The sequence below is a fragment of the Nocardia sp. NPDC055002 genome, assembly GCF_053608825.1.
In genome coordinates this window covers 568869-625204 of the sequence record NZ_JBSGWE010000001.1, presented here as the reverse complement: position 1 = coordinate 625204, position 56336 = coordinate 568869, and the positions used below count along the sequence as shown (strand labels likewise).

The following is a 56336-nucleotide window of genomic DNA, read 5'->3' as shown; positions in this document are numbered from 1 at the left end:
AGTGCCACCACAATCGGGTGGCCCAGATTCCGTCGTGCTGGTCGTAGACCACGACGCGCACACCGTCGCCGATGCCGATCGCGCCGGCGGCCGCGGCGAAACGCTCCGATTCCGGTGCGGTGCACGGCTGATCGGACGCGGGATCGGCGAAGTCGGTGAGCAGGTCGGCGAACACGGCGCCCGGGACATGGGCTGCCGCGTACGCGGTGCGCCCCGACTCGAGGGTGAATGTTCCGTCGTCGAGCACGGTGAAATCGGTGCTCGCGTCCACGACCAGCAGGTCGGGCTCGCCCTGCTGGTCACGAAGCCACGAGACGGACACCGTGTGGGGGACGGTCTGCCCCATGGGGACCTCCGATTGCACTGGTGGGCACTGGATTCCGAATCTAGCGAGCACCGCCGGGCTCGCACCAGACCACCGATCTGCGTGAGCGAAACCAGTGTCCTCCCGGGCCACCGAGTTGAACTCGTGGATACAGTTTCCTGGTCTGCCGAGATGACATCGTTGAACTATCCCGTTACCGTTGAACATCGAGACTGTTCGATGAGACGAGGAGGCTACTCGCCCGGCTCCAGTCGCGCCGGGCTGTGGGCGAGCCCCGGTTCGAGGTCTGCGCCAGGCCTCTCGGTGGCATCCATCCCACTGCGCGTACGATTACCATCACATTCCGTGTTATGGCAATGCTCGATCGTGTTCGGGTAATAGCCTGTGCGAGTCGGTAATTCACGATGTGATCTGCAAGAGATAAGATCATCGCATTCATATGTTGAACATCACTCTGAATTGCGCTGTGTCGCTGGTACTTTGACAACCGGGGGGATTTTCGCGGCCTTCGACGGCGTGGTCGTGGAAGCTCGGCTCGCTGCACCAGGGAGACTTCATGACCGATCATCCTGTGTCCCGCTCGGAAGGTCTGTCGGCCCCGAGCGTAATGAATGTTATGTCGGAACGTCAGAAAGTGTTGTCGATCAGAACACCCCGAAACTCGGGGTGCGCCGAGCCGGTGAGATGTGGTCACGCGGAATCGACGTGGTGTGAACGCCGAGACTCCCGGCTCACCGACAAGGTCGACTATCTGTCCGGCGTCGGTCGCGCCGAGGCCCGCCGCCGTTTCGGCGATGCCGACACCCTGTGCGGCGGCGTACAGAACATGCTTTTCGTGCACTGCGGAGTTCTGGATCGGGAGACCATCGTCCGGCGATCGGAACTCGTGCTCGACGCCGAATCCGACGAGCCCGACCCGGGGTGTCTGTGGCTGGCTCTGCTGGCCCTGGTCTACGCGGACCGATGCGCCGAGGCCGCGGCGTACTGCACCCGGCTGCTGTCCGGCGGACGCGGCGAGATCTCGTTTCGCCTCTTCGAAGCGCTGACGCTCGTTCGCGCCAGGATCGACGCGCAGTGCGGTCGCCCCGCCGCGGCGATCGCGGCGATGGAACCGCTGCTGCGTCGCGGTGTGTCACCCGCGCTGCGCGGCATCGCGCTGGCCTGGCTCGTCGAGGCGCTGGTTCAGGTCGGCGACCTGAGCAGTGCCCGGTGTCTGTTCGAGGACCGGATGAGCGCGGTGGACGCGATGCCCGACCACGCGCACGTGCTCGCCGCCCGCGGTGCGCTGCATCGCGCCGAAGGCGACCTCGAGCGCAGCCTGGCGGACTACCTGGCCTGCGGAAAGGTGTTGACCGCGCTGAATGTGGCCAATCCGGCGATCGTTCCGTGGCGTTCCCGCGCCGCGCTGGTGGCGGCCGCGCTCGGCCGCTGCGACCTCGCGGCGGCACTGGCCGACGACGAGCTCGCCGCAGCCCGGCGCTGGGGCTCACCGGGGGCGGTGGGACGGGCCCTGCACGCGGTCGGCATGGCGCGGCGCGACAGTCGGTCGGTGGGCGCGCTCGAACGTGCCGTAGAGCTGCTCGAACTCGCTGAAGCACGTTATGAGCTGATGGGCGCACTCTGTGATCTGGGGCAGTTGCACGCGGTCGAGGGCGATGTAGAGCGATCGCGCAGGGCTGTCACGGCGGCCACCGAGCTCGCGGCAGCCGCCGGTAGCGGCCCCGTACTGCAGCGCGCGGGCTCGGTCCTCGGCGCATTGGACACCCAGCATCGAGAGACCGGCTTGACCAGGCAGGAGCGCAAGATCGCCGGCCTCGCGGTGCGTGGACTCAGCAACAAGGAAATCGCCGAGCAGTTGTTCCTGACGGTGCGTACCGTCGAGTTCCACCTGTCCAATGTGTACCGGAAACTCGGTATCGCGGGTCGGCGTCAACTGGCCGGGGTAATGAATGCGCAGGAGTGCGCGTGAGGTAGTTTCCGGTAGTCGAATTACTCGGACGGCAGTCGTGTTCCACGCGACTGCCGTCTTTTGTGCGTGTGCCATCGGTCCCGAACCCGTTGCCCTGGTGATGATCCTGTGGTTTCCCCGGGGAGAACCTACGGGTCGACCGTAGAGTCGTTCCGCAGCTCTTGAATCGTCGCCGAATTATGTGCGAGATTTTCGGTGATCGGTGAGCAGCGTTGTCGCCGAATAATTCTCGAACTTCTCCGATACCGCTTCGGTATTCACGATATTCGGCGAGAGGAATCGACCATGTCTACCAACCCGTCCCGTGAGGAACTCGTCGAGCGTGCCACGAAGCTGGCGCCGCTATTGCGTTCGCGGGCTCGCTGGATCGACGAGAACCGTCGCCTGCCCGACGATGTCATCGACGCGATCGAGGAATCCGAGCTGCTGAACATGCAGGTTCCCGCGCAGTACGGCGGCTACGAATCCAGCACCCGGGATTTCGTGGACGTGCTCGCCGAGGTCGCCCGCGGCAACACCTCGGTGGCGTTCTGCCTGTCGATCTACGCCTCGCTCACCTGGATGACGGCGCTGTGGCCCGATGCCGCGCTCGACGAGGTCTTCGCGACACCGAACGTGCGGATCTCGGGCACGACCGCACCCACCGGTACCGCGACGAAGGTCGACGGCGGGTGGGTACTGAACGGCACATGGCGCTTCAACAGCGGTGTGCTGCACGCACACTGGAAAGTCACCGTAGCGCTGCCCACCGAGCCCGGCGCCGCGCCGGTACCGATCTTCGCCCTGGTTCCGACCGCTGATCTGCGGATCGTCGACGACTGGTACACCTCCGGGCTGGAAGGCTCCGGCAGCGTCTCGACGGTGGCCGAGAACGTGTTCGTGCCCGAGCACCGGGTGATCACCGGCGAGGACTTCTACCAGAACCGGTCCAAGTCGGCAGTCAACGTGCTCAAGCCGCAGTACGCGGCGCCGGTGCTGGTGCCCGTCACCGCGATCCAGACCGGTCAGCTGGTCGGCGCGGCACGGGCGGCGCTGGCGGCGTTCGTCGAACGGCTGCCCGGTCGGCCCATCACCTACACCGACTACCCCAGCCAGCTCGACGCTCCGGTCACCCATCTGCAGGTCGGTGAGGCAGCCCTGCTGATCGAGGACGCCGAGACACGGGCGCGCGCGTTCGCCGACGTGATCGACGCGAAAGCCGCGGCGAACGAGGCATGGACCGAACAGGAACGGGTCTGGTCACGCGTGCAGATCGGCTGGGTGGCCCACCAGGCCAAGGCCGCGGTGGAGATCCTGGCACAGGCCAGTGGCGGCTCCTCGATCCAGCGCGACGTGCCGATCGCGCGCCTACAGCGCGACGTCCACGCGACCTCGCTGCACGCGATGATCACACCCAGCGTGAACATCGAGCTCTACGGCCGTTCGCTGGTCGGCCTGCCGCCCAACACCGTCTACCTGTGACCGTGACGAAGCGACAGGGAGCAGCGACCATGCGCAAGGTACTCATCGCCAATCGGGGCGAGATCGCGGTCCGCGTCGTGCGCGCGTGCCGCGACGAAGGATTGGCCGCGGTCGCGGTCTACGCCGAACCCGACCGGGACGCACCGCATGTGCGGCTCGCCGACGAGGCCTACGCGCTGGGCGGGGACACCCCGGCGACCAGCTACCTCGACGCCGCGAAACTGCTGCGCGCCGCGGCTGCCGCCGGAGCGGACGCGGTGCACCCCGGCTACGGATTCCTCTCCGAGGACGCCGATTTCGCGCAGGCCGTGCTCGATGCCGGTCTCATCTGGATCGGCCCGCCGCCCGCGGCGATCCGTGCGCTCGGTGACAAAGTGTCGGCCCGGCGGATCGCCGAGGCGGTCGGTGCTCCGCTGGTACCGGGCACACGGGATCCGATCGCCGGCGCGGCCGAAGCGGTCGCCTTCGCCGACCGGCACGGACTGCCGATCGCGATCAAAGCCGCTCACGGTGGCGGTGGTCGCGGGTTGCGGGTCGTGCGCGACCGCGCGGAGATCGCCGAACTGTTCGACGCCGCGGTGCGCGAGGCCACCGCCGCCTTCGGGCGTGGGGAGTGCTTCGTGGAGCGCTACCTCGAGCAGCCGCGCCATGTGGAAACTCAGTGCCTCGCTGATGCTTTCGGGCACGTCGTGGTGGTGTCGACCAGGGACTGCTCGTTGCAGCGCCGCCATCAGAAGCTGGTGGAGGAGGCGCCCGCGCCGTTCCTCACCGATACCCAACGCGACGAGCTGTATCGGGCCTCGAAGGCGATCCTGTCGCAGGCGGGGTACGTAGGCGCGGGCACCTGCGAATTCCTGATCGGGCGTGACGGGACGCTGTCGTTCCTCGAGGTGAACACCCGGCTACAGGTCGAACATCCCGTGAGCGAGGAAGTGACCGGCATCGACCTGGTGCGGGAGATGTTCCGGATTGCCCGGAGCGAACCTCTGGGCTACGACGACCCACCGGCGCGTGGACACTCCGTGGAGTTCCGTATCAACGCCGAGGACCCGGGGCGCGGCTTCCTGCCCGCGCCGGGCACGGTGACGAAGTTCGCCGCACCCTCGGGCCCTGGGGTGCGGGTCGACACCGGCGTGGAGCAGGGATCGGTGATCGGCCCGGCCTGGGACTCGTTGCTGGCCAAGGTGATCGTCACCGGCGCCGACCGTGATCAAGCGCTGGCACGGTCGCGCCGGGTGCTCGCCGAGCTCACCGTGGACGGCGTCGCGACGACGCTGCCGTTCCACCGCGCGGTGCTCGACGACCCCGCCTTCACCGGCGCGCCGTTCACCGTGCACACCCGCTGGATCGAGACCGGCTTCGACAACCGCATCGCCGCGCAGGACGTCGCGGGAGAGGCGGCGCCCGAACCTCAGCGGGAGACGGTGGTCGTGGAGATCAGCGGCCGGCGACTCGAAGTGTCGCTGCCCGCGCCCGACCGCGTCGGTACCGCTCTCGTGGCGCCGCGCCGAAGTAGCCGCGCCGGGCACGGTGGGCGCGGCGGGGCAACCTCTGACGCGCTGGTAGCGCCGATGCAGGGAACTGTCGTGAAAATCGCTGTGGCAGAAGGGCAATGGGTCGATTCCGGTGACCTCGTCGCCGTCATCGAGGCCATGAAGATGGAACAGCCGCTCACCGCGCACCGTGCGGGCGTCGTGCGCGAACTGACCGCCACCGTCGGCACGACGGTGAGCTCCGGCACCACGCTGTGCCGACTCGACGACTCCGGAAGTCATGCGGCATGAACGGAATTCAGGAGGTAACCATGGACGCTGCTGTCATCGTGGCAGGCGCGGGACCGACCGGGCTGACACTGGCCGGGGAACTGCGGCTGGCGGGCGTCGACGTGATCGTCGTCGACCGGCTGCCCGCCCGCACCGGGGAATCGCGCGGCATCGGGTTGACCCTGCGCACCACCGAAGTGCTCGACCAGCGCGGACTGCTCGGCCGCTTCGGCGCGGTGGAGACCGGTTCGGCGGGGCATTTCGGCGGGATTCCGCTCGACCTCACGGTCCTCGGCGCACCGCTGCACGCGCCACGCGTCGTGCCCCAGTCGACGACCGAAGCGGTGTTGGAGGGATGGGCACGTGAGCTGGGCGCTGACATCCGGCGCGGACACGAAGTCGTCGGGCTCGACAGCGACGCCGACGGCGTCACCGTGCACTTCGCGGAGCACGCACCCTTGCGTGCCGGCTATCTCGTCGGCGCCGACGGCGGCCGCAGCGTGGTGCGCAAGGCCGCCGGGTTCGACTTCCCCGGCACCCCGGCCACCACCGAACTGCTGCTCGCCGATGTCCGCGGGGTGGAGATCGCGCCGCGCATGATCGGCCAGCAGGTATCCGGCGGCATGGTGATGAGCGCCCCGCTGCCCGGCGGCGCCTACCGGATCATCGTCGGCGAACGCGGCGCCGCACCCCGGCGTCGCACCGGCCCACCGGATTTCGCCGAGGTCGCCGACGTGTGGAAGCGGCTGACCGATGTCGACATCTCGCACGCGGAACCGGTCTGGGTGAGCGCCTTCGGTGACGCCGCGCGTCTGGTCACCGAGTACCGGCGGGGGCGGGTGCTGCTCGCGGGCGACGCGGCGCACGTGCACCTGCCCGCGGGCGGGCAGGGCATGAACACCGGCATCCAGGACGCGGTGAACCTCGGCTGGAAACTCGCCGCGGTGAGCCGCGGCAGGGCACCGGCCACCCTGCTCGACACCTACCACGGGGAACGTCACCCGGTCGGACAGCGGTTGCTGGCCAACACCAAGGCGCAGAGCCTGTTCATCCTCGGCGGCGAGGAGGTCGGGCCACTGCGTGAGGTGCTGCGCGAACTCGTCGCCTACCCGGAGGTGGAACGGCACCTCGCGGCCAGGGTCACCGGACTCGACATCCGCTACGACGTGGGCGGCGGGTCCCATCCGCTGCTGGGTGCGCGGCTGCCACGGCGCAGGCTCATGCGCGGCGCGCACGCCACCGACACCGCCGCCCTGCTGCGGCCGGGCCGTGGCGTTCTGCTCGACCTCACCGACAACCCGGCGCTGCGCCACCGAGCCCAGCCGTGGACCGACCGCATCGACGTGGTCACCGCGACCGCCACCGAACCCATCGACGCCGACGCGCGCACCACCGCGCTGCTGGTGCGGCCCGACGGCCATGTGGCCTGGGCCGCCCCCGGCACGCACGACGACCTGCCGACCGCCCTGGACCGCTGGTTCGGGCCGGCCCGATGAACATCCGAGAGAAGGGGAAGTCAATGTTCAGCACACTGATCGTGGCCCGCATGGACCTCGCGTCCGCGGGCGATGTCGCCGGACTGTTCCGGGAATTCGACACCACCGAGCTGCCACACCGGATGGGCACGCGCCGCCGCCAGCTCTTCCACTACCGCGGCCTGTACTTCCACCTGCAGGACTTCGACGAAGACAACGGCGGCGAACGGATCGAGGACGCCAAGACCGACGAGCGCTTCGTGCGCATCAGTCAGGATCTCAAGCCGTTCATCGAGGCCTACGACCCGAAGACCTGGCGCTCACCCGCTGACGCGATGGCGCACCGCTTCTACGACTGGAACGCACGATGAGCGCGCCCGAACGTCGCGTGGTGATCACCGGCGTCGGGGTCTGCGCCCCCGGCGGGGTGGGAACGAAGAGCTTCTGGGACCTGATCTCCAACGGCCGCACCGCGACCGGACGGATCTCGCTGTTCGATCCGGCGCCGTTCCGGTCCCAGGTGGCCGCCGAGATCGACTTCGACCCCGAATTACACGGCCTGACCCCGCAGGAGATCCGGCGGATGGACCGGGCGGCGCAGCTGGCGGTGGTCAGTGCCCGCGAGGCGGTCGCCGACAGCGGGCTCGAGTTCGACGATATCGACCCGTTCCGGACCGGTGTCACCATCGGCAGCGCGGTGGGCGCCACGATGGGCCTCGATGAGGAGTACCGCACCGTCAGTGATGGTGGGCGGCTGGAACTGGTCGATCACAACTACGCGGTGCCGCACCTCTACAACTACTTCGTCCCGAGTTCGTTCGCGACCGAAGTGGCCTGGGCGGTCGGCGCGCAGGGACCGTCGACCGTGGTGTCCACCGGGTGCACTTCCGGTCTGGACGCGGTCGGCTACGCCGCGGACGTGCTGCGCGAAGGTGGCGCGGACGTGATGATCGCCGGCGCCACCGATGCCCCGATCAGCCCGATCACGGTGGCCTGCTTCGACGCGATCAAGGCGACCACCCCGCGCAACGACGATCCCGCGCACGCCTCGCGGCCCTTCGACGCCAGCCGCAACGGCTTCGTCCTCGGCGAGGGCGCGGCGGTGTTCGTGCTCGAGGAACTGGAGAGCGCGCGCAAACGCGGCGCGACGATCTACGCCGAGCTGGCCGGACACGCCACCCGATCCAATGCCTTCCACATGACCGGTCTGCGCCCGGACGGCAAGGAGATGGCCGAGGCGATCCGCACCGCACTCGGCCAGGCACGGATCGACGGCACCGAGATCGACTACATCAACGCGCACGGCTCCGGCACCAAACAGAACGACCGGCACGAGACCGCCGCGGTCAAGCGCGTTCTCGGCGATCACGCGTACCGCACGCCGATGAGCTCGATCAAGTCGATGGTCGGGCATTCGCTCGGCGCGATCGGCTCGATCGAGATCGCGGCGTCGGTGCTGGCATTGGTCAACAACGTGGTGCCGCCCACGGCGAACCTGCACAATCCCGACCCCGAATGCGATCTGGACTACGTGCCGTTGACCGCGCGCGACCACCAGGTCGACGTGGTGCTGTCGGTGGGCAGCGGGTTCGGTGGGTTCCAGAGCGCGGTCGTGCTCGCCGATCCCTTCCGGAGCCGACGATGAGCGCCGCGGTGGTGACCGGGCTCGGCGTCGCCGCGCCGACCGGTCTCGGGCTGGAAGAGTACTGGCGCACCACGCTGGCCGGGCGCACCGGGATCCGCCGGGTCACCCGGTTCGACCCCGCGTCCTATCCCGCGCAATTGGCGGGGGAGATCACCGGATTCGAGGCCGAGGAGTACCTGCCGGGCAGGCTGTTGCCGCAGACCGACCGGATGACGCGGCTGGCTCTGGTGAGCGCGGACTGGGCCTTCGCCGACGCCGGCGTGCGACCCGACGAGCTGCCCGACTACGCCGCGGGCGTGATCACCGCCAGCAGTTCGGGTGGCTTCGAGTTCGGGCAGAACGAACTGCGCGCCCTGTGGAGCAAGGGCGGCGAGTACGTGAGCGCCTACCAGTCCTTCGCCTGGTTCTACGCGGTCAACAGCGGACAGATCTCGATCCGCAACGGACTGCGCGGGCCGAGCAGCGTGGTGGTCAGCGACCAGGCCGGTGGGCTGGACGCGGTGGCCCAGGCGCGCAGGCAGATCCGGCGCGGTACCTCGCTGGTGGTGACCGGCGCGGTCGACGCCTCGATCTGCCCGTGGGGGTGGGTGGCACAGCTGGCGGGCGGCGGATTGAGCACCGTCACCGACCCGGACCGCGCCTACCTGCCGTTCGACGCGCAAGCAGGCGGCTACGTCCCCGGTGAGGGTGGCGCGCTGCTGGTCCTCGAAGACGCCGAGCACGCCAGACAACGCGATGCGCCGCAGATCTACGGCGAGATCGCCGGGCACGCGGCGACCGTCGACCCACGTCCAGACGGTCCGGGTGAGCCCGGATTGCGCAGGGCGATCGAACTCGCCCTCGGCGACGCGGGGATCACGCCCGCCGAGATCGACGTCGTCTTCGCCGACGCCGCGGGGATCGCCGATCTCGACCGGATCGAGGTCGACGCCCTGGTCGCGGTGTTCGGTGCGCGCGCTGTGCCGGTGACCGCACCGAAAACCATGACCGGACGGCTCTATTCGGGTGCGGCGCCGCTGGATCTGGCCGCCGCCTTCCTGTCGATCCGCGACGGGGTGATCCCGCCGACCATCGGCACCGACCTCGCCGCGCACTACCAGCTCGACCTGGTCACCGAGGCCAGGCCCGCACCCGTGCGGACCGCGCTCGTGCTCGCCCGCGGTGCGGGCGGGTTCAACTCCGCCATGGTCGTTCGCGGCCCCGAACACCTTCGCCCCTGAGGAAAGGAAAGCCCGTGTCGACATCGTTCACACTCGACGATCTGCGCCGCATCCTACGAGAAGGCAGCGGCGACAGCCCCGGCCTCGACGGCGAATTCGCCGACATCGAGTTCGAAGACCTCGGCTACGAGTCGCTGGCGCTGCTCGAGACCACCGGCCGGATCAAGCGCGAATTCGGCGTCACCCTCGATGACGACGCCGTCGTCGCCGTGACCACGCCACGCGCGCTGGTCGACCTGGTCAACGAACAGCTACTCGAAGCGCCACAGCCCAGCTGAGCGCGAAACCGACTGCCCGACAGGAGAACAGACATGACCAACGACGACAAGGTAGCCCTGGTCACCGGCGCCACCAGCGGCATCGGACTGGCCTCGGCCCGTCAGCTGGCCGGGCAGGGACACCGGGTGTTCCTGTGCGCACGCAACAAGGAAGCCGTCGCCGACACCGTCGCACAATTGCGGGGCGAGGGCTTCGATGTGGACGGCACCACCGCCGATGTCCGTGCCGCCGAAGACATCTCGGCGTTCGTGCGGGCCGCGGTCGACCGGTACGGCCCGGTGGACGTGCTGGTCAACAACGCGGGCCGCTCCGGCGGCGGCGTCACCGCCGACCTCACCGAGGAACTGTGGTCCGACGTGATCGCGACCAACCTCAATAGCGTGTTCCTGGCCAGCCGCGAGGTACTCACCACCGGCGGCATGCGAGACAAACAGCGCGGCCGCATCATCAACATCGCCTCCACGGCGGGCAAGCAGGGCGTAGTGCTCGGGGCACCGTACTCGGCGTCCAAGCACGGCGTCGTCGGGTTCACCAAGGCACTCGGCAACGAGCTGGCCCCGACCGGGATCACGGTCAACGCCGTGTGCCCCGGTTACGTGGAAACACCGATGGCGCAACGGGTTCGGTCCGGCTACGCCGCGGCCTACGACACCACCGAGGACGCCATCCTCACCAAGTTCCAGGCCAAGATCCCGCTCGGCCGCTACTCCACCCCCGAAGAGGTGGCCGGCCTGGTCGGCTACCTGGCGTCCGATCTGGCCGCCTCCATCACCGCGCAGGCGCTCAACGTCTGCGGCGGACTCGGCAACTTCTGATTCCGGCCGACGAGCACCAGGAGACTTCCATGACGACGCAGACCACCCGCGAGGTCGAGCACACGATCACCGTGGCGGCCCCGCCGACCGAGGTGTACCGGCTCTTGGCCGAGGTCGAGAACTGGCCGCGGCTGTTCCCGCCTTCGGTGTACGTGACCCGGCTCGAACACCAGGGCAACGAGGAACGCATCCAGATCTGGGCCACCGCCAACGGCGAACCCAAGACCTGGATCTCGCGCCGCGTGCTCGATCCCGAGCAACTGCGGATCACCTTCTGGCAGGAGGTATCCGCGCCCCCGGTGGCCCAGATGAGCGGCACCTGGATCATCGAACCGCGCGAGGACGGCACCGAGCTGCGGCTGCTGCACTCCTACCGGGCCGTCGACGACGATCCTGATGGGCTGGCGTGGATCGAGAAGGCGGTCGACGACAACAGCCGCGCCGAACTGCCCGGCCTCAAGGCCGCGGTGGAGTCGGCGGTGCGCACCGCCGACCTGACCCTGTCGTTCGTCGACTCGGTCGAGATCGCCGGTGCGGCAAGCGATGTCTACGACTTCGTCAACGAGGCGAACCTGTGGACCGAGCGGCTGCCGCACGTGGCCTCGGTGCAGCTGACCGAGAACACCCCCGGTGTGCAGGTACTGCGGATGGACACCCTGACCAAGGACGGATCGAGCCACACCACCGAATCGGTTCGGGTCTGCTTCCCGCAGCACCGGATCGCCTACAAGCAGACCACCCTGCCCGCCCTGATGGCCCTGCACACCGGCTACTGGGAGTTCCGGACCAACCCCGACGGCACGACCACCGCGTCCTCGCAGCACACGGTGATCATCGAGGCGACACGGATCACCGAGATCCTCGGCCCCGACGCCGGGGTGCCCGAGGCGCGGACCTTCCTGCGCGAGGCGCTCGGGGGCAACAGCCGGGCCACGCTGAACCACGCCAAGAACTATGCCGAAGCCCGTCGATGACACCGACGTCCTGATCGTCGGCGCGGGGCCGGTCGGGTTGCTGCTCGCGGGCGATCTGGCCGGCGCGGGCGTCCGCGTCACGGTGGTGGAACAGCGGATCACCCCCACCACCGAATCGCGGGCCTCCACCCTGCACTCCCGCACCATGGACGTGCTCGCCGAGCGGGGCGTGCTCGATCGGCTCGGGCCGCTGCCCGACGGCGGACCGGGACACTTCGGCGGACTGCGCCTGGATCTGACCGAAGCCGATCCGGCCCACCGGTTCTCGGGCCAGTGGAAGTGCCCGCAGGTCCGGCTGGAAGCGGTGCTACAGGAACGAGCGCTCGAGGCGGGCGCGGGGCTCCGGCGTGGGCACCGAGTCACCACCCTGACCGCGCAGGCGGGCGGTGTGCTGATCGACACCGTCACCCCGGACGGCGAACGGCACACCCACCGGGGCGTCTACCTCGTCGGTTGCGATGGGGAACGCAGCACCGTGCGCGAGCTGGCCGGCCTCGAGCTGGCGGGTCTCGAGGCCGGGCGGGAGATGCTGCGAGCCGACGTGGCCGGAATCGACATCCCGGCCCGTCGTTTCGAACGACTCCCGCACGGGCTGGCAGTGTCCTCGCGCTGGCCCGACGGCAGCACCAGGGTGATGGTGCACGTCTACGGCGCCGCACCCCGCGCCGGGGGCGGGGAACCGGAGTTCGCCGAGATCGCCGACGCCTGGGAACAGGTGACCGGCGAGTCGATCGAACACGGAACACCGTTGTGGCGCAACGCGTTCGACGACACCAGCCAGCAGGTCACCCGGTACCGGCGCGGCCGGGTCCTGCTCGCCGGTGACGCAGCCCATCGGCAGATGCCGGTGGGCGGCCAAGCCCTCAATCTCGGCCTGCAGGACGCGGCCGACCTGTCGGGCCGGTTGATCGCCGCTGTCACCGGCACCGGTGGTGAGGCCGAACTCGACGACTATCACCGCACCCGGCACGCCGTTGGTGCCCGCACCCTGACCAACATCCGCGCCCAAACCCTGCTGCTGCTGGGCGGACCGGAGGTCGAACCCGCCCGGCAGCTGTTCGCCGAGCTCTTGCGCCTCGACGATGTCCGATCCCATCTCGCCCGCATGATCAGCGGCCTGCCCGGTCCCGGCGACCCGGCGCCCGCACCACCCGATTCCAAGGAGACACCGATGAGCCTGACGAACAAGACCGCCCTGGTCACCGGATCCAGCCGCGGCATCGGCCGCGCGACCGCCCGCCAACTCGCCGCCAAGGGCGCGCTCGTGGCCGTGCACTACGCGGACAACGAGGCCGCCGCCCGCGAGACCGTCGAGGTCATCGAGAACGACGGCGGCCGTGCATTTCCCGTGCGGGCCGAGCTCGGCACGACAGGCGGCGTGCACGAACTGTTCCTCGGCCTCGAACAGGGACTCAAGGAACGGACGGGGGAGACCACGCTCGACATCCTGGTCAACAACGCCGGTGTCACCACCCCGGCCGGCGTCGCCCCCGAGGACGTGACACCCGAGGACTTCGACCGGCTGTTCGCGGTCAATGTCCGCGCGCCGTTCTTCATCGTGCAGCGCGCTCTCGGCCTGCTGCCCGAAGGCGGGCGCATCATCAACATCTCCTCCGGGCTCACCCGATTCGCCAGCCCCGACCAGGTGGCGTACTCGATGACCAAGGGCGCGGTGGAACAGATCACGCTGCATTTCGCCCGGCACCTGGCACCGCGCGGGATCACCGTCAACAGCGTCGCGCCCGGCATCACCAACAACGGCAGCGCCGTGTTCGACATCCCGGAGGCGGTCGAGCAGATGGCGCAGTTCTCGGCGTTCAAGCGGGTCGGCGAGGCGGTCGACGTCGCCGATGTCGTCACCTTCCTCGCCACCGACGAAGCCCGCTGGATCACCGGCGCGTTCATCGACGCCACCGGCGGAACGCTACTCGGCTGACAGCACGGCCGCCGCCGACCACATCAGGAGATCCGATGACGACAGTGCAAGAACCCACCGGGTACACCCAACGGCTCGACGAACTCGACGCGCTCAAACGCGCCGCACGTCTGGGCCCCGACCCGGCCGCCACCGAACGCCAGCACGCCAAGGGCAAACTCACCGCCCGCGAACGCATCGACCTGCTCCTCGACCCCGGTTCGTTCGTCGAGGTGGAGCCGCTGCGCCGACACCGGGCCACCGGCTTCGGACTGGAGGCGCGCAGACCCCACACCGACGGCGTGATCACCGGGTGGGGAACCGTGGACACGCGCACGGTCTTCGTCTACGCCAGCGACTTCCGGATCTTCGGCGGCGCACTCGGCGAGGCACACGCCCAGAAGATCCACAAGATCATGGACATGGCCGTCACGGCGGGCGCTCCGCTGGTCTCGCTCAACGACGGTGCGGGCGCGCGCATCCAGGAGGGCGTGACGGCGCTGGCGGGCTACGGCGGGATCTTCCGCCGCAACACCAGGGCCTCGGGAGTCATCCCGCAGATCAGCGTCATGCTCGGGCCATGCGCGGGCGGGGCCGCGTACTCGCCGGCGCTCACCGACTTCGTCTTCGTGGTGCGCGACATCGCGCAGATGTTCATCACCGGCCCCGATGTGGTGCGCACCGTGACCGGCGAGCAGGTGACCCACGACGAACTCGGCGGCGCCGACATCCACGCCTCGGTCTCGGGGGTGGCGCATTTCGTCTACGACGACGAGCAGTCGTGCCTGTCCGATGTCCGCGCGCTGCTGTCGATGCTGCCTGCCAATAATCGGGAGCTGCCGCCGGTGGCGTTCACCGCCGACCCCGCCGACCGGCAGACCACGGCACTGACCGACCTGGTGCCGCTGGACGGCAACCGCCCCTACGACATTCGCGAGGTACTGTCCGAAATCGTCGACGACGGCGACTATTTCGAAGTACAGGCCACCTGGGCGACCAACCTGGTGTGCGCGCTGGCCCGGCTCGACGGCCACGTGGTCGGGGTGGTGGCCAGCCAGCCGATGAGCCTGGCCGGAGTACTCGACATAGACGCGAGTGAGAAGGGCGCGCGGTTCGTCCAGTTCTGCGACGCGTTCAATATTCCGTTGCTGACCCTGGTCGATGTGCCGGGGTTCCTGCCCGGCGTAGGACAGGAACACGCGGGCATCATCCGGCGCGGCGCGAAACTGCTTTACGCCTACTGCAACGCGACGGTGCCGCGAATCTCGTTGGTACTGCGCAAGTCCTACGGTGGCGCCTACATCGTGATGGACTCGCTGTCGATCGGCACCGACCTCGCGCTGGCCTGGCCGACCAACGAAATCGCCGTCATGGGCGCCGAGGCCGCCGCCGACGTGGTGTTCCGGCGCGAGATCGCCGCGTCGGAGAATCCCGCGGCCACCAGGGACCGCAAGATCGCCGAGTACCGCGAGGAACTCGTGCACCCCTACTACGCGGCCGAGCGCGGACTCATCGACGACGTGATCGACCCGCGCGACACCCGTGGCGTGCTGATCCGGGCCTTCGCCATGCTCGCGGGCAAGGACACCGATCTGCCCCGCCGCAAGCACGGGAACCCACCGCAATGAGCGTCGAGGACCCGGTGCCCTTCCTTCGCGTCGAGAAGGGCAGCGCCGACCCGGACGAACTCGGCGCGCTGCTCGTGCTGCTACTCGCCCGGCGACGGGCCGCCGCCGCGGCGCCGACCCCGACCAGGCCCGTCGCCCGCTGGCGGCGTCTGGAACGCCGACCCGCCTTCACCGACCCCCGCGCGTGGACCGGATCCACCCGCTGACGAACGGAGCCACCATGGACGTCGGACTGCTCTTCGACCTGCGCAACCCCGCACAGTGGCAGCGGCCGTGGGCCGACCACTACGCCCGCACTCTCGAGTTCTGTGAGGAGGCCGACCAGCGCGGTGCCGGCGGAGTCTGGTTCACCGAGCACCATCTGTTCGAGGACGGGTATCTGCCCCAGCCGCTCACCTTCGCCGCCGCGGCGGCGGCGCGGACCAAGCGGGTACGCATCGGCACCGCCGTCGTCCTGCCCGCGTTGCGCAAACCGGCCCAGCTCGCCGAGGAAGCCGCACTGGTCGACCTGATCAGCGGCGGCCGCCTCGAACTGGGTCTCGGCGCCGGCTACCGCCTGCCCGAATACCAGCTCTTCGACACCGATTTCAGCCGCCGGTTCGCTCGCACCGGCGACAACATCGCCGAGATCCAGCGGCTGTGGGCCACCGGCGGGATCACCCCGGCGCCGATCCAGGATCCCGTGCCGCTGTGGGGTGGGTTCTACGGTCCGCGCGGCGCCCGTCTGGCCGGGCGCCTGGGCATCGGATTCCTGCACATCTCGCACCAGCTGTTCCCGCTGTACCGCGAAGGACTCATCGAGGGCGGACACGATCCCGAGTCGGCGCGGGTCTCCGATCTGCTGCCGATCCTGCTGGCCGACGATCCCGAGGCCGCATGGGCGCGGGTGGCCCCACACCTCGCGCACCAGATGAACTCCTATCGTCAACTGTCGGTACAGGGCACCGACGCGCCACCGCCGCCCGTCCTCGAACTCGATCAGCTGCGCCAACGTCCCGACGACGGCTCCTTCGGTCTGCTCGAGATCCTCACCCCCGAACAGGCGGCGGCGCGGATCCACGAACGGGTGGCCGGTCTGCCGGTGCGGCACCTGATCTTCTGGGCCAGCATCGCCGGCATGCCCGATGACCTGGTCACCCGCCATATCGAGCTGGTGAGTGAACAGCTGCCGCCCTTGCTGGACAAGCAGTTCCAGCTCGCCACCGGCGGCGCGAGCTCGGCACGCAACGGCCATGGCTGAGGTGCGACCAGCGGCGCCGACCTGGGATCGGCGCCGCTGGGTTCTGCTGCTGGTGCTGTCGGGAAATATGATTCTCGACGCCATCGAGGGATCCATCCTGGTGCCGGCGCTGGGCGTGCTCACCACCGAACTGAACCGGTCGATCGGGCAAACCCAATGGCTGCTCAGCGGTTTCGCGGCGGGGTTCGCCGCGCTGCTCCTCGCCGGGCCCGCGCTGGCCGCCCGGTTCGGGCGCAGGCAGGTCTATCTCGTCGCCATGGCGACGTTCGCTGTCGCCTCGGCGATCGGCGGGCTCACCGACGACCTGGCCCTGCTCGTCGCCACCCGCGTGGTGAAGGGCGCCGCCGCCGCGCTGACCGCACCCGCCGGGCTGGCGGTGATCGCCGCGGAGTTCCCGGCCGGTGCCCAGCAGCGCCGCGCGATCTCGGTGTACGCGGTCTTCGGCGCGGCCGGATTCACCACCGGCCTACTGCTGTCGGGCTGGCTCACCGCGCTGGACTGGCACCTGCTGTTCGTGTTCCCCGCACCGATCGCGCTCGCCCTGCTCGTCGCCGCGTGGCGGGTGATCCCCGACCCACCGGTAGCCGCCCCGCCGCGGCTGTCGAAACCGTTGTTGCGCAATGGTTCACTGGCGCGGTCCGCCCTCGGTGCGGGGGCGCTCAACGGCGGCTACCTCGCACTGCTGGTGGTGATCGCGGTGCAACTGCACGAGTCCCTCGGTTGGGCGCCGTGGCAGATCGCCGTCGGTCTGCTGCCCGCGAGTCTGCCGCTGGCACTGTCGGTTCCGTTCGCGGGACGCTTCGTGCAGCGATACGGCACCGCGCGGCTGATCCTCGCCGGTGCGGTGGCGACACTGGCCGGGCATCTGCTGCTGTTCGCCCGACCCGAGATCCACAACTACGCGACCGACGCGCTACCGGTGCTTCTGCTGATCGAAGCCGGATTCGTCCTGTCGTTCGCCGCGCTGAACATGCAGTCGACCGCGACCGTGCCCGCCGAACTCCGCCCGATCGCGGTGCCGCTGTATCAAACCGGTGTCCAGTTCGGGGCGGCCTTCGTGCTGCCGATCGCGGTCGGGGCGGCGGCGGCCTTCGATGCCTACCGTCCCGCGGCGGGGTTGATCGCGGTCGCCGGGCTGCTCGCGGTCCTCGCCGCGAGCAGCGAACTGCGCGCATCCGCAACATCCGCACCGGCGAAAGCCGTGCCGTGACAAACACACTCACCTCGAGGAGGTCCCGCTCATGACCGTCGATGTCTTCATCCGAGAACAGCCCGACCAGCTGGCAACGGGCCCAAAGACCCTGGCACTGTTCCCCGGGCAGGGTTCTCAGCGGCCCGGCATGGCCGCGTGGATCACCGACTACCCGGTGGCCGAGGAGGTCTTCCGCCGCGCCGACGACGTTCTCGGTATCCCGCTGACCCAGCTGTGCGTCGACGGCACCGCCGAACAATTGCGGGCTACCGACGTGGCCCAGCCCGCGATCGTCGCCACCAGCCTGGCCCTCAGCGCGGTCCGCACACAGCGCGGACAGCCGCCCGCAGCGGTCGCCGGTCACAGCCTGGGGGAGTTCACCGCCCTGGCCGTCGCCGGAGTGCTCGACGAGGACACCCTCCTGCAACTGGTACGCCGCCGCGGCGAGCTCATGGCCGAGGTCTCCCGCCGCTACGACGGCGCGATGAGCGCCGTCATCGGCCTACCCGCCGAGCAGGTCGACGCGCTGTGTGCCCGCGTCACCTCGGGCGTTGTCGGCGTGGCCAACTACAACCAGCCGACCCAGACCGTGGTCTCCGGCGCCGCCACCGCCGTAGCCGACCTCGAGGACCTGGCCCGGTCCGCCGGCGCGGCGAAAGTGGTGCGGCTCAAAGTCGCCGGAGCCTTCCATTCGCCCCTGATGGCCGACATCGCCGCCGAATTCGGCGCCGAACTCGACCGCTACACCCTCCGGCCCCCGGTCGTTCCGGTGCTCAGTGCGGTCACGGCCGACTACGTCGCCGACCCCACCGAAATCCGCGCGCTCCTGCGCGGCCAACTGCTGGCCCCGGTCCGCTGGGTGGAGACCGTCCAACGGGCTGCCACCGACGGCTACGACGACCTGGTCGAACTGGGCCCCGGCCAGGTACTGACCGGATTCTCCCGCCGCATCGCCCCCGACGTCAGCTCGACGGCGATATCGAAACCCGAAGAGCAGGGCTAGCCGATGGGTCGGTCCGGCGGCTTACGCCAGACCGACGCATGGTTCTCGCTGTCGCCGGTGAACGGAGTACCGAGCCAGTCCGCGGTGCGCCCTCCAGCGACAACCCGGCCAACTGAGCCATCAGATCGCACTCCGCGGGCCAGACGTAGCGAAAGTGGCTGACGCCGTAGGTCACCGTGCCATCGGGTCGGTGTCGGTCAGTTGGGGTCGGCTGGAGCGGACGGCGGGCGGAGTGCTCGCGCCGGAGCCGTTGGCCGCGCTATGGCGGCCGATAAGTATCGGCTTGACAGGTCATGAATTCGGCACAGCGTTTCCGCAGGTTCCCGAAGGTGCCCGACTCTTCCCATGATTTCCCTGTTTCAGCAGGTAGATGCCTATCTGGTAGCCCTGAAGCTACCGGTCCCTTCCCCGAAGTTCCTGCGCAAACCCGCGTGCAAATCGTAGAAGAATCGTAGAAACACCCGTTGCGGGGCCGGTAGTCCATGATCGGGATGTCCGGGTCGAGGCACGCCGCCGGACGGATTTCAGACACTGTCGCGAGCCAGGATGACGGGATGGAAAGTCTGTCCCGACGGGATGTCGCAGGTTCGCGCCTTCGGCAGGGCACGCAGAACATGGGCAACCGTAAAACGCCTGGTCATCGCGAATTTCTACTCTCCCTGAACGATGCCGTGCCGTATACCCGAACTGCTGAGTGGAGGTCAGGTGCCGTTCCCTCTCGCTGGTCCGGCCCTCCCAGCCGCGCAACGCCGAACGCCCCGAGCTCGCACTCTCGATTGAACCGTGATCGAGCAACCTTCCCTCATAGCCGCCCGGAGGGGGCCGGGTTTGCGCCGAAGGTCGACGCCGTCACGCGGGCAGCCGGTTGATTTTGCGGATCTGTTTGTCGAAAATCCCAGCGGGGACCAGGCGGCGCATGGTGCTGACCCGCGCGCTTCGCCCTACGGGGTAGCGCGGTTTGGGCTTGGTATCGGTAGCTGCCGCCACGATCGCCTTGGCGACGAGGGCGGGGTCGTCACCGGCCTTGATCGAAGCGGCCACGTATTCCTCGAACACCCGTCGCTGCTGTGCGTAGGCATGGAGGGGTTGGTCGGGCTGCACGGTGTTGGCGTCGAATGCGGTGTTGGCAAAGGCAGGTTCGACGAGCAGAACCCGCACGCCGTACTCGCGGACCTCATGGTCGAGAGATTCGGAGTAGCCCTCGACTGCGTGTTTGGACGCGGCGTATACGGCCATGTAGGGCTGCGGAATGATCCCGAGAATGGAGGATAGGTTGACGATGCGGCCGCTGCCCTGCGCACGCATATGCGGCAAAGCCGCATTCGTCATGCGGATGACGCCGAAGACGTTGATGTCGAAGATATTCTGCGCCAGGGCAGCCGAGTTTTCCTCGGCAGGCGAACGTCTATTGTCGAGTGAGCTGTCGATGCAGTGAAGCGGGGTCAGCGGCGAGATCGGCCTTCCTATGCCTGCCATGCGACTGGACATGGGCCCTGACATGGAGGCGCTGTGGGCCACCGCCACCGGGCCACCCATCCCGGTTACCAACTGACCAACCAGCTGACGACGGCGCGACCAAGGATCAAGTGGAAGAACCGGTACAGGCTGGCGGACGCCCATGCCCAGTCACCCCCGCCCACCACAGTGACGTCGAAATCAGTGTTCCCGAATTGCCACCGGTGGATCAGGGCTGAGCCCTGATCCACTGACGAGGTTGGGTCACTCAAGCGTGGCGTATTACGAGAGTGCTCTCCTGCACAGGGAAAATATCAATTGCGAGGTCAACTTCCATCCGTTTAAGAGGGCGCCTCGTAAGTGAAACCTTTCACACGATCCGGCTGACCTTCGATGATCCGAAATTGGTGCCGGATGCTGTGTGATCCCGCGTTGCGGTTGGGCGAGTCTGCCGGCCTGCACGACCTCCTCGAGGAGATGTTGGCCTGAGCCAACTGGCCTCGCAATAACGAACCAGTCCTGCCGGAACCGAGGTCCGGTCGCTTAGCTCTCGGCTTGGATTCCGAGGTCGTTCGACGCCAAGACGTTGATGGCGGAGAACTGCAGTGTCCAGAGATTGCCGTGGTGTGGGTACTTCGCGACCACAGCGTCGACGATCTCGGTCGGAGACGACGCGCCTTCATAGGCGTCCGCGAAGTCGCGGATGTAGCTCCGAGTCTGACTGATCATTGTCTCCACAGCACGGTCATCCCCGTCGGGACGGCGATGACCGGCCACGATCATCTTGGGCGCAAGGCTTTCCACAACGTCGATGGTCTCGAGCCAGTCCCCCCACTCCTTGGGGCCTGAGAGTCCGAGCATGGGGTGGATCTCGTTGTAGATCGCGTCGCCCGCAACCACGAGGTCGATCGAGGGCACATGGACGATCGAGGTCGGGTGGATGTCGGCTTGCTTGACCTCGATGACGCGTAGCTCCGCCCCGTCGACCACGAGTGTGTTGCCCTCGAGAGGTTCGGGGAAGACCCCGCCGACGACGCAGGTGTCGCCGAACAGCAGCTCCCACTGGTCGCCCTGGATCTCCATCGTCTCGTGCATGGATTCCACGACGTGGGGCAGTGCGAAGCACCGGGCCTCGGGGAAGCGCTCGAGCAGCGGACCGATCCCGAGGTAGTGGTCAGGGTGGTCGTGTGTCACGTAGATAGTGGTCAGCTTCTTGCCGGTTCGTTCGATCAGATCGCCGAGGTCGCGCACATCCTCCTTGAGATAGAGGGCATCGATCAACACGGCTTCGGTCTCGCCGCTGATCAGCGTCGCCGTGGTAGGTGAGAACAGGCCTGACGGCATGATCTCGGGCATCTCCTCGAAGGGGACCTGCGGCCATCGGCCGACGAACACCGTGGCACGAACGGGGGGTCGGTACGTCGCATCGCTTTGAACTGTCGTCATTTTTCCTCCGTGGTTGACTGCTGCCGAGCATAATGATGTTATAACGTTGTTTCAAGAGGAGTCGCAAGTCACTGAAGGAGATGAGTCAGCATGCCGATGTGGCAGATCTTTGCCCCTGAAGGGGCGTACGACACCGCCGACAAGGAGGCCTTGTCGAGCGCTATCACCGACGTCTATGCCGACCTGGCCGGACTGCCGCGCTTCTACGTCGTGGTCGTCTTCGAGGAGCGTCGGCCGGGCACCATCTGGGTCGGCGGCAAACCGGCCGACAACTTCGTCCGTGTGGTCGTCGACCACATTGCGCGTCAGCTCGACACTCCGGAGCTGCGCGATCTGACGATGGAGATGTTCGAGGCGACGCTCGAGCCGTTCGCGAAGGATCGAGGGTTCGACTGGGAGATTCACATCGACGAGACGCCGATCGATTTGTGGCGAACTCAGGGGTTCGTGCCGCCGCCGGCCGAGTCCGAGCATGAGAAGCGGTGGGCCGAGGACAACGCGGCCTCGTCGTGGCAGGGCGAGGATGCCGGGACTTTCGCAGACCAGTTGACCTGAGCTCTCGCACGACCAACCCGATCCAGTTTCACAACCCGAGAAGGAATGACATGCCCACCAAGCCCACCGCCCCAGAGATGTTTCGCTTTATCGGCTCCACCTTCGAGGCCGCACGCTCGGACGAGGAAATCCTCGCCAGGATGAACGGAATCCAAGGGACTATGAAGGTGATCACCACCGACCCGGACGGAGTCCTCGTCATCGACATGGCTTCTCAGGAGGCGCGCGAGGGCAATGCCGACGAGGAGGCCGATGCGACACTTCGCATGTCCACGATGGCCGCGAACCTGTTCTGGCAGGGTGAGCTGAACATGCTTGCATCAATGACCCGTGGACTGGTGAGGGTACAGGGCAAGAAGACCTTGATTGTTCGGGTCCTGCCGATCGCGACCAAGCTCTTCCCGCTGTACATCCAGACCGTCATCGACGCGGGTCGCGAGGATCTGTTGGTCAAGAAGCCGAGCCCGGCCTCGCCCTGACGCCGAGAGGCCGACGTCGCCGCGCGGGTAGCGTCGGCCTCACGGGTGAACGGTCGGCCTCAGATCTTGGTCTTCGCGGTGGATGACATCGACTGATCCGGGTCATCGCCGTGGCCGGTCATAAAACTCACGGCTAAGGGGACCAAGACCTCGTCGACGGGGTCTGCGAAGCCCGCGAAGTGCCCGCTGAGCTCCAGTGAGATGTAACCGTGCACGAGGCTCCAGAGCTGAGCGGCAAGGTGGCGCCCGCTCGACGAGCGCACGCGGCCGGCCTCGACGGCCCGGTCGCAGGCTTTCGCCAAGGTAGCGAAAGACTGTTGGTACGCGGTTGCTCCAGTCGATAGTGCATCCCCGGCCAGCAGCTTGCCACGGGCTACGTCGCGGCTCTCGGGACCGAAGATCAGGTCGTAGAGGTGGGGGTTCTCGATGGCGAAACGCCGACACTCGATGGCCATCGAGAACAGGTCCGCGATGGCGTCGTCCGAGGGGTCGATGCCGCGCATGCGCGAGTCGAGTCGCGCGAATCCTTCCTCGACGACAGCGGTCATGAGCCCCGGTATGCCACCGAATGCCGAGTACAGCGCCATCGTCGTCAGGTCGGCCTCGGCGGTGACTGCCCGGGCCTTGATGGCCCCCGGTCCATATTCACCCAAGAGGCGGAGAGCCGCCTCGACCAAGGCGCCTCGGCGTGCCGGGAGAGTGTCGATCGTCGTCACGTCGCCATTCTCCCATAGGCGCCGCCACAGCCAGAACACTGATATAACGTAGTTATTGAACTGAGAGGCCAATGATGTCCAAGCACACCGCCTATCATCGCCAGACCATCACCATTCCGGTGGGTGACAGCTTCTGCACGGCGTGGCTGTACCTGCCTTCTGGGGTGCAGCGGCCTCCCGTTGTCGTCATGGGACACGGCATGGGGGCGACGCGCGAGATGCGCCTCGATGCCTACGCAGAACGATTTGCTGCCCGGGGGATCGCCAGCGTCGCCTTCACCTATCGCAATTTCGGCGACAGCGGTGGCACGCATCGCCAGGAGCTGAATGTGAAGGGCCAGTTGGAGGACTGGGAAGAGGTTCTCGCGCATGCACGGAGTCGTAACGACGTCGACGGCAGCCGCATTGCGATCTGGGGGACGTCGTTCGGCGGGGGCCACGCGATCACCATTGCTTCGCGTCACCCGGAGCTGGCCGCGGCCGTCGCGCAGTGTCCCTTCACCGACGGGCTGTTGACGGCGCTTCGCACGAGCCCTGGTGAGTCCCTTCGGCTCCAGGGGCGGTTTATCCGCGACCTGCTCGCCACCGCCACCCGGCGAGAGCCGGTCTGCCTCCCATTCGCAGGCGCGCACGGCGACGTCGCCATCATGACGGCGCCCGACGCATTGCCCGGATACCAGGCACTCGTGCCTGAGGGGGGAACCTTCGTCAACAGCACGAGGGCGCGTGCGATCCCGCGCATGATCAGGTATCGGCCGGGACGCCGAACGAAGAAGATCCAGATCCCTATCCTCTTCTGTGTCAGCAGCACGGACACGGTCGCCCCGGCCGGTCCGACGCTGAATTACGCTCACCGGGCTCCGCGCGGTGTGGTACGGACCTATGCGGCCGGACACTTCGACTTCTACACGGGTGAGCCGTTCGAGCAGCTCGTCGCCGAGCAGACGGAGTTCCTCGCCAAGCACCTGTCGCCCCAGACGCCGGAGGGCCTGCGATGACGTCTCGAGTGCCTGCGCTGGCCAACCACTTCGCGGCACTGTGTGACACCAGGGCGGACACGGACCCGGACGGTCCGGCGATTGGCGACGGGGTCGGGGTCCTGACGAATCGCGAGCTGCTCGCCCGCGTCGTCGCCGCCGGTGCTCAGCTCCGTGAGCTCGGCGCTCAGCCCGGCGACGTCGTGGCGCTCCGCCTCCCCAACTGTGTGGAGTTCATCGTCTTCCTGTTCGCCGCGTGGCGCATCGGATGCACGGTGACGCCGATCAACCCGGGGCTGATGGAGCATGAGCTGAGATACCAGCTCGACGATTCCGGCGCCACGGTCGTTGTCGACGTGGACGCGTCGACACCGGCTTCCGGTCGCTCGGTCATTGCCGTGCGCGACGCCCCCGCGCCCGGCGCCGACGCGAGTGGTGAACCGGTGGTGAAGGGCGACTCGCTGGCCCTCTTGATCTACACCAGCGGCACCACCGGACGGCCGAAGGGAGTGATGCTCACTCACGAGAACATCCTCGCCATGGCCACAATGGGCGCCAACTCTCTGGGTATCACCGCTGCCGATCGCAGCTTGCTGATCCTGCCTCTTTTCCACGTCAACGGAATCGTCGTCAGCGTCCTGACACCCATGCTCTACGGAGGGAGCACGATGGTCGCGGGACGTTTCGACCTCGCCACGTTCTTCGGCCTGGTTGCGAAGGCGCAACCTACATACTTCAGCGGCGTGCCGACGATCTTCTCCATGCTGTACAACGCCCCAGACCTCGGAGCGCTCGAGACGTCGTCACTGCGCTTCGGACTCTGTGGAGCAGCCCCAGCGCCCCACGGGCTGCTGGAGGCTTTCGAGGGTCGATTCGGTTTCCCGGTCGTGGAGGGGTACGGCCTGTCGGAGGGAACGTGCGCGTCCACAATCAATCCATGGGACGGGCGGCGAAAGCCCGGCACGGTGGGATTGCCCATGCCGGGGCAGGAGATCCGCATTGTGGGCGGAGACGGTACGGTCCTCGCCGCGGGGCTGACGGGTGAGGTTCAACTCAGAGGCGCCAACGTCATGGCGGGCTACCTCGGAAAGCCGGAGGAGACCCGCGCCGCGCTCGTGGACGGTTGGTTGAAGACCGGCGACCTCGGTCACCTGGACACCGACGGTTATCTCGTGATTGACGGGCGAGTCAAGGACATGATCATCCGCGGTGGCGAGAACATCTACCCGCGCGAGATCGAGGACGTCCTGGCAAGTCATCCGGACGTCATCGACGTCGCGGTCGTCGGGAGGCCGGATGAGAAGTGGGGCGAGATCGTTGCTGCGTTCATCACCACTGGTCACGACGGTGATCCGGCGCGCACCGTCGATGCTTTGGAGAGTCTGTGCGAAGCGCAGTTGGCTCCGTACAAGCGACCTGCTGTGATGTGGGTGCTTCCTGCCTTGCCCGTCAATCCTGTCGGCAAGATCGACAAGCTCCAACTCCGTTCGATGGCGTCCGACTCCCAGGTGTCGAAGGGGCCCCCGGTCAAAGACTGAACCCGGATCCAGTCGATTCGTGAGCGGTGATTTCGGTGGATCGCGGCGCATCCAACCCCCTCGATGCCCGCTCGAACGTTGACTCATTACGTGCACCACCCGAGGCCGCGTACACCTTCCTCCGGCCACGAACCCACACATCCGACCGTTGAATCAGCAGCCCAGCCGGATCGACGATGGAAGCCCCCATGTACTCGAAGCCGTCACTGCCACACAAAAACCACCGCATGGGCGATCGTGTGGTTGCGGTCCTTCAAACCGGCGTTCACAGCGGCAACCAAATCCGTCGGCGCCTTAGTGCATCGCGGGTTCAACCCGGCAGGGAAGTCCGGCGAAGGTGTCGCGGTCGCGGTGCGCTGCAACGGCGGCGCTGTGGTTGGCGGCGCTACTGTCGTGGGGTTGAGCTTCGCCGAGGTGGCGTCAGGCATGGTGGGCCACGACGGCTCCGACGTTGCGGCCGTGGGCGTCTCGTCGTCTTTTATGAGGTTGCCGGCGACGGCGAGAGCGATGAAGACTGCAACGACCACCTGCGCCGATCAGCCAGACGATACGGGTGTTGGGCTCTTCGGCGTCCGCCTCGGCGGGACCGGGGGGCGCGGAAAGTGTTGTTGACCGGGACTATTCACTTGTTCCCCCTGGAATTGTTGCGCACGGAAGCGGTACGGTTGCCGGTGGGGTGGTGTTAGCGTCGGCCCAGCTTCCGCAGTGGCGCAAAGTTGTTGTCGAGCAGACACTTCGCGGGGCGACGTGGTGCAGAAGCACGACACTATCGTCGTCGTGCACGGCGAACCGGCGGTCGCCTTCGGTGTTGTCGTCGTCCAGCCAGGGCCCAAAAATCGCCTCGCGGCGTGCTGGATTAGCTCGGCGGTTCGTAGCAGAGTTGTAGTCGCCGCGCCCCACCCTCGAGGTTGTCGAGTTCCTCAGGGCAGGCTGGTTACCAGGATGTTGGCGGCCTCCAGTGCGCGGGTGCACGGATCGGGTGGGTTGTGTGCCGCGGGGCTGTCGGAGGCTCGGATGTACACCGAGCCGCTACCGGCAGGAAGGACGATCTCGCACTCTCGGTCGGCCGTGCGGTCCTGAAAACCGGTGCGCCCGCCGACCGTGGTCTCGATGGCTGAGGGTTTTGTTTTCCTGACAGCCTCGAGCGGGAAGCTCGTGGAGAGAATGCCGAGGTGGTAGGCCCAAACCGCTTTCGAGTCCTGCCAGGTGCAGTACTTCCAGTCGGGTTGCTCGGTGGTGGTGGAGGTCTTGGTGTCTGGATCGATACCCATCTGTCGTAAGAGGTCTGGCGCGATCTTTGTGCAGGGGTCCCACAGGGCGGCAACAGCAAGTTCGGTGGATTCGGCCGGCTCCTCGGACCGGTCGGATGTCGATGTACATGCGCCGAGAGCAAGGGCCAGTGCTGCGATGAGTACTGCTGCTGTTGTTGATCGCACGTACGGTCCTGTCTGCGGGTGCGGTGACGCGAGGCGAGAGCCGAGCCGGCGCGTTTGCCGGACTATCTGGCTTCAGTCGGCCAGTTTCGCCAGTGCCTTGGTGGCTTGCTTGCGCGTGTAAGGGTCGGGGTCATCGAGATAGGACTCGATGACGGTTCGAGCGCCGGGCGCCTTCATCTGTCCGAGGGCCTCGATCGCGAAGTTGCGCGTGTGGGGATGTTCGAGGTGGGCGACCGCGATGTCCTTGGCTTCCGGCGTCGTGTGACGGCCGATGAAGCGTAGGAGGGCGGCGATGACAGGGTCGCCGGGTGGTTGTTCGGAGATCAGTGTCGCGACCAGGTCGAAGTCGCTGGGGCCTGCGATCGTGGTCAGGGCCGACCCAGCCCAGTAGCGGATGTCGTCGATCAGTGGGGGTCGTCGCCTTAGCTGGCGGACGAGCAGGTCGATGGCTCTGCGGTCGCCTTGGGCGGCGGGGTCGTTGAGGTTGCGGATGAGGTCACCGCGGATGCAGGCCTTGTGGTGTTCGGCGGTGTTGAAGCGGCCCCATTCCTCGGGTCCGGGAATTTTGTCATCGAGGTGTTCGAGCCAGTCGAGGAAAACCGGGATCGCGGGGGGGATCGTGGGGAGTTTCGCAAGGTCGCTGAGTCCGTAGGTTCGTACCCCGACCGCGGCGAGGTCGCGGACCAGCCGGATGTCGTAGCCGTTGCGGCCGTTGTGGAACCAGGCGGGCAGGTTGTCGAGCCAATCGTCGCCGTGCGGCATCCCGGGGTAGGTGAAGACCGCTGGCGTGGGGGAGGACCGGTCGGGTTCCGATCCAGCGCGGTGTTCGGTGCGCGCCGCCGTCGTTCCCGTGCTGGTGGTGTTGATGGCGAGTTGATGAATGTGTCGTGCCGCGAGGCGCTTTCGGTACTGGCGAAGGCTGGCAAGTATCTGAATTCCGCGGTGTCGCCAGTCCGCGAGATCAGCGTCAGCGCTCTGGAGGGCCGAATTCGTCGGGTCCTGGGGCTCGAGGGTCGCTTCGGCGATGCTGGTCTGCACGGTGTCGATGAACCGATCGAGTTCCTCGATGAGGTGGGCGAGGTCGTGCTCGCTCGGTGAGTCAGAGGTCGGCGTTGTCATCGAGTTCCTTTCGGATCAGCGTGATCTTGCCTTCGTCGACGAGCTTCTGGACATCTGGTGTGAGTGTGGTGCGGTGATCGGTGACCAGGATCGGTGAGTAGCCCTTGCCGTTGGCGTAGTCGACCATGTCCGTGATCTGCTCGGTGTCACTCTTGTCGAGCTTGTTCTTGTTCTTGACCTCGGTGACTTGGCCCAGCTGATCGTCGATGTGGTCAGGTATCCGGACCCGCCCGTTGACGACGACCTCCTCCTTCGAGCCGCGCGGAACCCCGGCGCGATCTTCGCCTTGCTGTCCGGTTTCGCCGCTGTCGCGGGTATCGCCGTTGTGGATCGGGTCGGTGTTGCGTGGTGTTCGTTCCATGATTCCGGTCAACAGCCGCGCCGAAGTGGTGGCGGTGGTGTAGATGCCGGTGTTGGAGTTGATCGCCGCGGCGACGAAGCCGTCGAGTTCGACCATGAGGGTGTCGAAATCGGTCGCTGCTTGGCGGATGAGGGCGTCTTTGGCCACGTCGTATCCGGCATCACCGGCCTTGCCCGCTGGAGCGGCTCCCGCGACATCCAACGAAATCAGCGCGGTGACCAGGCTGTTCAGGATTGCCTGGACCTGCTGGCGTTCGGTATCAGACTTTTCGCTGACTTCCGTACAGGCCGGTCGCAGAGCCTTGGCGAGACTTCCGGCGTCGCGGTAGGCGGTCGCGATCAGCGCGACTTCTTCGAGGACGGCGTCGATGTCGGTGGCGGTTTGGTCGTAGAGGTGGGTTTTGACCTCGCTGAACATCGTGGTCGCGTCGTCTTCGGCGCTCTGGCCGAACTCCTGGAACTTCTCTCCGGCGTTCTTGATTCGGGTGAAGTCGCAGTCCGGCCATTTCTTGGTGACCTTGTCGGCGATCTTGTCCCAGTGCGCGGGCCTGTCGCCGGTCCCGCCTGCCGAGATCTGTTTGGGGTGCAGGGCATCGACGATTTGGGTTGTGCTCGGGACTGCGGGTTGGTTGGCACCTGACTGGTTGGGATCGGTCGCCGACTCGTTGCTTTCATGATTGACGCCGAGTTGATGGACCTGTCGGGCGAGCTCGCCGGCGGCGATCGCACTGAGTGAGGCGAGCTCGAAGACGTCCGAGGCAGATTGGTCGTAGCTGCTCGACCACCGCACCCCCGCCTCATGGACTCCCGCCGACCGTGCGACATCGAGGCTGCCGTCCAGGGCTCGTAAGGCGGCCTCCAGATCGCGGCTGGACTGGGCGAGCCTGGCGGCCGCGGCGTAGTAGGCGGCGGGATCGATCTTGACTACGACTGAACCGGGAGTGGTCACGACTAGCCCGCGGACCGTCCGAGAATCTGCGCGTTGACCTGCTGCACCTGCGCGTAATTGTAGTGCGCGTTATCGATCGCGAGCCGGTGGCCGGCGAGCTGTTCGACCAAGCGAGCGCCTGTGGCCTGCCAGGTCGTATGTGCTTGCACGAACGCCTCGGCGGCGGCGCCGCTGAAACCCCCGTCTCGGAGTTCGGCGACGGTTGTCTTGGCTCCGGAGAGCTCGTCGGTCACCGCGCGCAGGAAGGCATCCAATGCTTTGGAGAACGCAGCCAGGTCATCGAGGTTGTAGCTGAACCCGCCCATCACGCGTCCCGCTCACTGCCTGGAGCTTGGATCTGGGTGATCGCGTTGCTGTTGGCGGTGTCGGTGGCCTCGAGCTGATCCGCCACGGTTGTCAGGTTCTCCGCCAGGCCGGTCATCTCGTCGATGAAGGTCCTGACATCGCCGAAGTCGCGTTGCCAGATCTGCTTCATCGACTCCGCGGCGCTTCCGGTCCATCCGTCGTACAGACTCGTGTTCTTGGTATCGATGTCACGAGCCGCCGCGGTCAGCGTCGCATGCAGGCTCACCAAACGCGTCGCCGCGGCACGAACCTTGTCCGGCGAGATCGATAACTCGTCCCCCATCTCGACCTCCCCATCCCCAGCATCAGCGTTGCCTCAACACTGTGCGTATCGTCGACGCACACACTAGTAGAGGCACGAGTAGCCGGGAAGTGGGCTCTGATGCAATGGCGGGAAAACGCCTCACAACAGACGCAAGACGATGTCGATGATCTGTTCGCCGACAGCCTGGACTTCGCCCAGACCGAACTGCGACAGCATCGATCGTTCTCCCCGTTCGCGTTCGTCGTCGATCACGACGGCCAGCGCACCGCGCGGATGACCGACAGCTCCACACCGTCGAAGGACGCCGTCCATGACGCGCTCACTTTCGACCACGACGCCCTACACCTGCGCGCGTTCGCGGTGACCATGGATGTCGACATCCCCGCCAGCGGTGAGGACGCAGTCGAGGTCCACGTCGAACACCGCGACGGAATCGCCATCGACCTCCTCGTCCCTTACACCTTGGGTGTAGACGGCAGTATTGAGCTGGACACCAGCCGGATCAGTGCCGCGCAAGGCCAACGTCGTATTTGGGGACTGCGGCTCTAGTGTTGTGAGTCGCGAGCTCGGCTATACCCCTTCTCCGTACTTCACTTGGGCTGGCGATAGCGAACGCGTCAGGCCGGTGCCGAGCGATAGGGGCAGCGCGATCCGAATTGATGTTGCTGAGTCGATACGGGCGAGCGGGGATCAGAACGATCGATCCCGCCCTGCTTCGGCTGACTCGTGTGGAGAAGGAGGGCACAGGTCATAGCGTCACCGATCCGTGTAGCAGTCCCGGATAGGCACCGGTCGTTTCTCGCTCGCGCGGCGATGCCGATCTTCCGCGAGCCAGTGACTTCTAAGCTGAGACTCGAACCCAGGACCGCCGCGCTCTCATCCTCGATCGTTTAGCGACATCAATCGCCAAGCGACGTACGTGGCACCAACGGAGGAAGATGAATACGCGGCGGTGCCACCGATAGATCACCCCTACCAGGGGATACGCCGAACTCCGTTGATACCTCAGCGATTACTACCGGAACCCAGTGGGGTCAACAAAATTTCCGGACTGGTAGCGGTCGGCCACCGCGCCGGCGCTGCTCGGCCAATCGCAGTACTGTGCATGCCGGTTCCAGTTCAGGCCACTCGGACACGTGTGCACGGTCGGAACTTTGTTCGAGCACTCAACGTACTTCGTCACGTCTCCGGGATACGGGAAGAGCCCGTCGGGTTCGGGACAGTTGAAGGCGGCGATGCCGACTCCGGTGTCCTCCGCGAGAGCAGACGACGCGGCAACGAGCGTGAGGGCGGAACTGAGCAGCAGTCCGGCTGTCGGCAAAGCGAGAACACGGGTGAATCGACTACCCGATCTGCGCCTTCCCCGCGCCCGAGTCCGAGCATCTCGATTGGGAAGCTGCCCTCGCCGGCAAACCGAGCGAGCACGATGTCCTTCCTTCGAAGGACGACTACTCCGACAGGTTCGATCCTGCCGCTTATGACCGGTTGGTCGCCCTCAACGAACGATTCAACAAGGCCGAGGATCTCGGCGTCGATACGCGCGCGTTCTTCTCCGGCTCCACCTATGCCTTCGAGAAGCTCTGGTTCGATGATGCTGGTGCGCCGCGTCTGGACTGCAAGTTGGGTCGATACTTCGCGTCCATAACGACGTCGGAGGATCTCGACAAGGAGCTGATGGACGCTCTGCGGCCTGACCGCGACGGTGTCGTAGCCCTAGCAGAGTTGCCACGTCGTTCGTGGTTGCACCAATCCATCGACAGGGACGGATCCACGATCGACCCGGTTATCGCCGGCTCCACCCGCGCTGCGGCCCTCTCGCACGCAACCGTTCTTCTCGTGGCACGCGGCACCGACCGCTACGACCTTCTACTGCCATTTCGCTCCGAGGCGGTCGCCACCCACGCCTACTTCAACCACGTCGCTCCCTCAGGAATCCTGTCTCCTCACTTCGAGCACCCGTCGCCGCCGATAGAAGAGTGTTCAGTGGAGCGAAATTTCCTCCGCGAGTGGGTGGAAGAGATCTATGCCCAAGATGCCTTCGAGCGTCCAGAAGCCATGGGCGCACCCGATCCGGAGTGCGCCCCCGAGGTGATCCGGCTCAAACAGGCGATCAGTGAGGGGCGCGCAGACCTCTACTACACCGGCGTGTCCGTCAACCTCATGACCTTGCGTCCAGAAATCTGTTTGGCGCTAGTAGTCCATGACCCCACCTGGTTGGCGCAGGAGACCCGGACCGCTCGGGAGTTCGGTCGCCCGATGGACCTGGGCTGGGAATACAGCAACCCCCAACAGCCGATCACAGGCTCTCCAGTAGCCAACGCACTGACGATCCACGTATCTGTCTCGAAGCCCCTGACTTCCGACCCGTGACCTCAGCAACCTTCGACCGCGGATACCTGGTACCCAACGCCGCTGCGGCAATACATCCAGCGCTGCGAATGCTCAAGACCTGGCCCACTCGCCCCAGAGCCGTTCCGCATCTCTAACTACAAGGCGTTCTTGGCATAGCCGCACTGTCGGAAATCGATCGATACTTCGACGCACGAACCCGACGTTGGCTCAGGAGCTGGACTGTGCCACGTTGAAGAGGCAACCTTGAGTTGAGCCCGAACATGTTCGGGCGCAGCGAGTTCCCCTGCGAGGTCGAGTATCGCGCGGGGCGACAGAATGGCAGGTCCCCGGATGTTCAACGACCGTCGTCGCACCTACCCTGACGGGTCTTCCACGTGGACTTCCTGGCGCGAGCGGTTGGAATCGTTCGCGTACATCGTCGGGTTGGTGCTGGCCGTCGGTGCCGGGATCACCCTTCTTGTACTCGCGGTCCCAAAGTTTGGCGATTCCTACCACCTGAACGAAGAGTTCAGCCACGCCAAGGACTGCGGTGACGACCTGGACTGCGGTGACGACGACCTGGACAGCTTCGAACGCCTCGAAGTGTTGGTCGTCGGGCGAGACATCGAACAGACGACCAGTCCGAACAGCGATCCACACATGCCCGACACCACCACGACCGACTACATACTCACCTGCCAGCGGCCCGACGGATCCCGGAGCACCCACGAGGTCTCTGCCGAGCTGTACCGAAACTCTCAGGAGGGACAAGCGGCGACACTGAGGATGTGGCGCGGTCACGTCATCGCTATCACTGCGGGCACCGAGACATATTGGTTCCTAAGCCCAGGCGCCGAAGGCATGGCATTCTGGCTGGTTACCGCAGTCGCCGGCCTGGCACTGCTGGCATGGGGATCGGTATGGCTGGCGCTGATCGCACGGCAGATGAGGCGTGAGCGGAAGTGGGGCACCCGCGCCGGTTGAGCGCGAAGGCGACCCGCGTAAGGCGGTGTCGAGAATCGTTGCTGCGCTCAAACAGTCAGTGCGTCACCACTGTTCAGATGCTCAGCGTAGACCTCGGCAGGGCTGCAGTACCCGTGGATCTTGCGGGGCCGGTGGTTGAGTTCGAGGGCTATGACGTCGAGAGCGTTCTGGGTGAAGCGGCGAAGGTCGGCGTTCTTCGGTAGATATTGGCGCAGTAAGCGATTGGTGTTTTCGTTGGTGCCTCGTTGCCACGGGCTTCGAGGTTTGCATAGATAGATCGGCGTGCCGGTCGCGGCAGTGATGGACTTGTGGCCTGCGATTTCTCGGCCACGGTCCCAGGTCAGAGATCGGCGCATCGATATCGGCAGGCTGAGCAGATATTCCGTCAAGTAGGGGGTGACCTGGTGAGCTTTGATGCCCTCGGGCAGCGCGACCAGCGCGGTGAATCGACTGGTCCGCTCTACCAGCGTCGCGATGGCAGACGGGCGTGAGCCCATCACCAAATCGCCTTCCCAGTGGCCTGCGACCCGGCGGTCTTCGACTTCGATAGGTCGTTCGCTGATCGGCACCAGGTCACTGATGACTCCGCGACCGTCTCGACGGCGGCCGGCTCGTTTCGGATGCCGCATCAGCCGACCGGTTCGTAGTCGGCGCGTCAGTGTCCTCTCGATCGCTCTACGTCGGGGATCGAACAACGCCAGGTAGATCGCCTCGTGAGAGACTTGCTTCGATTCGTCGCCGGGGAATTGTCGGCGCAACCATCCCGCGATTTGCTCAGGCGACCAACGAACCGAGAGCTTGTCCTCAACGAGCTCTCGCAACATCGGATTCTGCAGCAGCTTGGCTGGTTTCGGCCGTCGTGCACGGTGATAGGCCCGCTGATCGGCGACCGCTGCCCGATAGGCCCCGGCCCCGCCGTTGCGCGCGATCTCACGCGCGATCGTCGAGGGCGAACGGTTCAGCCCGGTGGCGATCGTGCGGGCTGAGCTGCCCGCGGCCAGGCCGCGGGATATCTCCTCTCGCTCGACCATCGTCAAGTGTTGGATGCGCCGCCGCGTCGGCCGACGCTGGATTCCTCCGGTTTGGGCCAAGAATCGCCTGACATGCTGCAGCGGCATCCCGAGGGATCGCGCTATCGCACTGAACGATTCCCCCGCTCGCCATCTACGCCACACCTCGTCCTGACGAGCCGCTGACATTCCGTAGTCCCGCCCCCAAACCTCCACGCCGACATGATCATCCACGTGGTGATGCAGTGACCACCTGAGCCCAAGTTCGTTTTACGAACAGCTCTAACGACAGCCCGGCCGGTCAGCCTCCAGTTCGAGGATCCGGTTTCGCTGATCCTCAAGGATCCTGCGCACACTGGCGATGAGTTCGACGTAGCTCATCTGCATCGGGTGCACGCCGACCACCGCGGCGAGGTCGCGGACGTTGAGGTCGAGGATCTCGCGGCATGAGTCGTAATCGGCCTGCAGCATCGCCAACCGCACGGCGACCGGAATCTGTTCGGCGACCCGCGAACCGTGGGGCGGAGGCACCTGTCCCAACCACGGTGACCACCGTGAGTGGATGTCGTGCTCGGTTATCTCCGACAGTCGTTGCAGTAGCTCCCGGCAGGCGACTGGCGAGGCGAACACGGTGTCGAGACACCGGTGGTAGTCGGGGGGTTGCATTTGGATGTGGTCGCTCATGGCTCACAGCTCCCGGGGACTCCGCCCGATAGCGAAGAGATCCAGCCTAGCCAGAGTCCGGCACCACCGGGAGCTGGGGACTCTGAGGCGCAGGGGAACCGGCTATTCGGTCTCCCACTGGGCTTGCTTGGCGAACCGATCCCAGTGTTGGTTCAGCTTCTCGCTCATCGAGGTCGGACCGTCATGGCGGACCGTGAAGAGGCCGGCCGGTCTCCGGCGACTTCCGGGTAAGCATCCTCTTCGCCTGCAAGCTGTTCGCTGATCCCGACTTCGCTACCGAACACCGGGGTGCTGCACCAGCCCGGTGCAGCACCCCGGCATGACGACTACAGACTGTGTCGTCGCCCGCTCAGGCGCGACATCCAGGAAATGTCAGGGCCCTGCATCTTCATCGCCATCAGCTGCTCGGCTTTGTCGAGCTCGGGCCTGATCGTCTCGCGGATGTCTTCGAGCATCCTGACCTGCTGAGCTCTGACCGTGCTGTTGTTGTTGATCGCGTCCTTCACCGAGTCCATCCAGGACAGGTTCATGGTGTTCTCCTCTATCGCGATCCGATGGTTGGTGTGGCACGCCCGCCTGTCTGCGGATCGCTGGTCAGAACAGTTTTCGAGCGCGCGACGCGCACGGTAACGACCAGGGGTGCAAAAGCATCCAGCTTGCGCTTCGTGAAGGCACACACCCATCGCGCCGCAACGGTGGCGAGGCGACACCAGTCAGCATCGGCCAGTTTCGCAGCGCTACGCGCTGGACCGCGCACAACAAATGTTGCTGCACCATGTCGGCGGGGTAGGCCATCATGCGGGAATGGGAGTGAAGATGAAGCCGGAGGTATCGCGCCGGTACTGGCGAGCGCTGATGGCCAACGTGGTCGGGTTGATCGGTGATGCTCAAACCCTGCTCGCGCACGATTCGACAGGGCGGGCACGGTCGTTGCTGATCTTGGCTCGCGAGGAACTCGCGCGGGCCAACGCGGTTTACAACACCGGGTACCTCAGCTGGAACAAGGGCCAGGGTGTGTGCGAGTTCCCAAAGCACCACCTCAGCTTCTCGACCAGCCACCTGAGCAAGATTGCGGCCACCGACAGCTACAGCCGAGGGCTGGGCCCGTTTTGGGGCGACTACACCGACATCCCGCCACTGAGCAGCCTGGCCGAGGTCGACCAGCTAAACAGCGACAAGCAAGCAGGGTTCTATGTCGCCTCCGCGGCTGGCAGGGGCGGGCGGTTCGGCTCTCCGCTCGATGTCGAGCTCGACCCTGTCCTGAGCGAGTTGCAGGTCGTGGCCCAGCTCGCGGAGATGGCGCTGATCAGCGATCACACCCGGATGAGGGACGGCGACCAGCCCTACGACTCCACTTACGACCTTCAGAGCGAACTGACGCCGATCGCGCACCCCGAAGAGTTCGCCGAGTTCATCGACGCGATATCGGCGGCAGCAGACGAGTCTTGAATCGGGAAGCTGACCTACGCGATCGCCGTCGAGGGCGCCTACCCATCACAGATGTAGCTGCCACGAGTTTCTGGCCCGCCCGGTCTCGGGTCGATCCGACCCGAGACCGGGCGTCGCCTTCCTCGAAGGGCCGTTCGCAGAGTTGTGAGCGCTACGGAAACCGACCCCTCACACAGGGATTCGACGGCCGAGACGACGCGGATGGTCATCATCGGGGACGGGAGCGACTTGCCCAACCGCCCCGACACGTTCGGAACCCCCCAAGCGAACTGCAAACGCCGTAACCGGTTCGGACCTATGAGGGGTCGGTGTCGCGGTCGTCGAGTTCGTGCTGCAGGGCGGCGTTGATGCGCTGCGCTTCGGCGAGCTGATCTTCCAGGATGACGATCCGGCACGACGCGTCGAGGGCGTTGCCTGCATCGACGAGTTCGCGCACACGCCCGGCGATACGCAGTTGGTAGCGCGAGTAGCGGCGGTGCCCGCCCTCGGAGCGTTGCGGAGTCAGCAGCCGGGCCGCGTCGAGGCCGCGCAGGAACGCCTGGGTGACGCCGAGGATCTCCGCGGCGCGTCCCATGCTGTAGGCGGGATAGGTGTCGTCGTCGAGTTTGTCCGCCGCGCTGGTGCCGTCGGTGGGAGGGGTGTTCGGGTGCTGCACAGGGCCTCTCGGGTTCAACGCCGCAAGGCCCCGGCGCGCTGTGCGCCGGGGCCTTGATTTACGACTGGGGGATTGAGTTCAACTGTGTTCACCGGCCATGGTGGCCCGGTCTGATACTTCGCATCCGAAACTTCCAGGATGCGGAACTGGTAGAGGACTACTCAGTGGCCAACCACCTCCTGGATCGTCGGGTTCTTCCTGCGGTACTGCACTTGCTGGTACTGCACTTGCCTTGCTTCATCGCCTCGCCGGCGGTCCGGCCGACTGCACCGGATTCTCTTCTCCGCCAAGCGAAGCGGTCGAACTGTCCCGGGCAGCTCACCTGCCCGGCCATCTGACTTCTCAATCGGAACGAGAGCGACTGTATACGCCAACTTCCAGAATGTCTACACCCACCACGATAGGTTTTTTGCACCGCGCTGAAATGGCCTTTTCGGTGCCCTCGGCAGTCCTCGCAGAGCACGCGCTTAGCCGCGACGGCCGTCACCTGGTCCGTGGGGCAGGCGAGGATCCGGATCTCGCTCACGGCTCTCGCCATGGTCGAGATCCGGTACGGCGGCTACTCCGATTTCCTGCGGTGTCGGCGGGTGTATGACTGCCGTACCCGATTCCGGGCCCGTGACCACACCCACGCCAGCACCTGCTCGGTGGCAAAGCCGAGCACTATCAAGCCCAGCGCTGTCGCCGTGCCCATCACCTGATCGATCACCGGTATCTCCTCGTCGTTCGAACTGAACGACATTGAGGATGAAGCGTGCCTTCTCCACGCAGGTCAAAGCGATTTCAGGGCTTACCGTCGGACCCCTGTAGGCATTCGCTGCGGCCGAGTGGGACGCGCCGCGCCGAGCATCCGCCGCCCGAGCGGGGCACGGTCGGGACCGGCCTAGTCTGATCTTGTGGGTCTCTCGGTGCGTCATGAAGTCGGCACAGCGTTTCCGCAGGTTCCCCGAAGCTGCCCGACTCTTCCCATGATTTCTCTGTTTCCGCAGGCAGATGACTATCTGGCAGCCCTGAAGCTACCCGTCGTTTCCCGGTAGCTCCTGCTTAAGCACGTCTGCAAATCGTAGAAGAATCGTAGACACACCGGCGATGGAAGCTGGTAGCCCGTGACCCGGATGGGGGATTACTGGACACCAGCGTCCAACCTGGGACATGGGTGGGAGCTAGAAATCCTGGATCCATCACCTGTTGCGAGGGGTGCTTCGGCGTCGATAAACCGAGTGCCGTTGGGGGAGGCGAGAACACATGTCCCATCCATCGGCTTGCGCGAGGGAAACCAGTTCGCCGACCTCCCCGGCCCCACCGAGGTCGCGTACCGGAGCTGCCCGAGCGGGTGACGGGGGACTCCGGCACAGTGTTGCCATGGGTTCGTCGGTCGCTGATTCTCTCACTGTCGCCACATTCAACGTGAACGGAATCCGCGCGGCACGTCGTCGTGGATTCGACCAGTGGTTGCGGGCGCGGTCGGTCGATGTGGTCGCGTTGCAGGAGTTACGTTGTCCCGCATCTGATGTGGGCACCTTCCCGGGCTATTCGGCGGCGGTGGACGTGGGTTCCGTGGCCGGTCGTAACGGTGTGGCAGTACTGACGAGGGTTTCCGCCGCTGCCGTGCGGACGTGGGTGACCCACCCACCCAGGGCCCGCGGACTCGGTGAGTTCGCCGCACAGGGACGCTATATCGAGGTCGACCTGGCCGACCGACCGGTGACGGTGGCCTGTCTCTATCTCCCCAAGGGTGGTCTGCCCTCGCATCTCCAGCGCCCGGGATCTATGCGCGAACAGCCCGACGGTGGGGTCAAGTACGAACGCAAGCAGAGGTTCCTCGCGGCGTTCGCCCGCGAAGTGCACCGGAACCGGCTCGCGGCGCTGAGCGCGGGACGCGAGTTCGTCCTCACCGGGGATCTGAACATCGCGCACACCCGGCACGATGTGACCAACTGGCGTGCCGCCCGCACGATGGACGGATTCCTGCCTGCCGACCGCGAGTGGTTCAGTTCGATTCTCGGCACGCGTCGGCTCGTCGACGTGGTGCGACAGGTGCACGGCGACCGCCCGGGTCCACTCACCTGGTGGAGTTGGGCGGGTCAATCGTTCGCCAAGGATGTGGGTTGGCGAGTGGACCACCAACTCGCGACGCCCGGTCTCGCCCGCCTCGCCACGTCTGTCGTCGTCGACAAGGAACCGTCACCCGCTGAGCGGCTCTCCGATCACGCCCCACTCGTGGTGACCTACTCGGCAATGCCTGACTGAGAAGTCTGGTTCCCTCGGCAGGACACGCAAAACATGGGCAACTGGAAAACGCCTGGTCATAGTCGATGGCTACTCGATCTGAGCTCCAGCACCAACCGCTGCGTGGGGGTCAGGGGTTCGAGTCCCCTTAGCTCCACAGAAATTACAGGTCGGGCCCGGTCTAAGACCGGGCCTGACCTGTTTCATTGTGTCTGGCCCCGCGATTACCCGCGTTTTGGTTGGGTCGTGTTTCAGCGGCTTACTCTCGCCGCCGGACCCGAAAACGATCGCCGTGTTCTAGCCCCGCGAGCTCGGCCCGGTGTTGCGACGGCGAGTCGCAAGTTCTTGTCACAGATCTCCCGGACGCATTGTCCTAGTTGTCGACACCACATGAACACCTGTCGAGACGAGGTTCGATTATGGACATCAGCACGGGTCACGCCATCGAGACAATGGACGATCTGCGTCGCCATCTGCAGTGGGCGATCGAGCTCGAGCACGCGACCATACCGCCGTACATGTGCGCCCTGTATTCGCTGGAGCAAGGCGCCAATGCCGAAGCGGCACAGGTCATCAGCAGCGTATTCGTCGAGGAGATGCTGCACTTGGCGCTGGCGGCGAATCTACTCAACGCGGTAGGTGGCGAGCCCAAGCTCGACGCGCCCGAATTGCTGCCCGCGTATCCGCATCCGCTGCCGCACGGCGATCGATCCGTACGGATACAGCTCGCGCCGTTCGGTTCCGAAGCTCTCGAATTGTTCTTGAACATCGAACGGCCCGCCTCGGCGGACGCGCTGCCCGAATCCGACGGCTATCACACGATCGGGCAGTTCTACGCGGCTGTCGAACTCGGTCTCGTCACGCTGGTCGACACCCTCGGCGAGGACGTCGTGTTCAGCGGCGACCCCGGTCGGCAGCTCAACGAGATGCACTTCAACAGCGGTGGCGGACAGGTCGTTTCGGTGCACGATCTGAAGTCGGCGCTGACGGCGCTGGCCGAGATCGTCGAGCAGGGCGAAGGCGCGGCGCGGACCGAGGTGTGGGACGGCGAGAAGGACGTCTTCCATCCCGATCGCGACGAGGTCGCCCACTACTATCGCTTCCTCGAACTGAAGGAAGGTAAGCGGTTCCAGCTCGGTGACACCCCGCAGTCCGGGCCCACTGGTGAACCGATCCTGTTCGACCCCGACAAAGTGCTGCCGATGCGCCCCAACCCCCGCACCGCCGACTATCCGGAAGACAGCGCGGTCCGCCGCGCGCAGGTGGAATTCAACAACACCTACTGCCTGCTGCTGTACCTGCTGGAGGACACCTTCAACGGCAGCCCGTCGCAGATGCGGGACGCGGTGGGGACGATGTACGCGTTGAAGTCCCAGGCCCAAGCGCTCATGAAGATGCCCAGCGGTGACGGCCGCACCACCGCGGGCCCGACCTTCGAGTACGTCGCGCCGCAGGATCGAGCGTAGTCGAACGGCCTCGGCACCAGCACTGTCACAGAATCACCGCCTGCCCTGTCCTTGGTACAGCGGAGTTTCGCGAACCCCGCGCAATGTCCGAACGAAAGGAATGAGCATGAAGATCGTCGTCATCGGCGGCACCGGCCTGATCGGTTCCAAGCTCGTCGCACGACTCGGTGAGCACGGCCACCAGGCGGTTCCGGCCGCACCCAATACCGGCGTGAACTCCCTCACCGGTGAGGGAGTCAAAGAAGTACTGCAGGACGCGAACGTGGTGATCGACGTTTCCAATTCGCCGTCGTTCGCCGACAACGACGTGATGGAGTTCTTCCGGACCTCCACGACGAACCTGCTCGAGGCCGCTGCCGCGGCCGGTGTCGGGCATTACGTCGCGCTGTCGGTGGTGGGTTCGGAACGGTTGCCGGATTCCGGGTATCGGCGGGCGAAGGTGGCGCAGGAGGAGCTGATCGCGGGATCGGGTCTGCCGTACTCGATCGTGCGCGCCACGCAATTCTTCGAATTCGCCGGTGGTATAGCGGATTCCGCGACCGTTGACGGTCAGGTGCGGCTGCCGGGTTCCAGTATGCAGCCGATGGCCGCGGACGATGTGGCTGCCGCTGTCGGACGTACGGCGGCGGGCGAGCCGAAGAACGGGACCATCGAGGTCGGCGGCCCGGAGGTCATCGCCCTCGACGAATGGATCCGCACCGTGCTGAGCGCGCGGTCGGATGCGCGCACGGTGGTCACCGATCCCGAGGCCCGGTATTTCGGGGCGGTGCCGCAGCGCGAGCTGCTGCCCGGCAGCGATGCGCAACTGGCGCAGACGCGGCTGTCGGAGTGGCTGACCAGCAACTGAACTGTTCGCGCGGGCGGCGATCGGCCCGCCCGCGCGAACTACCCCCTTCGGAAGGGAACGAAGCGATGCTCACATCCGACGAACGTCAGATCGCGACGTCGGTGCTCGTCGTCGGCACCGGCGGTTCCGGCCTCCGTGCGGCGATCGAACTGGCCGAGCGCGGCATCGACGTCCTGGTGGTGGGAAAGCGGCCGAAGGCGGACGCGCACACCACTCTCGCCGCCGGCGGCATCAATGCCGCACTGTCGACCATCGACGTCGAGGACAGCTGGCAGCAGCACACGGCGGACACGATCACCGAAAGCTACCTGCTGGCGCGCCCCGATACCGCCCAGGTGGTCGCCGAGAACGCCGCGCGCGGAATCGAGGATCTCGAGCGTTGGGGGATGCCGTTCGCTCGCGAATCCGACGGCCGGATCTCGCTACGATTCTTCGGCGCGCACACCTACCGGCGCACCGCGTTCGCCGGTGATTACACCGGCCTCGAGATCCAGCGGACCCTGGTGAACCGGGCCGCGCAGCTCGGCATCCAGATCATCGATACCTGCTACGTGACCCGAATCCTGGTGCGAGACAACGTGGTTTTCGGCGCCTACGGTTTCGATCTCGACAGTGGCGAGCGCTACGTGTTGCGAGCCGACGCGGTAATCCTCGCTGCCGGTGGGCACACCCGCATCTGGCGGCGCACCTCCTCCCGACGTGACGAGAACACCGGTGATTCGTTCCGGCTCGCCGTACTCGCGGGCGGCCGGATTCGGGACCCGGAGCTCGTGCAGTTCCACCCGTCCGGGCTCATCGAACCCGAGAACGCGGCCGGGACACTGGTATCGGAAGCCGCACGGGGAGAAGGCGGCATTCTTCGCAACGCCGCGGGCGAGCGTTTCATGCGGCGCTACGACGCGGAACGCATGGAGCTCTCGACCCGCGACCGGGTCGCGCTGGCCGCCTATACCGAGATCAAGGAGGGTCGAGGAACGCCGAACGGTGCTGTCTGGCTGGATGTTTCGCACCTGCCTCGCGAAACGATCATGCGGCGACTGCCGCGCGTCTACCAGACGATGCTGGAGCTGCAAATGCTCGACATCACTCGCGATCCGATCGAAATCGCGCCGACGGCACACTATTCCATGGGCGGAGTGTGGGTTCGCTCCGAAGATCACGGTACCGGCGTCGAGGGCCTCTATGCGATCGGCGAGGCATCGAGCGGCCTGCACGGCGCCAACCGGCTCGGCGGCAACTCGCTGATCGAACTGCTCGTCTACGGCCGGATCGTCGGCGAGGCGGCAGCGCGGTACTCGGCCGAGCTGGTCGCACAGCGTCGGTCCCACAGTGCGCTCGTCGAGGCCCGCGCCGAGATCGATGAGCTGCTGGCGGTCGACGGGCAGGAGAACGTACGGGCCCAGCAACGCGCCGTGCGCGACACCATGACCGAGCACGCCGGCGTGGTGCGCGACGAGACCGGGATTCGGGCAGGCTTGGCCGAACTCGACGAGGTCGAGGACCGCATGACGAATATCGGCGTGCACCCCGACGCCGCCGGGTTCCAGGATCTGGCGCACGCCTTCGATCTGAAGTCCTCGGTGCTCGCCGCACGCGCCACCTTGGAAGCCGCGCTGGAGCGGCGCGAAACCCGTGGCTGCCACAATCGGTCCGACTACCCCGACCTGGATCCGGCGCTGCGGGTGAATCTCGTGTGGTCGGGTCCCGGCAAGCTCGAACGCGAGGAGATCCCCGCGATCCCCGACGGAATCGCCCGGCTTATGCGAGATGTATCGACGGAAGGCAAATTGGTCGAATGACGGCGTCGTGTGGGCGCACAAGCCGCCCGCTGTCCGGTGCCGCTCGCTCAGAGGGGTTGTTGCCGCGTGCCACGCCACCCGCGTACGGCCGGCGCGAGTAACGTCGTGGGAGATGGTGGCCGAATCGAGGCGGGGGATATGAATCACGCGATTGCCGGTGGCGTCGGAACGACCGCGCGATGAGTGGACCCGCGGGTACCGACCTGGGCAAAGCAGTCGACGACTTCTCCGCGCAGAAGGGACGGCTGTTCGGCATCGCCTACCGAATGCTCGGCACCGTTGCCGACGCTGAGGACATCGTCCAGGACGTCTGGGTGAAGTGGCAGTCCTACGCCGGCCGCGATTCCGTGCGTGATGTGGAGGCCTTCCTCGTCACCATGACCACCCGGCAGGCGATCAATGCCACGCAGACCGCGCGGGTCCGTCGGGAAACCTACATCGGCCCGTGGCTGCCCGAGCCCGTGGACACCAGTGCTGATCCCTCGCTCGGCGCGGAGCGTGCCGCGGCATTGGAGACCGCGGTCCTGGTCGTCCTGGAGAAGATGACGCCGACCGAGCGGGCGGCGTTCGTCCTGCGGGAAGCTTTCGACTACCCCTACGGCCGGATCGCCGAAGTCCTCGACATCAAGGAACCGGCCGCCCGGAAGCTGGTGAGCCGGGCACGCCAGGCCATCGAGTCCGACCGGCAGGTATCAGTCGACACCGTGCATCAGCGACGTCTGCTCGCTGCCTTCCTGAATGCCGCGCGCGCCGGCGAATTCGATGAACTGGAGGCGCTTTTCGCCACCGATGTCGCCAGCTACTCCGACGGCGGCGGCGTGGTGCGCAATGCCTCGCGCATTCCGGTATTCGGACGGACGCGTGTGGCGAAGTACGTGGCCGCGTTCGCCTCACACTTCTGGACCGGGGTCGCCATCGATTGGGTCGACGCCAATGGTCGTGCGTCGGTGGTGATCAGCCGCGACGGAGCCCCCATCGCCTGGCTCGGGGTCGGTGCGGCCGACGACGAGAGCATCGACCGGCTCTATTGGGTGTTCAACCCCGCCAAGCTCGGTCACATCGCCCATGTCGTCGCTGTTCCGGGGGACTCCGCCGCGCCGTGAAACATCATCGGCCCAGGGTCAGCGACTGTGGCAACCACGAATATCTGGCCGACGCCGGTGGTGCTGTCGCGGTGTACATCAGCTCGGCGAACTTCACCAACCTCGGGCCGCGCAAGGGATCGGCACCCCGGCTGGCTCTGACCGATCTGGGAGCGTGTCGCAAGGTCATCAACACTTATGACCGGATCCGTAGACGGTGGGCGATGGGGCGGAGAAGTGGTGGAAAGACGTTCCATCCGAGGTGCCTGCGTACTTGATCGGTGTCACCGGACCGCCGGGGCGCCGTTGGGTGTGGGGAGCGATCAACCTGGACTCGTAGAGGGCACGCGGTGGACACGTGTTGACCGCGCCTGGACGGATACCTCGGCGGTGGCGGACGCTCGCCGTGAACCCTCGGGCCTGACCCTGGGAACGGCGCCCGATCCGCCGAGGCCCGGGATGTCACCGATCATCGTGGAGCCGCACATCGACAACGATCGTCTTCGCCGGACAGCGCGGCTGTGCTGACGGCAGTCTGCCGATCTCGAGCAGCAATCTCGGCCATCCCGGTGGAGACTTGAGCTGGCCCCCGATTACCCCGTCGCCGAGATGGTGTCTGGTGCTGCCGATGGATGACCGTCCGCGGATCTGAGCGACATTGGCGACGCCTCGTGTTCCCCTGATCAGGCCCCCTTTCGGCGTCGGCGTGGGGTCCCTCTACGCGGCATGGCCTGCTTGCTCGTTGGGTGCCGACCTATGCCGGAGATTGGCTCGGTTGTAGCCAGGTTCCGTTCAGGCCTTTTGACCGGTCAGAGAGCAGGCTCTGTGTGGCCGTCGGGCCGAGTCGCAGGTGCGATCGAAGTGAAGGTGAGGGGCAGCCGTGCCGGGCCGCGCAGGGTGACATGTTCGCGGTAGGCGATCTGGTCGCCGGCCAGGCGGGGGTCGCGTACGCGGCGCGCGAAACGGGTCAGGGCGACGGTGGCTTCCAGACGGGCAAGTGGAGCGCCGAGGCAGAAATGTTGGCCGAGACCGAATGCCAGGTGTCGGTCGCCGCGGGCGGGATCGTATCTGTCCGGATCTGTGAAGACGTCGGGATCCCGGTTGGCGGCGGCGATGAGCATGACGATCAGATCACCGGTCGCGATGTCGATGTTCGGGAGGGTGATGGCGTCGCGGGCGATGCGCGGAACCAGCTGCACCGGTGGGTCATAGCGCAGACTCTCCTCGATCACGGCTCCGGTGAACGCCGGGGCGGTGCCCAGATCGGCGAGTTGATGGCGGTGTCCTGGGCGTAGTAGGGCGAGCGCGGTGTTGGCGATGAGGTTGACCGTGGTTTCGTGGCCGGCGATGAGCAGCAGGGCACAGGTGCTGATGAGCTCGTCGTGGGTAAGGGTGTCGGTAGATTCCTCGGCGGCGATGAGTGCCGATAGCAGGTCATTGCTGGGCCGGGTGCGTCGGTGGCGCACGAGTTGTTCGAAATACTCGTGTAATTCATTGTTCGCACGGACCATTGTCGTGGCTTCGGTGCGCCCGGCGGTGGTGGCCGAGACCGGGTCCAAGGCTCGCGCCAGCAGCGTGGACCAGCGCCGCAGCTGTGGTTCGTCGCGCAGCGGAACGCCGAGCAGTTCGCAGATCACCGTGATGGGGAGCGGGTAGGCGAGGTCCTGGACGAGATCGAGTTCACCGCGCTCGGCGGCGCGATCGAGAGCGGCGTCGGTGATGGCGGTGATGCGTGGTTCGAGACCGCGCACGACGGCGGGGGTGAAGGCCTTGGCTACCAGCCGCCGCAGGCGCGTGTGGTCGGGCGGATCGCGGAACAGCATGGAGGCGGTGCCGCTGAGCTCGCTGGACAAGGTTCCGGCGAGGTCGTGAACCGGCGTGGGGCCCATGGGAATCGAGGCGTGATGTCTCTCCACTGAGGCCGCTCGGTCACGCAGCACCGCCGCGCAGTCGCGGTAAGCCGACAGCACCACCACGGGCGTGTTCCCGAGCCGGATCGGTCCCTGCTCACGGATCTGGGCGTAGAGGGGATAGGGGTCGGCACGCTGCGCGGGATCCAGCAAGCTGGCGAAGATTCCCGGATTGGGTGTGGTGGTCATGGTTCCGCCGATGGGTCAACCGTGCCCGATGGCGCGGTGGGTGAAGGTGGGCGAGGTGCCGGGGTTCTCGAGCGCCCCGGTCAGCTCGCTGGAGGGAAAGAACTGCAGGAAACGTGAATCACGCTGCCATCGAGGGGCAGAATCCTCTCCGGTGGCAGGTCGACGAAGGTGGCGGGCTGGTACCAGGGCCGTTGGAAGGGGTGCAGGTCGGCCATGGCTTCCAGCTCGGCACGCTGGGCCAGCAGCTTCGCGTTCGGGAAAGCCGCTGCCACAGGTTGATGCGGGCTGATATCCGGCTGCGGCACTGTAGTGGGCGATCGGCTCGGTGCTCAGGCGTGCGGCGATGCTCATGCGAGTCTCCTCGGTGGCCGGCCGGGTATCCGGTGGTCACAGGACCCGAGGACGCAGGCGAGTCATGGTGAACAGCGGAGTCAGTGGCCGCAAGGGAATCGGCGGCACCCACGCGCCGAGCAGGTCCACTCGGTGCAGCCGGGCTTCGATCACCCGGCCGATGCCCATCTGGTCGATCGGATCACGTTCGGAGCCATATAGTTCCAGGGCGAAGTCCTCGATCCGCCGGACCTCGATGACGCTTTCACGCGGAGTGAAGGCCACCAGCCAGGACGGGAACAGGCCGGTGATCCCGACGATATTGCGGTGCGGGCGCGCCAGGATCGGCGGCGGATCGGAGATGACCTCGCCGAGGCGTCCGCCCATGCTGAGCAGTGTGTGCCCGCGTCGAGTGGCCTCGGCGTGAATCCCGGTGTCGGTGAGCGTCCAGTCGATCTCGCCGAGTTTCTTCGGGTAGCCGAGCAGTTCACGGCCGATGATGAGGGCAACGTCATCGTCGAGGATCATCCACGGACAATGAATTCCGGTGCCCTGCACTGTGTTTATGTGCACGAACAGTCCGGCCTCGTGGTAGCCCGGCGATTCGAAGTTGTTGTCCGGAAACCAGGCGGTGAAGAAGTCGGCGCGGGCCGGTTCGGCCAGTTGCACCCCGGCGGGCAGCCACTGCTTCATACGGTCGGGGTCGATTTCTACTGTGGCACTGAAGTAGTGGGCATCCCGGTAGAGGCTCTGTCGCGGGTCGGCCATGGTTCGTAGGCGGTCCAGGTCTGCGCCGAGGGAACGCCCCACGGAACGAATAGCGGGTTCCCAGCCCATCTCATTTCACCTTTCGATACACGGTGCGCAGTATCGGGCCGACCAGCCCGCGCGGTGTGTACTGTCCGCCGAGGGTCTGCACCTTGGCGAAGACGCCGGGGATCACGCGGCGGCGACCGGCGGCCATACCCGTGATCGCTTGCGCCGCAGCTTGATCCGCGCTCACCCACAGCGGGCCGGGAACCATGCGGTCCAGGTTCGGTGCCTGAGCGACCTCGGCGTATTCGGTGCGGACCGGCCCTGGGGCGAGCAGCGTGCATTGCACACCGGTCCCGGCGAGTTCACCGTGCAGCGATTCGGCCAGGGTATTGGCGAAGGCCTTCGACGCGGCGTAGGTGGCATTGTGCGGCCCGGGCTGATTGCCCGCGGTGGAACCGGTGATCAGGATCGCGCCCGCACCGCGCTCGACCATGCCGGGCAGCACCGCCAGCGTGAGATCGTGCACCGCGACGCAATTCAACTCGACCTGTTGCCGTTCCCGGGCCGGGTGTGCGGTCGCCAGCTCACCATAGGTCGCAAAACCTGCGTTGTTGCACAGCACGGCGATATCGCGCCCGGAGAGTTCGCCGCACAGTGTCGCGCGCTCATCGCGTTGCGCCAGATCGACCGCGCGGATCTCGGTCTCGACGCCGTAGTCCGCGGCCAGCCGAGCGGCCAGTACACGCAGGCGATCCTCGCGACGGGCGACAAGTATCAATGAATACCCTTGCTGGGCAAGGGCTTCGGCAAGTGCGTAGCCGATGCCGGAGGAGGCTCCGGTAATGACGGCCCGTGAATCGCGGGTGGGGGTGGGAAGGCTCATCGGTGGCTCCTCAGCGCTCAGAACTGGGTGAGCGCGCGGGCGCTCACGGTGGTACCGGCGGTGATCAGGGTGCGAACCGCACCCCGCCCACTGACCTGGCTCTCGCCCGCCGCTATGCGTCGGAAATGGCCTGCGTGCCAAGCAAGTTGGAGATAGGAGTTGATCGGATCGGCACCGGGCATCGGAATTCGTGGCGCGGTGGGCAGAGTTTCGGGTTCCCGGGTACCGGCGAGCAGGTCGGCCGCGATATCGGGCCGTACGGCGAACGGGCGACCCAGTCCGATGACATCGACCGCGCCCTGGCTCAGCACATCGTTGATGAAGTCCAGGGTGCGGATGCCGCCGGTGAGCATGAGCGGCATGGCCGAACGTGCACGCAACTGCTCGGCGTAGCGCAGGAAGTATGCCTCGCGTTCGCGGGTGCTGTCGGCCACCACCCCCGTCATGGCTGGGGCCTCGTAATTGCCGCCGGAAATCTCCAGCAGGTCGATTCCGGCCTGCTCCAAGGCGAGGGCGACATCGAGCGACTCGTCTTCTTCCAGCCCCTTGGACTGGAAGTCGGCGGAGTTGAGCTTCACCGAGAGAATCGCCGTGGGTCCGATGGCCTTGCGCACCTCCGCCACCACCTCGAGCAACAGGCGTCGGCGGTTCGCCGGGTTGCCGCCGTACACATCGCCGCGCTGGTTGGCGACCGGGGAAAGGAACTGCGACAACAGATACCCGTGTGCGGCGTGCACCTGCACACCGGCAAAGCCCGCGGCCACTGCGAGTTCCGCGGTGCGCGCGTAGCGGCGGCGCAGATCGTCGATTTCGTCGAGCGTCAATTCGCGCGGCTTACGCAGATTGAATCCCACCGCCTGCGGGCGCAGCGCCGAGGGGCCGACCGGACGGCGATGCAGCGGGCCGACCGCGACCCGGCCCGGGTGGTTGATCTGCATCAGCATCACCGCGCCCTCGCTCGAACCGGCGCGCGCCCAGTTGCCGACGGCCTCGAGATGCCGCTCGTCCGCCAAGGTCACGTTGCGCGGCTCCACGTAGGCGCGCTGGTCGATCATGACATTGCCGGTGACGAGCAGACCCGCGCCACCACGACCCCAGGCGCGGTAGAGCCGGGTCAGGGTCTGGCTGGGTGCGCCGTCGATCCCGGCGAGCTGTTCGCTCATCGCGGCCTTGGCGATGCGATTGGGCAGGGTGACCCCACAAGGCAGGGTCAGCGGACTGCCGACTGCGGCGATGCGCGGGGTGCGGTTCTTGGGAGGCATGTGCGGGGCTCCTGGTGTCGTGGAAGGGTTCGAGTCAGGCGATGTGGCGCGCGACGGCGAGAATCGGGCGCAGGACAACCTCGGCCAGCGCGCGCGTAGCGGACGAGCGCTCGGGTGCTTCCGATGAGTGCTGCTGCGGTGCGGGTGCGGTGGGCACGAAGGGCGCTGGCTCAGCGGCACCGGGCAGCAGGGTGCGCAGGGTAGATAACTGGGTCAAGGTGCGCACCAGCCATCGGCCGCGCAGTACGTCCCAGCGCAATTCCGGGCCGCCTGCCAGGATTTCGCCCGAGGCCTTGGAAATGTGGGCGTAGAGATCACCGACCGGTGTGCGCAGGCGCTGTTGCAGCAGCGAGGCCTCGGCAAGCAATCGGGCGCTGTTGGTCAACAGCATGCCCGCACCCGAGCGAGGCGCGACCAGTCCGGCGAAGTAGAGGTTGGCCACCCCCGGCGCGAAGGTGTGCGAGATCAGTCGCGGCTGACCCTTTTCCCAGTTCAACAGGCCCTCGCGCAGGAACGGGAAGGTGGTCTTGAAGCCGGTCGCCCACACGATGGTGTCGTATTCCCCGCTGGTTCCATCGGTGAAATACGCTGTGCGCCCATCGAATCGTTCGATCTCGGGACGAACGGCAATGCGACCGTGCTTGAGGAAGTACGGCAGTTGCTGGTTGACCACCAAGTCCTGATCGAAGATGCGATGTGTGGGCTTGGACAACCCGAAACTCCGAAAGCTACCCATCCCGACGGTGACGATCGACCGGAAAACCGCCTCCTGCACCAGTTTCGGCACCGGAATCGAACCCACATCGAACTTGCTGCTCGGAATGCCCAGCACATACTTGGGGATGAACCAGTAGCTGCGGCGTAGCGAGATCTCCGAATTCCCGAAGGTCACCGCGGCTTCCACGGCCAGGTCGCACCCGGAGTTACCGGCCCCGACTACCAGCACGCTCGGACCGTCCAGGTCGGCCGGGCGCTTGTAGTTCTTGGAGTGGATCTGCGTGCCGGTGAATTCGCCTGGATACGAGGGGATGTCGACGTCCCAGTAGTGCCCGTTGGCGATCACGACTCCGGCGTACTCTCGAACCTCCCCGCTCGCGAATTCGACCCGCCAGCCCGCCAGGCCCGCCTCGTCGAGCGGCGCGACATCGTCCACGAAGGCGCCGAATTCGATCCGGCGGTCCAGCCCGAATTCCGCGGCGAACGCGCGTAGGTAGTCACGCATCTGCGCGGCGCTCGGGAAATCCGGGTAGCTGCTGGGCATCGGATAGTCCGCGTACTGGGTGACGTCCTTGGAACTGATCAGGTACGTCGAGTCGTACACCCCGTGCGACCAGTTGCCTCCGATCGATTCGGTGGCTTCCACATGGTCGTAATCCAAGCCCAGATCCGCGTATGCCTTGGCCACCGCCAATCCGGTGTATCCGGCCCCGATGATGCAGTAACGACGCGCCATTGCGACCTCCCATCAATGCTACAGTCTGTGTAGCTACAGTGAGTGTAGTATTTGCCTGGACGCGGGCGAATGTCAAGCTCGTCCGAGCGAAAAGGGAGGTGGAAGGCGAATGACCGAACAACGAGGCCGCGGGTACGCACCGCGAATGGCCCCCGAACAGCGACGCGAACAGCTCCTGGACGCGGTCCTGCGCGTCATCGTCGAGCAGGGCGTGCACAAGGTGTCCATCGATACCGTGGCCAAGGAAGCGGGCGTCAGCCGCCCGGTCATCTACGGACTGTTCACCGACTCCGAACAGCTGCTGCGCGCCTCACTGGACCGAGAAGAAACCGCGGCCATGACCCAGATGGCAACAGCGGTGCCCTCGGCCGCCGCGGGCGATCCGATCCAGGCCGTGTCGGACAGCGTTGAGCACTTCCTCGCCGCAGTACTGGCCGCACCCGACCGCTGGCGAGCCATCTTCTTGATCGCCGACGCCAGCACCCCCGCCTTCCGCTGCCGGCTCGAAAGCGGCAGGCAAGCCTTCATCGCGGCTCTGGTGACTTTCGTCAGAGCGGCCGCACCGCCCGAGCGGCTGCCCGGGATCGATGTCGAACTCACCGCCCGTACCCTCTACGCCCTGTTCTGGGAAGCCGGACGCCTTGTCCTGGCCGACCCCGAAGCCTTTCCCCCGCAGCGGATTCGCGAATTCGCCAGCACCCTCATTCCCGCCCTGCCGGCATTCCGCAACCCGAAGGCACCCCAGTGAGCGACATATACCACGCAGTCCTGCGAGCCCATAAGTGGATCTACGAGACCACCGATGGTCTGGTGGGCCACCGCCTCCTGTTCGGCAATCCGACCCTGCTGCTACGCACCGTCGGTCGCCGCACTGCCCTGCCCCGTACCAGCGCCCTCACCTATGGTCGCGATGGCGATGCCTATCTCGTAGTCGCCTCCAATGGCGGCGCACCCAAACCCCCGGCCTGGCTGGCCAACCTGAAAGCCAACCCCGACAACGAAATCCAGATCGGCCGCCGCCGCCTGCGCGTCACCGCCCGTCCCACCCTGCCCGGCGACCCCGACTACGACCGCCGTTGGAAGATCGTCGACGCGGTCAACAAGGGCAGATACACCGAATACCAAAAAAAGACCACCCGCCCGCTGCCGATCGTAGAACTCCGCGCCCGCTGACCCCACCCGTCGTGCCGAGACCCGCGAATGCACACGCCTGCAGCCGTTCCCGTGCAACCTGTGGCACTGCTACCAGGTGATCGCGCCGCTGGAAGGCGAATCGGCCGACCGATCGGCGCGTCGTTAACGGTCAGCGCATTTGGCATCTAGCTGTCTTTCAACCGCTGTGAGCTGCATATATCCAGCGCAGGTTGGTGCCCTCAGCAGGACACACAAAACAAGGGCAACCGGAAAACGCCTGGTCATCGCGGCTGTCTATCCGATGGCAAACCGAAGCGGGCGGGGGTGTCGCTGCGTTCGCTTGAGTCGGACAGCGGAGGTGTTCGGTTGCGGTCTGTCGCCCGTCGGTCGAATAATCGTCGAAAGGGCTGCGGCATCTGCCGCCGATCAGTGTTGCGATTACTGGTTGTCGGCCGACGAGTCCTGAGGTGCTATGCCGCACCGTCTTGGGTAATGACGATTTTGCCCTTGGCTTTGCCTTGCTCGACGTAGGCCATGGCGTCGAGTGTCGACTCGAACGGGAAGGTGCGATCGAGAACGGGCCTCAGCTCGCCATTGTCATACAGGGACGCGAGGTGCTCGAGCTGGGCACCGTCGGCTCTCATGAAGAAGAACGCGTAACGAACGCCGAGCGTTTTGGCCTGCGCTCGGATCTTGCGGCTCAAGATGCTCATGATGGGGCGAAGCAACTTCTTGCCCAACTGCGAAGCGAAGTCGGGGTCGGGCGGGCCAACGACACTGATCGCAAGGCCACCGGGTTTGAGAACGGTCAAGGACTTCTCGAGGTTGGTGTCGCCGAGGGAATCGAGGACGACGTCGTATCCGGCGATCACGTCGGTGAAGTCTTGGCTGGTGTAGTCGACCACCTCGTCTGCGCCCAGGTTGCGGACCCGGTCGATGTCTGCGGTGCTCGCGGTCGTAGCCACGTACGCGCCGAGGTGCTTCGCGACCTGGATGACCGTCGAGCCGAGGCCGCCTGCGCCGGCGTGTACGAGCACCCGCTGTCCTGGCTTGACGTCGGCGACGTCGACAAGTGCCTGCCACGCGGCCAGTACGACGAGAGGAACCGCGCCTGCCTCGGCGAAGGAGAGCGAAACGGGCTTGTGGGCTACGTCAGCTTGGTTGACGGCGATGAACTCTGCGAAGGTGCCGATGCGCAGGTCGCGGGGTCGGGCATAGACCGCGTCACCGATACTGAAGTCGCGGACCGCGGATCCGAGGGCGGTGACAACACCGGCAACGTCGTGACCGAGAACGAATGGTGTCTTGTACCTGAGGAGCTGTTTGAACTCCCCGTTGCGGACCATCTTGTCGAGCGGGTTGATGCTCGCCGCCCGCACGTCGATGAGAACGTCGTCGGCTCCGACTGCAGGGAACGCCACATCGACGGATTTCAGCCCATCGGGTCCGTATTCAGTCACCGCGAATGCCTTCATTGGTGGTCTCCTGACTGTTGAGGATGTTGCCACCCACATGATAACGAAGTTATTATGTGGGTGTGAAGCAGGATTTGACGAACAAGCGGCTGGTGGTAACTGGTGCGGCAAGAGGCATCGGCGAGCATGTGGCACGCATCGCGGCCGCGCGTGGCGCGCGAGTCGCGGTGCTCGGCCTCGAGCCCGACCGGCTCGCGACCTTGGCCGACGACATCGATGGCCGATGGTTTGCTGCTGACGTGTGCGACGGGAATGCGCTGCGGCGGGCAATCGACGGGGCCGCCGAGTACCTCGGGGGGATCGACCTGGTCGTCGCGAATGCGGGAATCGTCGATTACGGCACTGTACGCCAGACCGAGGACGCGGCGTTCGCGCGAGTGCTGGACGTGAATCTGACCGGCACGTTCAGGACACTGAAGCTCGCAACACCACATCTGGCGAGGTCGGGTGGGCACGTGAGCGTTGTGGCATCCGCGCTGTCCTTTCTGGCGTTGCCGTCGATGTCGGCGTACTCGGCCAGCAAGGCCGGTGTGGAGATGCTCGCCCTCACCTATCGGCAAGAAGTCGCTCACCTCGGAATTTCGGTCGGTGTGTTGCATCCCTCGTGGATCGAAACGGATCTTGTGCGGAGTATCGACCGAGATATTCCGTCGTTTCCGGCGATGCGACGCAGGCTGCCATATCCGGGCAATGTCACGACGAGTGTCGACAAGGCCGCGGTCGCCATTGTCGATGGCCTGACCACGCGGCGTCCACGTGTGTACGTGCCGCGCGCGGTCGGTGTGGTCGGGTGGGGCAAGGCCGCGCTTGCCTCGCCTGCTGGGTGGTTGTGGGCGCGCCGTTTCGCGTCGACCTGGGCACCCCGGGTCGAACGGGAGATTGCCGCGCACGAGGCTCGGCGGCAGGGATGAGCCGCGGCCGATTCAGGAGCCTGGCGAGGTAGTCCGTGACCGGGTGAGCGCGATCTGGTGAGAGGCTGTCGCGGCCTTGGGGTCGTCGCCGAGACCGACGCAGAAGGTGACGCCCATCGGCACGAGAACCTGGCCGACCGGGTCATCGAACTCGTCGAAATGGTTCGCCAGCTCCAACATGATGTAGCCGTGGACGTAGCTCCACAGTGCGCCCGCTACGGCCTTGGGATCGGTCGCTGCGACGCGCTCTGAACCGATCAGCCGGGTGCAGGCGTCGGTGATGTGGGCGTATGCCGATCGAAAGGCGGCAGAGTGACCTGCCAGACGCACGTCTTTGTCGGAGGCGGGGCGGTAGGTCGATCGAGTGGACAGACCGAACATCGCATCGTAGAGGTGTGGATTGGCGCGGGCGTAGGTGACAGTGATGAGCGCCATCGAGAAGAGGTCGGCGACGGGGTCGTCGGTGCTGGGGAGTTCGGCGAAGGCAGTACCGAGTTGGTCGAATCCGTGGTCGGTGAGGGCTTTCACCAGTTCGGGTACGCCGCCGAAGTAGTTGTAGACGACCATGCTCGACATGCCGGCCTCAGCGGCCACGGTGCGTGCTTTGATCGCCGACGGACCTTCGGTCGCCAGGAGCCTGATCGCGGCATCGATCAGGCGTTCGGCGATGCCGTTCGACGGGGTGTCTTTCGGGTGCGGTGCTTCGGCCATAGTCGGTCATTGTCCCATTCGCGAGGGTTGGTCAGAATGTGGCTGGTTCGCGGTCGGCGCAGTGCGCTACATGTTGCATGGCATGCTCGGCCAGCGCTGTGATCGTCAGCGCCGGGTTCACGCCGGGATTGGCGGGGAAGGCGGCGGCATCGCACACGATCATGTTCCGGTAGCCGAATACCGTCATGCGGGGGTCGACGACGCCGGATTCTGCCGTTGACCCGATAACGGCTCCACCGACC

The 56336-nt window shown here is 66.2% G+C and carries 55 protein-coding genes (2 of these 55 cut by a window edge); 32 read left to right on the top strand and 23 right to left on the bottom strand.

Going from position 1 to position 56336, the window contains the following annotated elements:
* A protein-coding gene (locus tag ACWF99_RS03000) for a sulfurtransferase (RefSeq protein WP_452534327.1) crosses the window boundary here: on the bottom strand, positions 1–346 show its start. 533 nt of this gene lie to the left of the window's left edge; 346 of the gene's 879 nt are visible here — the first part of the coding sequence; the start codon lies at positions 344–346; its stop codon lies beyond the left edge, outside the window.
* A 658-nt stretch (positions 347–1004) separates the two neighbouring features.
* Here ACWF99_RS03000 and ACWF99_RS02995 point away from each other — a divergent pair.
* The 16 genes from ACWF99_RS02995 (at position 1005) to fabD (ending at position 18904) form a co-directional block, all read left to right on the top strand.
* Positions 1005–2294: a helix-turn-helix transcriptional regulator gene (locus tag ACWF99_RS02995; protein WP_452534325.1), complete on the top strand. Its 1290-nt coding sequence runs from the start codon at positions 1005–1007 to the stop codon at positions 2292–2294.
* A 285-nt stretch (positions 2295–2579) separates the two neighbouring features.
* Entirely contained in the window at positions 2580–3755 is a 1176-nt protein-coding gene (locus ACWF99_RS02990; RefSeq protein WP_378658907.1) for an acyl-CoA dehydrogenase family protein, read from the top strand.
* Between the two features lie 29 nt (positions 3756–3784).
* Positions 3785–5539, top strand: a complete 1755-nt coding sequence (locus ACWF99_RS02985) for an acetyl/propionyl/methylcrotonyl-CoA carboxylase subunit alpha (protein WP_452534323.1) — start codon at positions 3785–3787, stop codon at positions 5537–5539.
* Positions 5540–5559: 20 nt separating this feature from the next.
* Complete coding sequence (locus tag ACWF99_RS02980; RefSeq protein WP_452534321.1) at positions 5560–7014, top strand: FAD-dependent monooxygenase; 1455 nt, start codon at positions 5560–5562, stop codon at positions 7012–7014.
* Positions 7015–7037: 23 nt separating this feature from the next.
* Positions 7038–7364 carry a TcmI family type II polyketide cyclase gene (locus ACWF99_RS02975; protein ID WP_378629510.1) on the top strand — a complete coding sequence of 109 codons (327 nt, stop codon included), beginning with the start codon at positions 7038–7040 and terminating at the stop codon, positions 7362–7364.
* The gene (locus tag ACWF99_RS02970; protein WP_452534319.1) at positions 7361–8638 is read left to right on the top strand and encodes a beta-ketoacyl-[acyl-carrier-protein] synthase family protein; all 1278 of its coding nucleotides are present in this window, start codon (positions 7361–7363) and stop codon (positions 8636–8638) included. The genes ACWF99_RS02975 and ACWF99_RS02970 overlap by 4 nt, the downstream gene beginning before the upstream one ends.
* A complete protein-coding gene (locus tag ACWF99_RS02965) occupies positions 8635–9858 on the top strand; it encodes a ketosynthase chain-length factor (RefSeq protein WP_452534318.1) in 1224 nt (407 codons plus the stop codon). The genes ACWF99_RS02970 and ACWF99_RS02965 overlap by 4 nt, the downstream gene beginning before the upstream one ends.
* Before the next feature lie 14 nt (positions 9859–9872).
* On the top strand, positions 9873–10136 hold the full coding sequence (locus ACWF99_RS02960; RefSeq protein WP_056819520.1) for an acyl carrier protein: 264 nt from the start codon (positions 9873–9875) through the stop codon (positions 10134–10136).
* Between the two features lie 33 nt (positions 10137–10169).
* Positions 10170–10952 (top strand): 3-oxoacyl-ACP reductase FabG, encoded by a 783-nt coding sequence (fabG, locus tag ACWF99_RS02955; RefSeq protein ID WP_378629504.1) that lies wholly within the window; start codon positions 10170–10172, stop codon positions 10950–10952.
* Between the two features lie 29 nt (positions 10953–10981).
* Positions 10982–11926 (top strand): aromatase/cyclase, encoded by a 945-nt coding sequence (locus ACWF99_RS02950; protein ID WP_452534316.1) that lies wholly within the window; start codon positions 10982–10984, stop codon positions 11924–11926.
* Positions 11907–13862, top strand: a complete 1956-nt coding sequence (locus ACWF99_RS02945) for an SDR family oxidoreductase (RefSeq protein WP_452534314.1) — start codon at positions 11907–11909, stop codon at positions 13860–13862. The genes ACWF99_RS02950 and ACWF99_RS02945 overlap by 20 nt, the downstream gene beginning before the upstream one ends.
* 35 nt (positions 13863–13897) lie before the next feature.
* Complete coding sequence (locus tag ACWF99_RS02940; RefSeq protein WP_452534312.1) at positions 13898–15469, top strand: acyl-CoA carboxylase subunit beta; 1572 nt, start codon at positions 13898–13900, stop codon at positions 15467–15469.
* Positions 15466–15675 carry an acyl-CoA carboxylase epsilon subunit gene (locus ACWF99_RS02935; RefSeq protein ID WP_449987122.1) on the top strand — a complete coding sequence of 70 codons (210 nt, stop codon included), beginning with the start codon at positions 15466–15468 and terminating at the stop codon, positions 15673–15675. The genes ACWF99_RS02940 and ACWF99_RS02935 overlap by 4 nt, the downstream gene beginning before the upstream one ends.
* 14 nt (positions 15676–15689) lie before the next feature.
* Positions 15690–16709 carry an LLM class flavin-dependent oxidoreductase gene (locus ACWF99_RS02930; protein ID WP_452534310.1) on the top strand — a complete coding sequence of 340 codons (1020 nt, stop codon included), beginning with the start codon at positions 15690–15692 and terminating at the stop codon, positions 16707–16709.
* A complete protein-coding gene (locus ACWF99_RS02925; protein WP_452534308.1) occupies positions 16702–17919 on the top strand; it encodes an MFS transporter in 1218 nt (405 codons plus the stop codon). Before ACWF99_RS02930 ends, ACWF99_RS02925 begins: the two co-directional genes overlap by 8 nt.
* A gap of 31 nt (positions 17920–17950) precedes the next feature.
* Complete coding sequence (fabD, locus tag ACWF99_RS02920; RefSeq protein WP_452534306.1) at positions 17951–18904, top strand: ACP S-malonyltransferase; 954 nt, start codon at positions 17951–17953, stop codon at positions 18902–18904.
* Positions 18905–19753: 849 nt separating this feature from the next.
* Here the strand turns inward: fabD and ACWF99_RS02915 are convergent.
* Both ACWF99_RS02915 and ACWF99_RS02910 read right to left on the bottom strand, forming a co-directional pair.
* Entirely contained in the window at positions 19754–20524 is a 771-nt protein-coding gene (locus tag ACWF99_RS02915) for an SDR family NAD(P)-dependent oxidoreductase (protein WP_452534304.1), read from the bottom strand.
* Positions 20525–20902: 378 nt separating this feature from the next.
* Positions 20903–21805, bottom strand: a complete 903-nt coding sequence (locus ACWF99_RS02910) for an MBL fold metallo-hydrolase (protein WP_452534302.1) — start codon at positions 21803–21805, stop codon at positions 20903–20905.
* A 90-nt stretch (positions 21806–21895) separates the two neighbouring features.
* Between ACWF99_RS02910 and ACWF99_RS02905 the strand changes: the two genes are divergently transcribed.
* Positions 21896–22360 (top strand): tautomerase family protein, encoded by a 465-nt coding sequence (locus ACWF99_RS02905; protein WP_452534300.1) that lies wholly within the window; start codon positions 21896–21898, stop codon positions 22358–22360.
* 50 nt (positions 22361–22410) lie between these two features.
* Entirely contained in the window at positions 22411–22839 is a 429-nt protein-coding gene (locus ACWF99_RS02900; RefSeq protein WP_452534298.1) for an SCP2 sterol-binding domain-containing protein, read from the top strand.
* 59 nt (positions 22840–22898) lie between these two features.
* Here ACWF99_RS02900 and ACWF99_RS02895 read toward each other — a convergent pair whose 3' ends face one another.
* The gene (locus tag ACWF99_RS02895; protein ID WP_452534296.1) at positions 22899–23555 is read right to left on the bottom strand and encodes a TetR/AcrR family transcriptional regulator; all 657 of its coding nucleotides are present in this window, start codon (positions 23553–23555) and stop codon (positions 22899–22901) included.
* A 74-nt stretch (positions 23556–23629) separates the two neighbouring features.
* Between ACWF99_RS02895 and ACWF99_RS02890 the strand changes: the two genes are divergently transcribed.
* Positions 23630–24553, top strand: a complete 924-nt coding sequence (locus ACWF99_RS02890; protein ID WP_452535297.1) for an alpha/beta hydrolase — start codon at positions 23630–23632, stop codon at positions 24551–24553.
* Positions 24550–26070: a class I adenylate-forming enzyme family protein gene (locus ACWF99_RS02885; protein ID WP_452534294.1), complete on the top strand. Its 1521-nt coding sequence runs from the start codon at positions 24550–24552 to the stop codon at positions 26068–26070. Before ACWF99_RS02890 ends, ACWF99_RS02885 begins: the two co-directional genes overlap by 4 nt.
* Positions 26071–26273: 203 nt before the next feature.
* Here the strand turns inward: ACWF99_RS02885 and ACWF99_RS02880 are convergent, their stop codons facing one another.
* From ACWF99_RS02880 to ACWF99_RS02855, 6 genes are all read right to left on the bottom strand, one after another.
* Complete coding sequence (locus ACWF99_RS02880) at positions 26274–26597, bottom strand: hypothetical protein (protein WP_452534292.1); 324 nt, start codon at positions 26595–26597, stop codon at positions 26274–26276.
* 393 nt (positions 26598–26990) lie between these two features.
* On the bottom strand, positions 26991–27506 hold the full coding sequence (locus ACWF99_RS02875) for a DUF3558 domain-containing protein (protein ID WP_452534290.1): 516 nt from the start codon (positions 27504–27506) through the stop codon (positions 26991–26993).
* Positions 27507–27578: 72 nt separating this feature from the next.
* Entirely contained in the window at positions 27579–28625 is a 1047-nt protein-coding gene (locus ACWF99_RS02870) for a HEAT repeat domain-containing protein (RefSeq protein ID WP_452534288.1), read from the bottom strand.
* Positions 28606–29934: a putative toxin gene (locus ACWF99_RS02865; protein ID WP_452534286.1), complete on the bottom strand. Its 1329-nt coding sequence runs from the start codon at positions 29932–29934 to the stop codon at positions 28606–28608. Before ACWF99_RS02865 ends, ACWF99_RS02870 begins: the two co-directional genes overlap by 20 nt.
* Before the next feature lie 2 nt (positions 29935–29936).
* Positions 29937–30239, bottom strand: coding sequence for a WXG100 family type VII secretion target (locus tag ACWF99_RS02860; RefSeq protein ID WP_452534284.1), 303 nt, complete (start codon positions 30237–30239; stop codon positions 29937–29939).
* Positions 30239–30562 carry a WXG100 family type VII secretion target gene (locus ACWF99_RS02855; RefSeq protein ID WP_452534282.1) on the bottom strand — a complete coding sequence of 108 codons (324 nt, stop codon included), beginning with the start codon at positions 30560–30562 and terminating at the stop codon, positions 30239–30241. Before ACWF99_RS02855 ends, ACWF99_RS02860 begins: the two co-directional genes overlap by 1 nt.
* A 99-nt stretch (positions 30563–30661) precedes the next feature.
* Between ACWF99_RS02855 and ACWF99_RS02850 the strand changes: the two genes are divergently transcribed.
* Positions 30662–31093 (top strand): hypothetical protein, encoded by a 432-nt coding sequence (locus ACWF99_RS02850; RefSeq protein WP_452534280.1) that lies wholly within the window; start codon positions 30662–30664, stop codon positions 31091–31093.
* 466 nt (positions 31094–31559) lie between these two features.
* Here the strand turns inward: ACWF99_RS02850 and ACWF99_RS02845 are convergent, their stop codons facing one another.
* Entirely contained in the window at positions 31560–31865 is a 306-nt protein-coding gene (locus ACWF99_RS02845) for a carbohydrate-binding module family 14 protein (RefSeq protein ID WP_452534278.1), read from the bottom strand.
* Positions 31866–32029: 164 nt separating this feature from the next.
* On the opposite strand from ACWF99_RS02845, the gene ACWF99_RS02840 reads away from it, so the two are divergent.
* A complete protein-coding gene (locus ACWF99_RS02840) occupies positions 32030–32914 on the top strand; it encodes a hypothetical protein (RefSeq protein ID WP_452534276.1) in 885 nt (294 codons plus the stop codon).
* A 312-nt stretch (positions 32915–33226) separates the two neighbouring features.
* Positions 33227–33859, top strand: coding sequence for a hypothetical protein (locus tag ACWF99_RS02835; RefSeq protein WP_452534275.1), 633 nt, complete (start codon positions 33227–33229; stop codon positions 33857–33859).
* Between the two features lie 47 nt (positions 33860–33906).
* Here ACWF99_RS02835 and ACWF99_RS02830 read toward each other — a convergent pair whose 3' ends face one another.
* The 3 genes from ACWF99_RS02830 to ACWF99_RS02820 form a co-directional block, all read right to left on the bottom strand.
* Positions 33907–35058, bottom strand: a complete 1152-nt coding sequence (locus ACWF99_RS02830; RefSeq protein WP_452535296.1) for an IS30 family transposase — start codon at positions 35056–35058, stop codon at positions 33907–33909.
* 93 nt (positions 35059–35151) lie between these two features.
* Positions 35152–35553 (bottom strand): hypothetical protein, encoded by a 402-nt coding sequence (locus ACWF99_RS02825; protein WP_387221702.1) that lies wholly within the window; start codon positions 35551–35553, stop codon positions 35152–35154.
* 326 nt (positions 35554–35879) lie between these two features.
* Entirely contained in the window at positions 35880–36083 is a 204-nt protein-coding gene (locus tag ACWF99_RS02820; protein ID WP_449992291.1) for a hypothetical protein, read from the bottom strand.
* 232 nt (positions 36084–36315) lie between these two features.
* Between ACWF99_RS02820 and ACWF99_RS02815 the strand changes: the two genes are divergently transcribed.
* Entirely contained in the window at positions 36316–37002 is a 687-nt protein-coding gene (locus ACWF99_RS02815; protein ID WP_452534273.1) for an AbiV family abortive infection protein, read from the top strand.
* A 295-nt stretch (positions 37003–37297) separates the two neighbouring features.
* Here ACWF99_RS02815 and ACWF99_RS02810 read toward each other — a convergent pair whose 3' ends face one another.
* Positions 37298–37657, bottom strand: a complete 360-nt coding sequence (locus ACWF99_RS02810) for a helix-turn-helix domain-containing protein (RefSeq protein WP_387221700.1) — start codon at positions 37655–37657, stop codon at positions 37298–37300.
* Between the two features lie 1362 nt (positions 37658–39019).
* Between ACWF99_RS02810 and ACWF99_RS02805 the strand changes: the two genes are divergently transcribed.
* The 5 genes from ACWF99_RS02805 (at position 39020) to ACWF99_RS02785 (ending at position 45101) form a co-directional block, all read left to right on the top strand.
* A complete protein-coding gene (locus ACWF99_RS02805) occupies positions 39020–39907 on the top strand; it encodes an exodeoxyribonuclease III (protein WP_452534271.1) in 888 nt (295 codons plus the stop codon).
* Between the two features lie 398 nt (positions 39908–40305).
* Positions 40306–41352 (top strand): ferritin-like domain-containing protein, encoded by a 1047-nt coding sequence (locus tag ACWF99_RS02800; RefSeq protein ID WP_452534269.1) that lies wholly within the window; start codon positions 40306–40308, stop codon positions 41350–41352.
* Positions 41353–41458: 106 nt separating this feature from the next.
* Complete coding sequence (locus tag ACWF99_RS02795) at positions 41459–42199, top strand: SDR family oxidoreductase (protein ID WP_452534267.1); 741 nt, start codon at positions 41459–41461, stop codon at positions 42197–42199.
* Positions 42200–42264: 65 nt separating this feature from the next.
* The gene (locus ACWF99_RS02790; protein ID WP_452534265.1) at positions 42265–43998 is read left to right on the top strand and encodes an L-aspartate oxidase; all 1734 of its coding nucleotides are present in this window, start codon (positions 42265–42267) and stop codon (positions 43996–43998) included.
* A 179-nt stretch (positions 43999–44177) separates the two neighbouring features.
* Complete coding sequence (locus ACWF99_RS02785) at positions 44178–45101, top strand: RNA polymerase sigma-70 factor (RefSeq protein WP_452534263.1); 924 nt, start codon at positions 44178–44180, stop codon at positions 45099–45101.
* A gap of 788 nt (positions 45102–45889) precedes the next feature.
* Here the strand turns inward: ACWF99_RS02785 and ACWF99_RS02780 are convergent.
* The 5 genes from ACWF99_RS02780 to ACWF99_RS02760 all read right to left on the bottom strand — a co-directional run bounded on the left by ACWF99_RS02780 (position 45890) and on the right by ACWF99_RS02760 (position 51863).
* On the bottom strand, positions 45890–47179 hold the full coding sequence (locus tag ACWF99_RS02780; RefSeq protein ID WP_452534262.1) for a cytochrome P450: 1290 nt from the start codon (positions 47177–47179) through the stop codon (positions 45890–45892).
* 387 nt (positions 47180–47566) lie between these two features.
* A complete protein-coding gene (locus ACWF99_RS02775) occupies positions 47567–48346 on the bottom strand; it encodes an acetoacetate decarboxylase family protein (RefSeq protein ID WP_452534260.1) in 780 nt (259 codons plus the stop codon).
* A 1-nt stretch (position 48347) separates the two neighbouring features.
* Positions 48348–49148 carry an SDR family NAD(P)-dependent oxidoreductase gene (locus ACWF99_RS02770; protein ID WP_452534258.1) on the bottom strand — a complete coding sequence of 267 codons (801 nt, stop codon included), beginning with the start codon at positions 49146–49148 and terminating at the stop codon, positions 48348–48350.
* Between the two features lie 17 nt (positions 49149–49165).
* Complete coding sequence (locus tag ACWF99_RS02765; protein WP_452534256.1) at positions 49166–50410, bottom strand: NADH:flavin oxidoreductase/NADH oxidase family protein; 1245 nt, start codon at positions 50408–50410, stop codon at positions 49166–49168.
* A gap of 34 nt (positions 50411–50444) precedes the next feature.
* Positions 50445–51863 carry a flavin-containing monooxygenase gene (locus ACWF99_RS02760; protein WP_452534254.1) on the bottom strand — a complete coding sequence of 473 codons (1419 nt, stop codon included), beginning with the start codon at positions 51861–51863 and terminating at the stop codon, positions 50445–50447.
* A 109-nt stretch (positions 51864–51972) separates the two neighbouring features.
* Between ACWF99_RS02760 and ACWF99_RS02755 the strand changes: the two genes are divergently transcribed.
* Complete coding sequence (locus ACWF99_RS02755) at positions 51973–52611, top strand: TetR/AcrR family transcriptional regulator (RefSeq protein WP_452534252.1); 639 nt, start codon at positions 51973–51975, stop codon at positions 52609–52611.
* Positions 52608–53036 carry a nitroreductase family deazaflavin-dependent oxidoreductase gene (locus ACWF99_RS02750; RefSeq protein WP_452534250.1) on the top strand — a complete coding sequence of 143 codons (429 nt, stop codon included), beginning with the start codon at positions 52608–52610 and terminating at the stop codon, positions 53034–53036. Before ACWF99_RS02755 ends, ACWF99_RS02750 begins: the two co-directional genes overlap by 4 nt.
* A 431-nt stretch (positions 53037–53467) precedes the next feature.
* Here the strand turns inward: ACWF99_RS02750 and ACWF99_RS02745 are convergent, their stop codons facing one another.
* Positions 53468–54472, bottom strand: a complete 1005-nt coding sequence (locus ACWF99_RS02745; RefSeq protein WP_452534249.1) for an NADP-dependent oxidoreductase — start codon at positions 54470–54472, stop codon at positions 53468–53470.
* A gap of 56 nt (positions 54473–54528) precedes the next feature.
* Here ACWF99_RS02745 and ACWF99_RS02740 point away from each other — a divergent pair, with 56 nt between their 5' ends.
* Entirely contained in the window at positions 54529–55383 is an 855-nt protein-coding gene (locus tag ACWF99_RS02740; RefSeq protein ID WP_452534247.1) for a short-chain dehydrogenase/reductase, read from the top strand.
* Positions 55384–55395: 12 nt separating this feature from the next.
* Here the strand turns inward: ACWF99_RS02740 and ACWF99_RS02735 are convergent, their stop codons facing one another.
* Both ACWF99_RS02735 and ACWF99_RS02730 read right to left on the bottom strand, forming a co-directional pair.
* Positions 55396–56094, bottom strand: coding sequence for a TetR/AcrR family transcriptional regulator (locus ACWF99_RS02735; RefSeq protein ID WP_452534245.1), 699 nt, complete (start codon positions 56092–56094; stop codon positions 55396–55398).
* A gap of 31 nt (positions 56095–56125) precedes the next feature.
* On the bottom strand, positions 56126–56336 hold the 3' end of the coding sequence (locus ACWF99_RS02730) for a GMC oxidoreductase (RefSeq protein ID WP_452534243.1). 1445 nt of this gene lie beyond the right edge of the window; only the last 211 of its 1656 coding nucleotides appear in the window; its start codon lies off the right edge, out of view; its stop codon occupies positions 56126–56128.

Coding starts and splice junctions, on each gene's coding strand:
- ACWF99_RS02890 (WP_452535297.1), top strand. CDS start 23,630: ATGTCCAAGCACACCGCCTATCATCGCCAGACCATCACCATTCCGGTG.
- ACWF99_RS02950 (WP_452534316.1), top strand. CDS start 10,982: ATGACGACGCAGACCACCCGCGAGGTCGAGCACACGATCACCGTGGCG.
- ACWF99_RS02975 (WP_378629510.1), top strand. CDS start 7,038: ATGTTCAGCACACTGATCGTGGCCCGCATGGACCTCGCGTCCGCGGGC.
- ACWF99_RS02945 (WP_452534314.1), top strand. CDS start 11,907: ATGCCGAAGCCCGTCGATGACACCGACGTCCTGATCGTCGGCGCGGGG.
- ACWF99_RS02820 (WP_449992291.1), bottom strand. CDS start 36,083: ATGAACCTGTCCTGGATGGACTCGGTGAAGGACGCGATCAACAACAAC.
- ACWF99_RS02760 (WP_452534254.1), bottom strand. CDS start 51,863: ATGGCGCGTCGTTACTGCATCATCGGGGCCGGATACACCGGATTGGCG.
- ACWF99_RS02835 (WP_452534275.1), top strand. CDS start 33,227: ATGTTCAACGACCGTCGTCGCACCTACCCTGACGGGTCTTCCACGTGG.
- ACWF99_RS02850 (WP_452534280.1), top strand. CDS start 30,662: ATGCAATGGCGGGAAAACGCCTCACAACAGACGCAAGACGATGTCGAT.
- ACWF99_RS02805 (WP_452534271.1), top strand. CDS start 39,020: ATGGGTTCGTCGGTCGCTGATTCTCTCACTGTCGCCACATTCAACGTG.
- ACWF99_RS02855 (WP_452534282.1), bottom strand. CDS start 30,562: ATGGGGGACGAGTTATCGATCTCGCCGGACAAGGTTCGTGCCGCGGCG.
- ACWF99_RS02925 (WP_452534308.1), top strand. CDS start 16,702: ATGGCTGAGGTGCGACCAGCGGCGCCGACCTGGGATCGGCGCCGCTGG.
- ACWF99_RS02775 (WP_452534260.1), bottom strand. CDS start 48,346: ATGGGCTGGGAACCCGCTATTCGTTCCGTGGGGCGTTCCCTCGGCGCA.
- ACWF99_RS02825 (WP_387221702.1), bottom strand. CDS start 35,553: ATGAGCGACCACATCCAAATGCAACCCCCCGACTACCACCGGTGTCTC.
- ACWF99_RS02965 (WP_452534318.1), top strand. CDS start 8,635: ATGAGCGCCGCGGTGGTGACCGGGCTCGGCGTCGCCGCGCCGACCGGT.
- ACWF99_RS02915 (WP_452534304.1), bottom strand. CDS start 20,524: ATGGGCGTCCGCCAGCCTGTACCGGTTCTTCCACTTGATCCTTGGTCG.
- ACWF99_RS02940 (WP_452534312.1), top strand. CDS start 13,898: ATGACGACAGTGCAAGAACCCACCGGGTACACCCAACGGCTCGACGAA.
- ACWF99_RS02785 (WP_452534263.1), top strand. CDS start 44,178: ATGAGTGGACCCGCGGGTACCGACCTGGGCAAAGCAGTCGACGACTTC.
- ACWF99_RS02765 (WP_452534256.1), bottom strand. CDS start 50,410: ATGCCTCCCAAGAACCGCACCCCGCGCATCGCCGCAGTCGGCAGTCCG.
- ACWF99_RS02900 (WP_452534298.1), top strand. CDS start 22,411: ATGCCCACCAAGCCCACCGCCCCAGAGATGTTTCGCTTTATCGGCTCC.
- ACWF99_RS02905 (WP_452534300.1), top strand. CDS start 21,896: ATGCCGATGTGGCAGATCTTTGCCCCTGAAGGGGCGTACGACACCGCC.
- ACWF99_RS02800 (WP_452534269.1), top strand. CDS start 40,306: ATGGACATCAGCACGGGTCACGCCATCGAGACAATGGACGATCTGCGT.
- fabG (WP_378629504.1), top strand. CDS start 10,170: ATGACCAACGACGACAAGGTAGCCCTGGTCACCGGCGCCACCAGCGGC.
- ACWF99_RS02755 (WP_452534252.1), top strand. CDS start 51,973: ATGACCGAACAACGAGGCCGCGGGTACGCACCGCGAATGGCCCCCGAA.
- ACWF99_RS02990 (WP_378658907.1), top strand. CDS start 2,580: ATGTCTACCAACCCGTCCCGTGAGGAACTCGTCGAGCGTGCCACGAAG.
- ACWF99_RS02860 (WP_452534284.1), bottom strand. CDS start 30,239: ATGGGCGGGTTCAGCTACAACCTCGATGACCTGGCTGCGTTCTCCAAA.
- ACWF99_RS02930 (WP_452534310.1), top strand. CDS start 15,690: ATGGACGTCGGACTGCTCTTCGACCTGCGCAACCCCGCACAGTGGCAG.
- ACWF99_RS02735 (WP_452534245.1), bottom strand. CDS start 56,094: ATGGCCGAAGCACCGCACCCGAAAGACACCCCGTCGAACGGCATCGCC.
- fabD (WP_452534306.1), top strand. CDS start 17,951: ATGACCGTCGATGTCTTCATCCGAGAACAGCCCGACCAGCTGGCAACG.
- ACWF99_RS02770 (WP_452534258.1), bottom strand. CDS start 49,148: ATGAGCCTTCCCACCCCCACCCGCGATTCACGGGCCGTCATTACCGGA.
- ACWF99_RS02985 (WP_452534323.1), top strand. CDS start 3,785: ATGCGCAAGGTACTCATCGCCAATCGGGGCGAGATCGCGGTCCGCGTC.
- ACWF99_RS02870 (WP_452534288.1), bottom strand. CDS start 28,625: ATGACAACGCCGACCTCTGACTCACCGAGCGAGCACGACCTCGCCCAC.
- ACWF99_RS02780 (WP_452534262.1), bottom strand. CDS start 47,179: ATGACCACCACACCCAATCCGGGAATCTTCGCCAGCTTGCTGGATCCC.
- ACWF99_RS02980 (WP_452534321.1), top strand. CDS start 5,560: ATGGACGCTGCTGTCATCGTGGCAGGCGCGGGACCGACCGGGCTGACA.
- ACWF99_RS02790 (WP_452534265.1), top strand. CDS start 42,265: ATGCTCACATCCGACGAACGTCAGATCGCGACGTCGGTGCTCGTCGTC.
- ACWF99_RS02830 (WP_452535296.1), bottom strand. CDS start 35,058: ATGTCAGCGGCTCGTCAGGACGAGGTGTGGCGTAGATGGCGAGCGGGG.
- ACWF99_RS02910 (WP_452534302.1), bottom strand. CDS start 21,805: ATGACGACAGTTCAAAGCGATGCGACGTACCGACCCCCCGTTCGTGCC.
- ACWF99_RS02745 (WP_452534249.1), bottom strand. CDS start 54,472: ATGAAGGCATTCGCGGTGACTGAATACGGACCCGATGGGCTGAAATCC.
- ACWF99_RS02885 (WP_452534294.1), top strand. CDS start 24,550: ATGACGTCTCGAGTGCCTGCGCTGGCCAACCACTTCGCGGCACTGTGT.
- ACWF99_RS02935 (WP_449987122.1), top strand. CDS start 15,466: ATGAGCGTCGAGGACCCGGTGCCCTTCCTTCGCGTCGAGAAGGGCAGC.
- ACWF99_RS02815 (WP_452534273.1), top strand. CDS start 36,316: ATGTTGCTGCACCATGTCGGCGGGGTAGGCCATCATGCGGGAATGGGA.
- ACWF99_RS02795 (WP_452534267.1), top strand. CDS start 41,459: ATGAAGATCGTCGTCATCGGCGGCACCGGCCTGATCGGTTCCAAGCTC.
- ACWF99_RS02970 (WP_452534319.1), top strand. CDS start 7,361: ATGAGCGCGCCCGAACGTCGCGTGGTGATCACCGGCGTCGGGGTCTGC.